The sequence below is a fragment of the Rhodopseudomonas sp. genome (genome assembly GCF_036404135.1).
In the GTDB taxonomy this organism is placed as follows: domain Bacteria; phylum Pseudomonadota; class Alphaproteobacteria; order Rhizobiales; family Xanthobacteraceae; genus Rhodopseudomonas_A.
Genome location: NZ_DASWPE010000128.1, coordinates 1 through 44,020, shown reverse-complemented (window position 1 = coordinate 44,020; position 44,020 = coordinate 1). Strand labels below are relative to the sequence as shown.

General features: G+C 65.6%; 36 protein-coding genes and 1 pseudogene. 18 read left to right on the top strand and 19 right to left on the bottom strand.

Features of this window, described 5'->3' with window-relative positions:
* A pseudogene (locus tag VGC77_RS16070) lies at positions 1-116 on the top strand (IS110 family transposase); the annotation flags it as partial.
* Between the two features lie 304 nt (positions 117-420).
* Here VGC77_RS16070 and VGC77_RS16065 read toward each other — a convergent pair.
* The 10 genes from VGC77_RS16065 to VGC77_RS16020 all read right to left on the bottom strand — a co-directional run bounded on the left by VGC77_RS16065 (position 421) and on the right by VGC77_RS16020 (position 8,363).
* Entirely contained in the window at positions 421-831 is a 411-nt protein-coding gene (locus tag VGC77_RS16065) for an iron-sulfur cluster assembly accessory protein (protein WP_331172569.1), read from the bottom strand.
* A 66-nt stretch (positions 832-897) separates the two neighbouring features.
* Positions 898-1,269 carry an SUF system Fe-S cluster assembly protein gene (locus VGC77_RS16060; protein WP_331172568.1) on the bottom strand — a complete coding sequence of 124 codons (372 nt, stop codon included), beginning with the start codon at positions 1,267-1,269 and terminating at the stop codon, positions 898-900.
* Positions 1,266-2,513, bottom strand: coding sequence for a cysteine desulfurase (locus VGC77_RS16055; protein ID WP_331172567.1), 1,248 nt, complete (start codon positions 2,511-2,513; stop codon positions 1,266-1,268). The genes VGC77_RS16060 and VGC77_RS16055 overlap by 4 nt, the downstream gene beginning before the upstream one ends.
* A complete protein-coding gene (gene sufD, locus VGC77_RS16050) occupies positions 2,510-3,832 on the bottom strand; it encodes a Fe-S cluster assembly protein SufD (RefSeq protein WP_331172566.1) in 1,323 nt (440 codons plus the stop codon). The genes VGC77_RS16055 and sufD overlap by 4 nt, the downstream gene beginning before the upstream one ends.
* A 27-nt stretch (positions 3,833-3,859) precedes the next feature.
* Positions 3,860-4,615, bottom strand: a complete 756-nt coding sequence (gene sufC, locus VGC77_RS16045) for a Fe-S cluster assembly ATPase SufC (RefSeq protein ID WP_331172565.1) — start codon at positions 4,613-4,615, stop codon at positions 3,860-3,862.
* A gap of 139 nt (positions 4,616-4,754) precedes the next feature.
* The gene (locus VGC77_RS16040; RefSeq protein ID WP_331172564.1) at positions 4,755-4,925 is read right to left on the bottom strand and encodes a hypothetical protein; all 171 of its coding nucleotides are present in this window, start codon (positions 4,923-4,925) and stop codon (positions 4,755-4,757) included.
* A gap of 11 nt (positions 4,926-4,936) precedes the next feature.
* A complete protein-coding gene (locus VGC77_RS16035) occupies positions 4,937-5,308 on the bottom strand; it encodes a type II toxin-antitoxin system VapC family toxin (RefSeq protein WP_331172563.1) in 372 nt (123 codons plus the stop codon).
* 10 nt (positions 5,309-5,318) lie between these two features.
* Positions 5,319-5,639 carry a hypothetical protein gene (locus tag VGC77_RS16030; protein WP_331172562.1) on the bottom strand — a complete coding sequence of 107 codons (321 nt, stop codon included), beginning with the start codon at positions 5,637-5,639 and terminating at the stop codon, positions 5,319-5,321.
* On the bottom strand, positions 5,636-7,117 hold the full coding sequence (sufB, locus tag VGC77_RS16025; protein WP_331172561.1) for a Fe-S cluster assembly protein SufB: 1,482 nt from the start codon (positions 7,115-7,117) through the stop codon (positions 5,636-5,638). The genes VGC77_RS16030 and sufB overlap by 4 nt, the downstream gene beginning before the upstream one ends.
* A 73-nt stretch (positions 7,118-7,190) precedes the next feature.
* Positions 7,191-8,363, bottom strand: a complete 1,173-nt coding sequence (locus VGC77_RS16020) for a cysteine desulfurase family protein (protein WP_331172560.1) — start codon at positions 8,361-8,363, stop codon at positions 7,191-7,193.
* Between the two features lie 236 nt (positions 8,364-8,599).
* On the opposite strand from VGC77_RS16020, the gene VGC77_RS16015 reads away from it, so the two are divergent.
* On the top strand, positions 8,600-9,247 hold the full coding sequence (locus VGC77_RS16015; RefSeq protein ID WP_011473287.1) for an alpha/beta hydrolase: 648 nt from the start codon (positions 8,600-8,602) through the stop codon (positions 9,245-9,247).
* 211 nt (positions 9,248-9,458) lie between these two features.
* Here the strand turns inward: VGC77_RS16015 and VGC77_RS16010 are convergent, their stop codons facing one another.
* Positions 9,459-10,562, bottom strand: coding sequence for an anhydro-N-acetylmuramic acid kinase (locus tag VGC77_RS16010; RefSeq protein WP_331172559.1), 1,104 nt, complete (start codon positions 10,560-10,562; stop codon positions 9,459-9,461).
* A 154-nt stretch (positions 10,563-10,716) separates the two neighbouring features.
* Between VGC77_RS16010 and tyrS the strand changes: the two genes are divergently transcribed.
* Positions 10,717-11,973: a tyrosine--tRNA ligase gene (gene tyrS, locus VGC77_RS16005; RefSeq protein WP_331172558.1), complete on the top strand. Its 1,257-nt coding sequence runs from the start codon at positions 10,717-10,719 to the stop codon at positions 11,971-11,973.
* A 244-nt stretch (positions 11,974-12,217) separates the two neighbouring features.
* Here tyrS and VGC77_RS16000 read toward each other — a convergent pair whose 3' ends face one another.
* Complete coding sequence (locus VGC77_RS16000) at positions 12,218-15,934, bottom strand: DUF3971 domain-containing protein (RefSeq protein WP_331172557.1); 3,717 nt, start codon at positions 15,932-15,934, stop codon at positions 12,218-12,220.
* A gap of 194 nt (positions 15,935-16,128) precedes the next feature.
* On the opposite strand from VGC77_RS16000, the gene VGC77_RS15995 reads away from it, so the two are divergent.
* Both VGC77_RS15995 and VGC77_RS15990 read left to right on the top strand, forming a co-directional pair.
* The gene (locus VGC77_RS15995) at positions 16,129-16,929 is read left to right on the top strand and encodes a peroxiredoxin (RefSeq protein WP_331172556.1); all 801 of its coding nucleotides are present in this window, start codon (positions 16,129-16,131) and stop codon (positions 16,927-16,929) included.
* Between the two features lie 91 nt (positions 16,930-17,020).
* Entirely contained in the window at positions 17,021-18,388 is a 1,368-nt protein-coding gene (locus VGC77_RS15990) for a M23 family metallopeptidase (RefSeq protein ID WP_331172555.1), read from the top strand.
* A gap of 731 nt (positions 18,389-19,119) precedes the next feature.
* On the opposite strand, the gene VGC77_RS15985 is transcribed toward VGC77_RS15990, so the two are convergent.
* The 4 genes from VGC77_RS15985 to VGC77_RS15970 form a co-directional block, all read right to left on the bottom strand.
* The gene (locus tag VGC77_RS15985) at positions 19,120-19,995 is read right to left on the bottom strand and encodes an NAD(P)-dependent oxidoreductase (RefSeq protein ID WP_331172570.1); all 876 of its coding nucleotides are present in this window, start codon (positions 19,993-19,995) and stop codon (positions 19,120-19,122) included.
* Between the two features lie 14 nt (positions 19,996-20,009).
* Positions 20,010-21,141, bottom strand: a protein-coding gene (prfB, locus tag VGC77_RS15980) for a peptide chain release factor 2 (RefSeq protein ID WP_331172554.1) whose coding sequence is annotated in 2 segments (ribosomal slippage) — positions 20,010-21,071 and positions 21,073-21,141 — 1,131 coding nt in all. Because the reading frame shifts where the segments join, the coding sequence is not laid out codon by codon here.
* Between the two features lie 100 nt (positions 21,142-21,241).
* Complete coding sequence (locus VGC77_RS15975) at positions 21,242-23,734, bottom strand: penicillin-binding protein 1A (protein WP_331172553.1); 2,493 nt, start codon at positions 23,732-23,734, stop codon at positions 21,242-21,244.
* A 172-nt stretch (positions 23,735-23,906) separates the two neighbouring features.
* Positions 23,907-25,208: an N-acetylmuramoyl-L-alanine amidase gene (locus VGC77_RS15970; RefSeq protein ID WP_331172552.1), complete on the bottom strand. Its 1,302-nt coding sequence runs from the start codon at positions 25,206-25,208 to the stop codon at positions 23,907-23,909.
* 690 nt (positions 25,209-25,898) lie between these two features.
* Between VGC77_RS15970 and VGC77_RS15965 the strand changes: the two genes are divergently transcribed.
* Entirely contained in the window at positions 25,899-28,988 is a 3,090-nt protein-coding gene (locus VGC77_RS15965; RefSeq protein ID WP_331172551.1) for an Rne/Rng family ribonuclease, read from the top strand.
* A 194-nt stretch (positions 28,989-29,182) separates the two neighbouring features.
* Here the strand turns inward: VGC77_RS15965 and dctA are convergent, their stop codons facing one another.
* Both dctA and VGC77_RS15955 read right to left on the bottom strand, forming a co-directional pair.
* Positions 29,183-30,502, bottom strand: a complete 1,320-nt coding sequence (dctA, locus tag VGC77_RS15960; RefSeq protein WP_331172550.1) for a C4-dicarboxylate transporter DctA — start codon at positions 30,500-30,502, stop codon at positions 29,183-29,185.
* Between the two features lie 306 nt (positions 30,503-30,808).
* A complete protein-coding gene (locus VGC77_RS15955) occupies positions 30,809-32,029 on the bottom strand; it encodes a pyridoxal phosphate-dependent aminotransferase (protein ID WP_331172549.1) in 1,221 nt (406 codons plus the stop codon).
* 112 nt (positions 32,030-32,141) lie between these two features.
* On the opposite strand from VGC77_RS15955, the gene VGC77_RS15950 reads away from it, so the two are divergent.
* Both VGC77_RS15950 and VGC77_RS15945 read left to right on the top strand, forming a co-directional pair.
* Entirely contained in the window at positions 32,142-33,560 is a 1,419-nt protein-coding gene (locus tag VGC77_RS15950) for a M48 family metalloprotease (protein WP_331172548.1), read from the top strand.
* A gap of 123 nt (positions 33,561-33,683) precedes the next feature.
* Entirely contained in the window at positions 33,684-34,451 is a 768-nt protein-coding gene (locus tag VGC77_RS15945) for a DsbA family protein (protein ID WP_331172547.1), read from the top strand.
* Between the two features lie 162 nt (positions 34,452-34,613).
* Here the strand turns inward: VGC77_RS15945 and VGC77_RS15940 are convergent, their stop codons facing one another.
* On the bottom strand, positions 34,614-34,844 hold the full coding sequence (locus VGC77_RS15940; protein WP_331172546.1) for a hypothetical protein: 231 nt from the start codon (positions 34,842-34,844) through the stop codon (positions 34,614-34,616).
* A 280-nt stretch (positions 34,845-35,124) separates the two neighbouring features.
* On the opposite strand from VGC77_RS15940, the gene VGC77_RS15935 reads away from it, so the two are divergent.
* From VGC77_RS15935 to aat, 10 genes are all read left to right on the top strand, one after another.
* Positions 35,125-35,409: a hypothetical protein gene (locus VGC77_RS15935; RefSeq protein WP_331172545.1), complete on the top strand. Its 285-nt coding sequence runs from the start codon at positions 35,125-35,127 to the stop codon at positions 35,407-35,409.
* A gap of 273 nt (positions 35,410-35,682) precedes the next feature.
* The gene (locus VGC77_RS15930; protein WP_331172544.1) at positions 35,683-36,354 is read left to right on the top strand and encodes a DUF1236 domain-containing protein; all 672 of its coding nucleotides are present in this window, start codon (positions 35,683-35,685) and stop codon (positions 36,352-36,354) included.
* Between the two features lie 422 nt (positions 36,355-36,776).
* Complete coding sequence (gene aroQ, locus VGC77_RS15925) at positions 36,777-37,232, top strand: type II 3-dehydroquinate dehydratase (RefSeq protein ID WP_331172543.1); 456 nt, start codon at positions 36,777-36,779, stop codon at positions 37,230-37,232.
* 35 nt (positions 37,233-37,267) lie between these two features.
* Complete coding sequence (gene accB, locus VGC77_RS15920; RefSeq protein ID WP_331172542.1) at positions 37,268-37,747, top strand: acetyl-CoA carboxylase biotin carboxyl carrier protein; 480 nt, start codon at positions 37,268-37,270, stop codon at positions 37,745-37,747.
* 121 nt (positions 37,748-37,868) lie between these two features.
* Positions 37,869-39,224: an acetyl-CoA carboxylase biotin carboxylase subunit gene (accC, locus tag VGC77_RS15915; RefSeq protein WP_331172541.1), complete on the top strand. Its 1,356-nt coding sequence runs from the start codon at positions 37,869-37,871 to the stop codon at positions 39,222-39,224.
* A gap of 104 nt (positions 39,225-39,328) precedes the next feature.
* Positions 39,329-40,858, top strand: coding sequence for a sensor histidine kinase (locus tag VGC77_RS15910; protein WP_414709682.1), 1,530 nt, complete (start codon positions 39,329-39,331; stop codon positions 40,856-40,858).
* Positions 40,855-41,295: a response regulator gene (locus tag VGC77_RS15905; protein WP_331172539.1), complete on the top strand. Its 441-nt coding sequence runs from the start codon at positions 40,855-40,857 to the stop codon at positions 41,293-41,295. Before VGC77_RS15910 ends, VGC77_RS15905 begins: the two co-directional genes overlap by 4 nt.
* Positions 41,292-42,380 carry a sensor histidine kinase gene (locus tag VGC77_RS15900; protein WP_331172538.1) on the top strand — a complete coding sequence of 363 codons (1,089 nt, stop codon included), beginning with the start codon at positions 41,292-41,294 and terminating at the stop codon, positions 42,378-42,380. Before VGC77_RS15905 ends, VGC77_RS15900 begins: the two co-directional genes overlap by 4 nt.
* A 15-nt stretch (positions 42,381-42,395) precedes the next feature.
* The gene (locus tag VGC77_RS15895) at positions 42,396-43,088 is read left to right on the top strand and encodes a spermidine synthase (protein WP_331172537.1); all 693 of its coding nucleotides are present in this window, start codon (positions 42,396-42,398) and stop codon (positions 43,086-43,088) included.
* 70 nt (positions 43,089-43,158) lie between these two features.
* Positions 43,159-43,845 (top strand): leucyl/phenylalanyl-tRNA--protein transferase, encoded by a 687-nt coding sequence (gene aat / locus VGC77_RS15890; protein WP_331172536.1) that lies wholly within the window; start codon positions 43,159-43,161, stop codon positions 43,843-43,845.
* Positions 43,846-44,020 lie beyond the last annotated feature (175 nt).

The following is a 44,020-nucleotide window of genomic DNA, read 5'->3' as shown; positions in this document are numbered from 1 at the left end:
AGCGCCTGATCAGCGCTGGTAAGCCCAAAATGGTCGCCCTGATCGCCGTCGCCCGAAAGCTCCTCACCACCCTCAACGCAATCCTGCGGGACAATCAGCCATGGCAAAACGCTTGACAACCAAGACAGTCGCTGAGGCGCTCGCCGCCCCGGATCGCCGCATCACCCCGCTATGGAAACAGGCGAGCCTCGAAGGATGACGAGGGAGAGTCGGCGGTAGCCGGAGCGCATCCTTCGAGACGCCCGGCGCAGCCCTTCGGGCTTCGCCGGGCTCCTCAGGATGACGCCGAGGGGTGTGGCAGGTGAAATAATTATCGGTTACTAGCAGCTATCCCTGCGCGGCGGCGCAGTGTGCCACGATGCGCGACCATTCTGCTGATACGCGACTATTCCGCCTGTGCGGCAGCGCAACGCGCCCGGCTCAGCCGTCGATCTTAGCCGGCGAGAGCTGCACCGATTCGCCGCAGCCGCAGGCGCTGATCTGGTTCGGATTGTTGAACACGAACTGCGCCGACATCTTGTCAACCTTGTAGTCCATCTCGGTGCCGAGCAGGAACAGCACCGCCTTCGGCTCGACCAGGATCTTGACGCCCTTGTCCTCGACCACCTCGTCGGAGGGGCGGATGTCGTGGGCATATTCCACGGTGTAGGACTGCCCGGCGCAGCCGCCGTTCTTGATCCCGACCCTGAGCCCGATGATCGCTGCGTCGGCGCGCTGGGTCAATTGGCGGACCCGCTCGGCGGCGGCGTCGGTCAGCCGCATCACCTGCGGACGCGGCCGCGGCGCGGGCTTTACGGGCGGCGTGGTGGCTTGCAAGTTCATATCGGTCATGTACGTCGTCCTCGCCGCGGTTCAAGGCCGCCGCTGGTTATCCCGTTTGGTGGGCGCGCAGCCGCCTCACCACATGTTCAGCACCAACCGCGCCTCGTCGGTCATCCGCTCCGGGGTCCACGGCGGCTCCCAGACGATGTTGACGTTGACGACGCCGACCCCGGGCACGCTGGCCACGGCGTTCTCCACGGTGATCGGCAGCTCGGCCGCGGCCGGGCAGTTCGGCGTGGTCAGCGTCATCTCGACGTCGACGGTGCGGTCGTCCTTGATGTCGACCTTGTAGATCAGCCCGAGCTCGTAAATGTCGGCCGGAATCTCCGGATCGAACACCGTCTTCAGCGCCGCGACGATGTCGCTGCCGAGCCGCTCGGTTTCCTCCGGCGGCAGCGCCGAGGAGGTTTGCATGTTGCTGGTTCGGGCTTCGGCCGTATCTGTCATGAGAACAAATCCCGCGCCTTGATCAGCGCCTGTACGAATTGGTCGACTTCCTCGCGCGTGTTATACATCGCAAATGAGGCGCGGCATGTCGCGGTGACGTGGAATCGTTCCAAAAGTGGCATCACGCAATGCGTTCCCGCGCGCACCGCGATGCCGGAGCGGTCGATCACCGTGGCGACGTCGTGCGGATGCGCGCCCTTCATCTCGAACGAGATCACCGGCCCCTTGTCGCGGGCGGTGCCGATGATGCGCAGCGAATTGATGTCGCGCAGCTGCGCCTGGGCGTAGTCGAGCAAATCGTGCTCGTGCGCAGCGATCCGCGCCTTGCCGATCGAATTGACGTAGTCGATCGCAGCCCCAAGCCCGACCGCCTCGACGATCGCCGGGGTGCCGGCCTCGAATTTGTGCGGCGGATCGCCGTAGCTGACGGCGTCGCGCGACACTTCGCGGATCATCTCGCCGCCGCCGCAATACGGCCGCATCGCCACCAGGTGATCGTATTTGGCGTACAACACGCCGATCCCGGTCGGGCCGTACAGCTTGTGCCCGGTCATGATGTAGAAGTCGCAGTCGATGTCCTGGACGTCGATCGCCAGATGCACCGCGCCCTGGCTGCCGTCGACCAGAACAGGAATGCCGCGGGCGTGGGCGATCCGCACCACCTCCTTGACCGGCACCACGGTGCCGAGCGCGTTCGACATCTGGGTGATCGCCACCAGCTTGGTCTTCGGCGTCAGCTGCTTTTCGAATTCCTCGAGCAGGAAATTGCCGTCGTCGTCGACCTCCGCCCATTTGATCACCGCGCCTTGGCGCTCGCGCAGAAAATGCCACGGCACGATGTTGGAGTGGTGCTCCATGATCGACAGCAGGATCTCGTCGCCCTCGGCGATATTCGGCGCGCCCCACGACGACGCCACGAGGTTGATCGCCTCGGTGGCGTTGCGGGTGAAGATGATCTCTTCCGGGCGCCTCGCGTTGAGGAAGCTGGTGACCCGGGCGCGGCCGCCCTCATAGGCCTCGGTGGCGGCATTGGCGAGGTAGTGCAGCCCGCGATGCACGTTGGCGTATTCGCTCTCATAGACCTCGGTCATGCGGTCGAGCACCGCGCGCGGCTTCTGCGCCGAGGCGGCGTTGTCGAGATAGATCAGCGGCTTGCCGTAAACCTTGAGGGCCAGCGCGGGGAAATCCTCGCGCACCCGGCTGACGTCGTAGGAGCCGTTGGCGACGGCGGGATGCGTGGTCATGAGCGCGCCTCCAGCCAGCGTTCGCCCGCGGCGATCGCCAGATCGCGCAGGCCGTCGTCGACGATCGATTCGATCGCCTCGCCGATGAAGGCCTGGATCAACAGCGACTGCGCGTCCTTTTCGGTGAGCCCGCGGGCGCGCAGATAGAACAGCAGCGACTCATCCAAAGCGCCGGTGGTCGAGCCGTGGCCGCAGGTGACGTCGTCGGCGAAGATTTCCAGCTCCGGCTTGTTGTCGGCCTCGGCCTCGTCGGACAACAGCAGCGCCCGGGTCATCATCTTGGCGTCGGTCTTCTGCGCCGCCTGATGCACGTTGATGCGACCCTGGAACACGGAGTGGCCGCGATCGTCGAGCACCGCGCGGAACACCTCGCGGCTCGTGCAATGCGGCACGATATGATTGAGCACCAGCGTGGTGTCGGCGTGCTGCGTGCCTTTCAGCAGGTTGACGCCGTTGGTGGCGACCGCGGCGCCCTCGCCCGCGATGCTGACGAAGCCCTGATAGCGGCTGACGCCGCCGCCCGACGTCAGGTTCAGCGTGTTGAGCTTGGCCTTGGCGCCGACCGTGAACACCGCGGTGGAGACGTTGATCGCATCAATGGCGTCTTCCATCAGCCGGACGTGCTCGAGTTCGGCACCCTCGCCGATCCAGATCACCACCGCGTCGTTGGCCTGATAGGCCGCAGCGCCCTCGGCTGCGACAAAGCTCTCGACTAGGGTGGCGCGGGCGGCGTTGCCGAGCTTGAAGAACGAGCGGCTGTAGGTCGCGGCCTTGGATTGCGTCGCGACATGGACGATGTGGATCGGCTTGCCGATCGCGGCGCCGTCGGCAACGGTGATCAGCACGCCGTCGGTGGCCATCGCCGCGTTCAGCGAAATCATCGCGTCGGCGCTGGCATTGATGTTCAACAGATCGGCGCGGCTGGCATTGCCGTCGTCGCGCAGCACCTCGGCCAGCGAGCGCAGCTCGATCGCCGGATCGAGCCCGGCGCGATCGGACAGTGCCGGCGCGAACACGCCGTCGACCAGCACCAATCTGGTGGTGTCGCCGGTCGCAAGCTTGGCGACCGCCGCGCTGGCGCGCTGCAGCGCCGGCTGATCCGGCGCCGCCGCCAGCGGCAGCACCTCGCGCATCAACACGCGCAGGTCGGTGTATTTCCAGTCCTCGATCCGGCGGTTCGGCAGGCCCTGACGGGCATAGGCCTCGAACGAGGCCTGGCGCCGCTCCGCCACTGGCGCGCTGCCCGGCAGCCGGCCGCGCACCGCGTCGAACGCATTGCCCAACGGGGTGGGATTTAGCTGTGTCGCTGCAACATTCATCACAAAATCCGTTTCAGTCGACCAAGGTCAGGCCGCGGCTTCGGCGTATTGCGCATATCCGGTGGCTTCGAGTTCGAGCGCCAGTTCCTTGCCGCCGCTCTTCACCACCCGGCCCTTCGACATCACATGCACGACGTCGGGCACGATGTAGTCCAGCAGCCGCTGGTAATGCGTGATCACCACCATGGCGCGATCCGGCGAGCGCAGCTTGTTGACGCCGTCGGCGGCGACCCGCAGCGCATCGATATCGAGCCCGGAGTCCATTTCGTCGAGGATGCACAGGCTCGGCTGGAACAACGCCATCTGCAGCACCTCGTTGCGCTTCTTCTCGCCGCCGGAGAACCCGACATTGACGCCGCGGCGCAGCATCTCCTGCGGAATGCCGAGCGAGGCGGCGACCTCGCGCACCTTCTTGAGGAAATCCGGGGTGGAGAATTCGCCCTCGCCGCGCGCCTTGCGTTGCGCGTTCAGCGCGGTGCGCAGGAAGGTCATGGTGGCGACGCCGGGAATTTCCACCGGATACTGGAAGGCCAGGAACACGCCCTTGGCGGCGCGCACGTCCGGCGCCATCTCCAACAGGTCCTCGCCTTTGAACAGGATCTCGCCGCCGGTGACTTCGTAGCCCGGCTTACCGGCGATGACGTGGCTCAGCGTGGATTTGCCCGAGCCGTTCGGCCCCATGATGGCGTGCACTTCGCCGGCGTTGACGGTGAGCGTCAGGCCGTGAAGGATCTCGCGTTCCTCGACCCGGACCTGGAGATTTTTGACTTCAAGCAATGCCATGATGTTGTCCGTCCTCTATCCTCGCCGCCATTCCGCGCTGCGCTTCGACGCCCTCACGGGATGATCGTAAATTCCGTCGCTCACTCAAGTTCGTCTTAGTTCGAGTTCGTTTTAGTTCGCGTAAGTTCGAGTTCTTCGTTCATTGTCCGGGATGTCCGCTTTGCGACCATCCCGGGCGATGAGCCATGGCCATCTGTCGCCGTGCAAATCCTGCACCAAACAAGTTTTGACCAACAAGTCCTGCACCAAACAAGTCCTGCACCATTTTGCTGAGCGACTTGCCGTCCAGGACGATCTTGAATTTGCGCACCGTCCATTCCGTTATCGTATGACGCGGACTTCAATGGGCAGGTCGATCTTCGCCCACGCCCGATCCGCCGTGTAGGCCACCGCGCCGGACTGCACCGCCAAAGCGAGGCAGGCCCGATCTCCCAGCGACAACCCCAAAGCCCGGGTCACCGGCCGCAATTCCGCGGATAGTCTCGCCTGCGTCTCATCAAATGCAACGACCGACATCTTGATTCCCGTCAGTAACTCGTCGACAGCCGCCGACGAACCGGCCTTGTCCCATAGGCGCGATCGCACCTCAGCGAGATTGACGGCAGACACCAAGCCGACAGTTTCGAGTCCGCGAAGCGCCTGATGGCCCGGCTCGTGCAACGCCACCGCGAGCACCGCAGAAGCGTCGAGCACGATGGGTTGGCTACTCCGCGGCATGGTGTTGCGCGCCGAACTTCGGTTCCTCCCGCAAAAATTCAAGTCGACGTTCCACGATGAGTCCGTCCACGCCTGGAAGCGCCTGCAACGTCGGGCTGGGATCGGCCCCCTTCTCGATCTGGCGCTGAATTTCCCTCGCCAGGGTCATGTGCGACAGAAGTTGCACCACACCGTCAACCACTCGGACCATCACCCGGTCGCCCGGCACCAGATGCGCGGCGGCAATCGCTGCGCTCGGCAGCGTCACGCTGCCGTCCTGAGCAACGTCAAGCCAAACCTGGCTGACATCGTCATCCGAATGACTCATCCGACGCTCCCCTCCAGCGAGATCGAGATCAGCTTCTGCGCCTCGACGGCGAATTCCATCGGCAATTGCTGCAGCACGTCCTTGACGAAGCCGTTGACGACGAGGCCGACCGCCTCCTCTTGGGAAAGCCCGCGCTGCACGCAATAAAACAGCACGTCCTCGGAGATCTTCGAGGTGGTGGCTTCGTGTTCGAACAGCGCCGAGGAGTTCTTGGCTTCCACGTAAGGCACGGTGTGGGCGCCGCATTGATCGCCGATCAACAGCGAATCGCAGGCGGTGAAGTTGCGCGCGCCGGTGGCCTTGCGGTGCGCGGTGACCAGGCCCCGATAGGTGTTCTGCGATTTGCCGGCGGCGATGCCCTTGGAGATGATCCGGCTGGTGGTGTTCTTGCCGAGATGGATCATCTTGGTGCCGCTATCGACCTGCTGATAGCCGTTAGAAATCGCGATCGAGTAGAACTCGCCGCGGGAATTATCGCCGCGCAGAATGCAGCTCGGATATTTCCAGGTGATCGCCGAGCCGGTCTCGACCTGGGTCCAGGAGATTTTCGAGTTCTTGCCGCGGCAATCGCCGCGCTTGGTGACGAAGTTGTAGATGCCGCCGACGCCTTCGGAATTGCCGGGGTACCAGTTCTGCACCGTCGAATATTTGATCTCGGCGTCGTCATGGGTGACCAGCTCGACGACTGCCGCGTGCAGCTGGTTCTCGTCGCGCTGCGGCGCGGTGCAGCCTTCGAGATAGGAGACGTAGGCGCCCTGGTCGGCGATGATCAGCGTGCGCTCGAACTGCCCGGTGTTGCGCTCGTTGATGCGGAAATAGGTCGACAGTTCCATCGGGCACCGCACGCCCGGCGGCACATAGACGAACGAGCCGTCGGAGAACACCGCGGAATTCAGCGTCGCGAAATAGTTGTCGGTGGTCGGCACCACGCTGCCGAGATATTTCTTCACGAGGTCGGGGTGTTCGCGGATCGCCTCGGAGATCGGCATGAAGATCACGCCGGCCGCCTTCAGCTCCTTCTGGAAGGTGGTGGCGACCGAAACCGAATCGAACACCGCATCGACCGCGACGCGGCGCTCGCCCTCGGGGCGCACCACGCCTTCCAGCACCTCGACCTCGCGCAGCGGAATGCCGAGCTTCTCATAGGTTTTGAGAATCTCCGGGTCGATCTCGTCGATCGAGGACAGCTGCGGCTTCTTCTTCGGCGCCGAGTAGTAATACAGGTCCTGGTAATCGATCTTGGGGTAGTCGACCCGCGCCCAGGTCGGCTCGGTCATCGTCAGCCAGCGGCGATAGGCCTCCAGCCGCCATTGCAGCATCCAGTCGGGTTCGTTCTTCTTTGCTGAGATGAACCGGACGGTGTCTTCCGAGAGACCCTTTGGGGCCTTGTCGGATTCGATGTCGGTCTCGAAACCATACTTGTACTGATCGACGTCGACACGGCGCACCCGTTCGACCGTCTCTTGTTCAGCCGGCATTCTGTCCTCCGCTCGCGGTTTCAAGGACCGCGGTGGAACGGTTGAAGTGTATTACGCAACTGCGAGCATGAAATCAGCTAGTTTGGAACCGTTCAAGCTCTGTTTCATCATCCCTTCTAATTAATGTTGCGGCGAGCTTTCGCCAAGCCTCGGCGCAGCGTTCGATGTCAGCATCCGTGGTCGCGGCGCCAAGGCTGATGCGAATCGCGCTGCGCAACAACCGATCCTCGACCTGCATCGCCTTCAGCACATGCGAAGGTTGCACTTTTCCGGATGAACACGCCGAACCCGAGGACACCGCGATCCCGGCGAGGTCGAAGCCGATCACCGCGGTCTCCGCCTTCAGCCCCGGCAGCCCGACCAGTATGGTGTTGGGCAGCCGCGGCACGTCCTGCGCAAAGATCACGCTGCCTTGGGTTTGCCGCAAGTTTTTTTCGAGCTTTTGCCGCAGCTTTGCCAGCCGCGCGGCGTCGGCCGGCAGTGCTGCGATCGCCGCCGTGACGGCTGCGCCAAATCCGGCGATGCCGGCGACGTTTTCGGTTCCGGCGCGCCGACCCTGTTCCTGGCCGCCGCCGCGCAGCAGCGGTTCCGCAAGTGCCATGCCATCGGCAAGAATCAGCGCGCCCACGCCCTTCGGGCCGCCCAGCTTGTGCGCCGACACCGACACCAGATCGGCGCCCAATTGTTTGATGTCGATCGGGATTTTTCCCAGCGCCTGCACCGCGTCGACGTGCAGCAGGCCGCCCGCCCGATGCACCAACTCGGCGACCGCTGCGATCGGCTGGATCGCGCCGGTCTCGTTATTGGCCAGCATCACCGACACCAGCGCCGGGCCGTCACGCTCGAGCAAGGCTTGCAGATGGCCGAGATCGACGAGGCCGGATCGGTCGACCGCGATCGCGCTGACGCGGTCGGCAGCAAACCGCCCGCCGCTCACAACCGAGGCGTGTTCGATCGATGAAACGATCAGACGATCAAGCGACTTGGTGGAAGTCTTCAACCCAGGTGTCAGCGCCAGCGCATTGGCCTCGGTGCCGCCGGAGGTGAAAATCACCTGCTGCGGCCGCGCACCGACAGCGGCGGCGACCGCGGCGCGGGCTTCTTCGACGACGCCGCGCGCCTTGCGGCCCTCGGCATGCACCGACGACGGATTGCCGAGCTCGAACGCCGCAGCCTGCGCCGCGCGCGCCTCATCGCGCAGCGGCGTGGTCGCGTTCCAGTCGAGATAAACCCGTGACGCCGTCAAACCCCTGCTCCGTTCTGTCCCCGCACATCTAGGAAGCGTCGGCGCAAATGCCAACGGAACCCGGTGCTTGCTGCTCAATATGCTTGCATTTGGCCCCTGGCCCTATGCTAGAACGCGGCCTCCGTTCAATCGCCGTTGGCCCGCTGTCATGGCGCTGATCGCACCTTTCGCACGGCCTGGTCTGCGCGGCGTCCGCGCCCCCGCCCCATGTCGGCTGCTTCTGCCAAGGAAAATCAATGCCTGAAGTCATTTTCACAGGTCCCGCAGGTCGATTGGAAGGCCGCTATCATCCGGCCAAGCAGAAGAATGCGCCGATCGCCATGGTGCTGCATCCGCATCCCCAGTTCCACGGCACCATGAACCACCAGATCATCTATCAGTGCTATTACGCCTTCGTGCATCGCGGTTTTTCGGTGCTGCGCTTCAATTTCCGCGGCGTCGGCCGCAGCCAGGGCTCGTTCGATCACGGCACCGGCGAATTGTCCGATGCCGCCTCGGCGCTGGACTGGGCGCAGACCATCAATCCGGAAGCGCGCGCCTGCTGGGTCGCCGGATTCTCGTTCGGCGCCTGGATCGGCATGCAGCTCTTGATGCGCCGCCCCGAGGTCGAAGGCTTCATCTCGATCGCGCCGCCGGCCAATCTCTACGACTTCTCGTTCCTGGCGCCCTGCCCGTCCTCGGGCCTGATCGTGCATGGCGAGAAGGACGCCGTGGTGCCGCCGAAGGACGTCAACACCCTGGTCGAAAAGCTGAAGACCCAGAAGGGCATCGTCATCGACCAGCACATCATCCCCGGCGCCAACCACTTCTTCGACGGCAAATTGCAGCCGTTGATGGAATCGGTCACCGGCTATCTCGACATGCGGCTCGCCAACGTCCGCTAAGATCAGTTCATCCAAACCGGCTTACCTATGTGGTCTTTCCGGGGCGCGAGCAGCGAAGCTGCGAGTGAACCCGGAAACTCGCCGCACACAAGGGGTCGCTCCACTCGGCTGTTCTGCAAGATTCCGGGTTCGCTCGGCCTTTCGGCCTCGCGCCCCGGAATGACGATGCTGTGGGTTCGTCCGGTTGGAAAAGCTCCGAATCCGCGCCGCATCAAGGCCGCGCGATCAACCCGCCGGTCATCGGGATCGCCACCCCGGTGGTCGAGGGATAGGTCAGCGGCAGGCCCTTCAGCCCGCGCGCGGCGAGAAAGCCGAACGCCTGCGCCTCCATGGCATCGGCCGACCAGCCCAGCGCATCGGCGCTCTCCACGCCAGCCGGCGAAAGCTTGTCGCGCAACATCCGCAGCAAAGTCAGATTGCGCGCGCCGCCGCCGGTGACGATCCAGCTTTGCGGCGGCTTCGGCAATAGCGGCACGATCGCTGCGATCGCCGACGCGGTGAACGCGGTCAGCGTCGCCGCGCCATCGGCCGGTGCGAGGTCAGGCAAGGCGAGCGCGGCAAATTCATTGCGGTCGAGCGATTTCGGCGGCGGCAGCACAAAGAACGGCTGTTGCAGCGCCGCTGCCACCCAGGTCTGATCGACCGTGCCCTGCGCCGCGAGGCGCCCCTCGGTGTCGAACGGCTGGCCGGAGGTCCGGAACACGAAATCGTCGAGCAGCGCATTGCCCGGCCCGGTGTCGCAGGCGATCAGCAGGTCATTGCCGTCGATATAGCTGATGTTCGAAACACCGCCGATATTCACCACCGCGATCGGGCCGGCGCGATCCAGCGCCTGCGCCAGCGCGCGGTGATAGACCGGCACGAACGGCGCGCCCTGGCCGCCGGCGGCGACATCGGCGGCGCGAAAATCATGCACCACCGGAACCCGGATCGCCCTGGCCAGCGCCGCGGCGTCGCCGATCTGCACCGTCAGCCGTTGCGACGGGCGATGCAGCACGGTCTGGCCGTGAAACCCGACGATGTCGACCTGCTCGCGGGTGATGCGGTGCTGCGCGGTGAAATTGGCCACCGCCTCGGCATGGGCCAGCGTCACCATCCGTTCGGCCTCGCCGAGCACGCCCGGGCGCTCCTCGCGCCGGGTCAGCTCCACCGCCTGCGCCAGCGCCTGGCGCAGCAGGCTGCGTTCGGGCTCGCTATAGGGCCGATAGCCCGACGGGCCGAGCGCTGTGACCCGCCGGCCGTCGGTCTTGATCAGGGCGACGTCGACCCCGTCGAGCGAGGTGCCGCTCATCAATCCGATTGCGGTCATCAGCATGGGCACCTCCGGCGCGGCGCGCCAACGTCCAACTTGTGTCACGCAACCACATCTTATAATGCCACAGGACGCCAAAACACGGCAGCGCCTTACGATCGCCTCTCGCATTTGATGAGAGAGAGCGTGAAATAAGAATGATCAGAGTCGCAGAATCATGGTCGCCTTTAAATCAGATTTTCTGAATGTCCTGCAGAGCCGGGGCTTCATCCACCAGATTTCCGATCCGGAATCGCTGGATGATTTGGCCTCGCGCGGCGAAGTGGTGTCCTATGTCGGCTACGACTGCACCGCGGCCTCGCTGCATGTCGGGCATCTGCTGTCGATCATGATGCTGCATTGGCTGCAGGCCACCGGCAACAAGCCGATCGCGCTGATGGGCGGCGGCACCACCAGGGTCGGCGATCCGTCGGGCCGCGACGAGACCCGCAAGATCCTCAGCTACGAGCAGATCGACGCCAACAAGGACTCGATCAAGGGCACCTTCGCCAAATTCATCAGCTTCGGCGACGGCAAGGCCGACGCCATCATGGCCGACAACGCCGAATGGCTGACCAAGCTGAACTACATCGAGATGCTGCGCGACGTCGGCCGGCATTTCTCGATCAACCGCATGCTCACCATGGATTCGGTGAAGATGCGGCTGGAGCGCGAGCAGGAGCTGTCGTTCATCGAATTCAACTACATGATCCTGCAGTCCTACGACTATGTCGAACTGGCGCGGCGCTACGGCTGCAATCTGCAGATGGGCGGCTCCGACCAATGGGGCAATATCGTCAACGGCGTCGATCTCGGCCGCCGCATGGGCACGCATCAACTGCACGCTTTGACCTGCCCGCTGCTCACCACCTCGTCCGGCGCCAAGATGGGCAAGACTGCGGCCGGCGCGGTCTGGCTCAACGGCGACATGCTGTCGCCCTACGACTACTGGCAATATTGGCGCAACACCGAGGACGCCGACGTCGAACGCTTCCTCAAGCTGTTCACGCTGCTGCCGCTCGAGGAAGTGGCGCGGCTTGCGGCGCTGCAGGGCCAGGACATCAACGAGGCCAAGAAGCTGCTGGCGACCGAGGCCACCGCGCTGATCCATGGCCGCGAGGCCGCCGACAAGGCCGAAGCCACCGCGCGCACCACCTTCGAGCAGGGCGGCACCGCGAGCGAACTGCCGACCGTCGAACTGCCGCGCGCCGAGCTCGACGCCGGACTCGGCGTGCTGGTGGCGTTTGCCGAAAAAACCGGGCTGGTCGCCTCCAACGGCGAGGCGCGGCGCCAGATCAAGGCCGGCGGACTCAAGGTCAACGACGTCGCGGTGACCGACGAAAAGATGGCGCTGACCGCGGCGAACCTCACGTCGGACGGCGTGATCAAGCTGTCGATGGGCAAGAAGAAGCACGTCTTGCTGCGCCCGGCGTAACCGCCGGCGCCCGCAATGTCGCTGTTGGCGGGACATGAACCGCCAACGCGAGTGGCGGCGCATCGCGCGGCTCGATTAGCTTGATGTAGCCATCAAGAAGTCAGCCGTCATTCCGGATCGCGAACTCGAAGAACGAGCAAGCCCGGAATCTATAACCCCTGCGGTGGTTATAGATTCCGGGCTCACTCGCAGCCAGAGCTGCTCGTGCCCCGGAATGACGTGGGACTTGTGAAGCGCACCCCGATCAGTTGTTCGGCATCGGGAAATCGGCGTTGTTGTTCTGCTTGCCGGTGCCGAATTCGAAGATCTTGCGCAGCACGCCGGGCGCCATCGCCGAGATCGGGTTGATCCGCCACACCGGCTGCCCCGGCGAGCCGACGATCTCGTAGGTGATGCCGATCAGTCCCTCGTTGCCGCCGCCGAGGAACAGGCCGACGATCGGGATCTGGCCGAACATGTTGTTCAGCCCGTACATCGGCACGAAGGTGCCGCTCATCCGTACCTGGTTGGCCGGATAGTCGATGCTGCCTTCGATGGTGGCGCCGACCATCGGCCCCTTGACCACGCCCTCGCGGATGGTGAGCTGGCCGTTCTGCCGGGTGAACTCCGCGCGCATCCGCGAAAACACCACATTGGACGGCGCGCCGTTGGTGCCGCTGGCGGCGACGCGGTCCAGCGCAGTTTCGCCCTTGATGGTGAAGTCCCGGACGTTGATCAGCCCTTCCCGCTCGCGCGGTTCGGCGGTCGGCGGATCCATCGCCAGCGACAATTGCCCGCCGAACATCTTGGCGTAGGTGTCGGTGAAGCGGAAGAACGCCCCGGCGTCGTTGGTTTCCAGATAGAGCACTTCGCGGCCCTGGCCGCGGCCGCGCAGATCGCCGGTCAATGCGGTGTCGCGGCCGAGCTTGCCGCTCAGCGAAAACGTCCGGATGGTGCCGTTGCGGCGCGACAATTTGGCGTCGACGCTGCGCACCGCTTCGCCGAAATAGCCGGCGACCGCGCCGAGCTTGACGTCGATGTCGTAGTCGATCGCCTTGGTCTTGCTCTTGGCGTCGCTGTCCTTGCCGGACATCGCGGATTTGATGAAGCCGCGGCCGTCGAACACGTCGCCGCGCATCGTCACCTTCATCACCCCGTCGGGGCCGCGCTCGGCCTTCAACGAGGCCTTGTCGCCATCGGACGGCGCATAGCTCGGAAAATTGGCGTTCAACAGATCGCTGTTCTGATCGATCTCGATCGATCCCTTGATGCTGGAGCCGCTGCCTTCGATGACGATGTCTTCCAGCCGCGTCGACTGCGGTTTCTGCACCAGATTGAACACCGCGCGGCCGGCCTTGCCCGGCAGCTTGACCCAGCCCGGCAAAAGGTTGTCGAGCTTCATCGCGGTGAGATCGGCGTCGATGCCGAGACGGTTCTCCTTGTCCGGACCGCCGATCTTGCCGCTCAGCTTGATCGGCATTGCCCCGGTCACCGCGGCGCCGAGGTCGAAGCCGAGCTTGGCGCGGCTGGCGTCGTCCAGCGTCGCCTGCAGCTTGATGTCGGCGTCGCCGTCGACCGGCTTGCGATAGTCGAGCGCCGCCGCCTGGCCGTTGATCTTGACGTCGCCCTTGACCTGATAGCCTTGATTGTTGGCGAGCACCTTCAACGCGGTGGCCTCCAGCTTCTGGTTCATCACCAGCTTGTCGGCGGAGAAATTGCTGACGTCGGCGCTGATGTTGTAGCTGGTGTCGGCCTTGGTCAGTTCGCGCTTGATCGGCATGCCGAGCGCGACCTGGGCCGTCACTTTTCCGCTGCTGGAATTCGGATCGAGCGGCACCGCGCTGAATTCGCTCAGCCGATCCGATGCCAGAATTTCCGCGACCGCGGCCACCGGGCCGTCGATCTTGAATTTCACCCGCGCCGGCGCCGGCTTCGGCGCCAGATCCGGCACCTCGAACACGATGTCGGAGAGGTTGAACCGGCGCGCCTGCGCGGTGTCGGCGACCGCCTGACCGATCGTCACCGTGGCGGTGCGGCCGGTGACGCGGGCCTTGAGATCGCCGTCGCGGATCGAGGGCATGTCGTCGACCGGATGAATCATCGCGCCGGTGGCGACGATGTTGACGGCGAGCCCGTCGTCGGGAATCGGCGGGCCGCGGCGCGACAGGTTTCGCAGCGGCGAGTTGACGCCGATGTCGATGCGCTGGATCGAGCCCTTGTCGATGCGGTCGATCACCCATTCGCGCAGTTCTGGGACGATCAGGATCGGCCACATCCGCTTCAGCGCCGACAGCGACATCGGGGTGCCGGCGAACCCCAGTTTCAGGCGCGGCTCGCTGGAATAGTCGATGCTGCCGGTGCCGGCGAGGCCGATCTCGCCGTTGCTGATGTCAGCCTGGGTGAGAATGATCCGGCGGTTATCAGTATCGAAGCGCAGCCCGATGGCGATGCGGTTGAAGATCAGCGGCGTCTCGTTCTCGCCCCCTGGCAGCACGATGGTGCCGCCGCTGAAGCCGAGCCGCCAATCCGGAATGTTGTCGTTCGGCGGCTCGAGATGCGCCAGCAGCGTGACCCGGTTGGCGCCGGAAATCACCTTGAACGGCGCCACCAGAACCCGCCGTCCGGAATCCCATTCCAGATTGATCTCGCCCTGGTCGATCGCCATCGGATAGTCCGGGGTGTCGCTGTCGGTGATATGGCCGGAGCCGGCGGTGATCTTGCCGCGGAAATAGGTCGGCAGGCCGTCGCGGCCAAGCTCGCCCTTGAGTTCGCCGCTGAGCGGCAGATCGGCGCTGTAGGTCACGTCCTTCAGCCGCAGCGCCAGCAGGATATTCTTGGTCGACACATTGGCGGCGCGGATCTCGACCGAGCGCACCCCGTTCGCGGGCGGCCCGACCGCCACCCGCAGCGACCAGGCGCGCGCATTGTCCTCGCCGGCGACCGCCTCTTCGCCGACGCTCATGGCGACGCCGCCGTTGCTGGGACGGCGCAGGCTGAGCGTGATGTTCTCGAAGTTCCAGCGATTGCCGCGCTGCTGATCGTCGACCACCAGGTTGCCGTTCTTCAGGCCGATCTCGTTGAGATTCTGACCGTCGAGCCCGGTCAGGCTCAGGCTGTCGAGCCAGTCGAGCCCGGCGAGCAGGCCGGAAAACGCCTCCTGGCTGTCGGCGGGCGTGGCGGGCGGCGCGGCCGCTGGCGACCCCGCGGCCGGTGCGGATGGCGCGGCAGCCGGAGCTGGCCCGCCGATCCGCCGCGGCGACGCCACCCCGGTCGCCAGCGGACGGTTGGTCTCGCCGGTCGATACCGTGACCTGGCCGTCCGGGGTGATGCGCACCGCGAGTTCGGCATCGACCAGATTGAGGCTCTCGGCGCGCAGCCGGCCGGCCAGCAGCGCGGAGCCCGACAGCCGCACCTCGGCCTTCGGCGCGGTCGCGACGATGACGTGGTCGCGGTCGCGGACCACGATGTTGCGCAGCCGCACCGCGACGCGAATCCGGCCGGCCCGCTCGATCTGCGTGCCGCCGACCTCGACGGTGTTGCCGTTGCCGATATTGTCCTCGATCGCCGCGGCCAGCCACGGCGTCGCCATGTCGAGATTGATCGGCCCGGCGCCGAGCCGCAGCCACAGCCCGCCGAAGCAGGCGGTGAAAATAACCCCGAGCACCAGCAGCGTGACCAGGAGACGCGTCACCCAGCGTTCGCCGGCGACCCAATGCGCGGCCGACCTCAGGCTGTCGCCGGCATGGTGAAACCGCAGCCGCGATCCCGACAGCAAGGTGCGCGCCCGCTGCCAGCCGGCCTCGTCATGGTCATGATGCCAATAGTCATCATCACAATGCGGCAGCGGGTGAGCAGCGCGCGACTCCGGAGCTTGGGTCGAATGATTGTTGGCCATTGCCTCTCGGTGGGAGCGCGGATTGAAGGCCTGTTCGCCGCCGGGCGGTCGCTCGCCGCTGAGCAGGCTGCGCTCCTGTGGCGGCATTGCTGCCAATCCTTGTTGAAAACCAAATTCCTCATCGGTCCCTGCGGACCATTCAACGCGCGGGGATGGCTGGCGTCTCGAATCCCTTGTAACCATACCCCGAGGTCGGCGGACTTGCCCAGCAGCGGCAGCCTCGCCACGACATCCGCAATCTCCCGATTATTGACCTGCCGAAAGCGACGAAAGGAAGGCGCATGTCCAAGCAAACGCGTAACAATTCCTCCACACCGGCCACCGTGAAGAAGACCGCGATCGGAAAATCCCGAGCGGCAAAGTCGCCGGCCAAAAAGCCGGCGGCGAAGCCAGCCGCGATCACGCCCGCCAAGACCACAACCGCGACGCCGGCCGGCGGCAGCAGCCGAAAGCCCGCGGCCGAATCATCCCGCCGCGCGCCATCAGCGACCATAAAGCCGCCGCGCGCCAAGGCCGCTGCGACCAAAGCGCCCGCCAGGGCGGTTGCCAAGCCGACTACCAAGCCAATGACCAAGCCGGCAGCGGCCGCCGAGTCTCCGGCGCCGCGTGGCAAGAGCATTCTCGCGGAAGGCGACCAAGCGCCGGGCTTCGAGCTGCGGCGCGACGGCGGCGGCACCGTGTCGCTGCAGAGCCTTGCCGGACGCAAGCTGGTGATCTTCTTCTATCCCCGCGCCAGCACTCCGGGCTGCACCAAGGAGGCGATCGACTTCACCCGGCTGGCGCAGGACTTCGCCGCCGCCGGAATCGGCGTGCTCGGCCTCTCCGCCGACAGCCAGAAGGCCCAGGACTCGTTCCGCGACAAGTACCAGCTGACCACGCCGCTACTCTCCGACGAGACCCATCAGGTCCTTGAGGCGTATGGCGTCTGGGGCGAAAAATCGATGTACGGCAAGGTCTTTTACGGCATTGTTCGGACCACGGTGCTGATCGGCGCGGACGGCCGGGTGGCGAAGATCTGGCGCAATGTGAAGGTCGACGGCCATGCCGACGAGGTGCTGGCAGTGGCGATCGCATTGGAATGACGGCATTCTCCAAATATTAACCATGACGGGGTCAAATCCGCCCGCGAGTTGAGCCGACGGAAGCTGTTTTCTGACCGGCGCGGGAGCCCCCATGTCCTACCGTTCCGGTCCCTATTCCGAAGCCCTGCAGCATCACGCACACGATCACGGCCGAGCCCAACCGCGACGCCCCGCCCCCGCCCAGCAGCAACCGCATCCGCAACCGACGAAGAACGGTTACGCGCTGGTGCATGCCGGCCGGCAGGTCCGGTTCGGGCCGGTGGTGTTCTGGATCGTGGTCGGCAGCGTGGTGGCGCTTGGTGCCTGGACCGCCGCGACCGCGACCTACTTCGCGTTCCGCGACGACGTGCTGACCCGGCTGATCGCCCGCCAGGCCGAGATGCAATACGCCTATGAGGACCGCATCGCCGAACTGCGCGCCAAGGTCGATCGCACCACCAGCCGGCAGATGCTCGACCAGGAACAGTTCGACCAGAAGCTCGACCAGGTGATGCGCCGCCAGAGCCTGCTGGAATCCCGCGCCAGCGCGCTGAGTGGACTACCCGACGTCGCGGTGACCGGCTCGATCAAGCCGCAGCGCGGCGCCTCGGCCAGCGACGTCGGCGGCTCCGCGATTCCGAAGCCCTCGCCGATCAGCGACACCGTGACCTTCGTGGCACCGCCGGACCGGGAGGCGCGGCTGGAATCCCGCAGCCCGCAGATCGCGGCCCCGGTGGTTAATCAATTCGCCAAGAACCAGGGCGTCGACAGCGTGATCGGCAAGCTGCAGCGCTCGCTCGACCAGGTCGAGTCCAAGCAGATCGCGGTGCTCGGCTTCGTCGAGGAGAATTACGACTCCCGCGCCCGCCGGATGCGCGGCGTGCTGAGCGATCTCGGGCTCGACGTGGCGCAGATGGAGGCCGCGGCGCCGCGCGGCGGCATGGGCGGCCCCTACGTGCCGGTGAAAGCGCCCGGGGCGGACTCTGGCGCGTTCGAACGCCAACTCTATCGCATCAACATCAGTCGCGCCCAGGTCGAGCGGCTGAACCGCACGCTGTCGCTGGTGCCATATCGCAAGCCGGTGGTCGGCGAAGTGGAATTCACCTCGGGCTTCGGGGTGCGCACCGATCCGTTCCTCGGCCGGCCGGCAATGCACACCGGATTGGACTTTCGTGCCGCGATGGGCGATCCGGTGCGCGCCACCGCCAACGGCAAAGTGACATCGGCGGGTTGGGCCGGCGGCTACGGCCGCATGATCGAGGTCGACCACGGCAATGGCCTGGCCACCCGCTACGGCCATCTGTCGGAGATCAGCGTCAAGGTCGGCGACCCGATCAAGATCGGGCAAGTGATCGGCGAAGTCGGCTCCACCGGCCGTTCCACCGGACCACATCTGCATTACGAGACCAGGATCGACGGCGAAGCGGTCGATCCGCAGAAGTTTTTGCGCGCCGGGGTGCGGCTGGCCGGCGCGGGTTAAGGAATAGGGTTGACTAAGCGCCTGCTTCGCAAAACACTTTGCTCAGGCTCACCGAATTCGAAACGCCCATGTCAGCCCTCGATATATTACCCGATTTTTCTCGCGCTAGTTCATTTGATGAGATGCGCGACAGTTACTATCGCGCCGCCAAGACGCTTATTACTGAATACCAAATTCTATTTAATGAAAGGAGATGGCCCATTGAGGCCATTGAACTCTATGTGTATCATCCAATACATTGGCGTGATTGCACTACCCACGGGGTTCGATACTGGGCAGATGAGCAGTTAGATCGGGGAACTTGGTATGTTCACCGGAAGGGTACTCCTTCCCCAGATCGATGTGGCATCGATATAACAGCAGGATCCAAAGAAGCGGGGATCTTTTGTGGCCTCCTTATCGCCGGTATCGGAGATACAAAAGGATCATCAAGCGCTCTCAAGAGAATGATCCGATCAGATTCCAACAATTTCGACGATTCACGATGGTCTGATGAGGAACGTAAGCTCCTAGACGAAGTAAATGCCAAATCTATTGACAAAGGCAAGCTTCGACTCGAGCGGTACCCCTCTTCGAGAAGCACTCCGCTCTATCTCTGTGAGAGGCGTCTTAGCGCGCCCCACATCCCAGCCCCATTCAAAAATGAACCTCTGAGGATTGCTGCACAGCGGTGGCGGTGCAGTCAGGATGCAATCGTATTCAGCTGAGAACCGGAAGAGCCGGAAGTTTGCTCAGCGCCTAACAGGCCGCGACACTACCTCGATGATCCGGCCCTCGTCGTCGTCGGGCGCGTAGGCTTTGGCCTTGCCGTAAGCTTCCACGGTGGCGCGCGCGACCGGCACATCCGGCAACAGGGTTTCTGCGAGCTGCACGGCATAGGCGGCGTCCTTGTGCCGAAGCGCCGCCGTAAACGTCGCGCCGGAAAAATCCCGCGCCACCATGCGCCGCGAATGTCGGATCACCTGCGGACTGGCCGCGACACCCTGCTGGATCGATTCCAGCACCAGCTTCATGTCGAGCCCGGCCTGGTCGGCGATGGCGAGGCCTTCGGCGAGCCCGGCGATCTGGATCGCGCCCATCAGATTGTTGATCAGCTTGTAGACCGTGCCGGCGCCGATCGGTCCGAAATGCCGGATGGTGTCGCCGAGCGGCGCGAGGAACGGCCGGGAGCGTTCGAGATCGGCGGGCTCGGCGCCGACCAGAAGAGTGAGTTTTCCGCTGGCCGCGGTATCCGGCAGCCCGGTGACCGGGCAATCGATTGCGACCAGGCCACGCTGACGCAGCGCCTGCGCAAGATCGAGCGCGTGCTGATAGGAGACGGTGGAACACTCTATCGCAATCGCGCCCGGCGTGGCCGTGGTTGCGGCGCCATCTGCGCCGAGCCACACCGCGGTGGAGGCGGCGTCATCGGCCACCATGGTCACGATGGCGTCGGCACCTTGGGCGGCATCCGCCGGCGACGCGGCAAAGCGCGCGCCGCGCGCGATCAGATCTTCGGCCTTGGCCTTGCTGCGATTCCACAGCGCGACGCTGAAGCCGGCGTCGAGGTAGCGGCCCGCCATGCCCTGCCCCATCCGTCCGAGACCGATGAAGGCGACGTGCGACACGGCGGCCTGTGCCATTAATCCACATCCTCGATCGAGGGCGGCGGCGTGCCGAAGGCGCGTTGCGCCAGCGTTGCGCCCATGAACTCGTCGAGGTCGCCGTCGAGCACGCCGGCGGTGTCCGAAGTCTGCACCCCGGTGCGCAGGTCCTTAACCATCTGATAGGGCTGCAGCACGTAGGAGCGGATCTGGTGGCCCCAGCCGATGTCGGTCTTGGCGGCCTGATCGGCGGCGGCCTGCTCCTCGCGCTTCTTCAGCTCGATTTCATAGAGCCTGGCGCGCAACATGTCCCAGGCCTGCGCCTTGTTCTTGTGCTGCGAGCGGCCGGCCTGACACACCACCGCGACGCCGGTCGGAACGTGGGTCAGCCGCACCGCGGATTCGGTCTTGTTGACGTGCTGGCCGCCGGCGCCGCCCGAGCGCATGGTGTCGACGCGGACGTCGCTTTCGGCGATGTCGATCTTGATCGAGTTGTCGACCACCGGGAAGATCTGCACGGATGAGAACGAGGTGTGGCGCCGGGCGTTGGAATCGAACGGCGAAATTCGAACGAGGCGATGCACCCCGGCCTCGGTCTTCAGCCAGCCATAGGCGTTGTGGCCGGAGATCTGGATGGTGGCGGATTTGATGCCGGCCTCTTCGCCCTGGGTCTCTTCCAGATATTCGATCTTGAAGCCGTGCTTCTCCGCCCAGCGGGTGTACATCCGCAGCAGCATCGAGGCCCAGTCCTGGCTCTCGGTGCCGCCGGCGCCGGCGTGCACTTCGAGATAGGAATCGAAACGGTCGGCTTCGCCGGACAACAACGCTTCCAGCTCGCGGCGCGCGACCTCTTTTTTCAGCGCCTTCAGCGCGGCTTCGGCCTCGGCGACCACGCCCTCGTCGTTCTCGGCTTCGCCGAGCTCGATCAGATCGACGTTGTCGCTGAGCTCGCGCTCGACCTTGCCGATGCCGGACAGCGAATCCTCCAGCGAGGTCCGCTCCTGCATCAGTTTCTGGGCTTTCTGGGGATCGTTCCAGAGATTGGGATCTTCGGCGAGCTTGTTCAGCTCTGCGAGGCGGGCCGTGGATGCATCGACGTCAAAGATGCCTCCTCAGCAGCCCGACTGACTGCTTGATCTCTTCAACGAGTCGTTCGATTTCAGCGCGCATGGCAGCCCTGATGTGCGGCGTGGCCGCGGTTGGAATGGCGACAGCGGTGTAGCGGCGACTGCGGCAAAGCGCAATCGCCCGAACCATCAATAGTGGCTGGCTAATACAGCCCGCCGGTGCCGGGGCGCAGGATCGAGCGGTCGGCGTCGGGCGACACCGTCAGCGAGCGGCCTTCGGCGTCGGCGACGCCGATCACCGAATAATTGTCCGGCGGCGCGGTGCCGGGCTTGAACGCCTCGAGGATGGTACGGCCGCCGTCGCCGGGGCCGGCGCGCATCCCGCTCTTGGCGTCGACCCGGATCAGCTTGATACCTGCCGGCACGCGGAACGGCACCGCCGGCTTGTCGGCGAGCGCGAGCTTCATGAAGTCGCGCGCGATCGGCGCCGCGGTATGGCCGCCGGAGGCGCCGCGGCCGAGATTGCGCGGCTTGTCGTAGCCGACATAAAGCCCGACCACGAGGTCCGGCGAGAAGCCGATGAACCAGGTGTCCTTTTCGTCGTTGGTGGTGCCGGTTTTGCCGGCGATCGGCTTGCCGACGTCGCGCATCACCGTGGCGGTGCCGGCCTGCACCACGCCCTCCATCATCGAGGTGATCTGATAGGCAGTCATGGCGTCGAGCACCTGCTCGCGGCGGTCGACCAATTGCGGCTCGGCCTGATTCTTCCAGCCCTCCGGCGCCTCGCAGCCGCGGCATTCGCGCGCGTCATGCTTGAAGATGGTGTGGCCGTAGCGGTCCTGGATGCGGTCGATCAGCGTCGACTTCACCCGTCGCCCGCCATTGGCGAACATCGAATAGGCCGTCACCATCCGCATCACCGTGGTCTCACCGGCGCCGAGCGCATAGGACAGATAGTTCGGCAGTTCGTCATAGACTCCGAAGCGCTTGGCATATTCACCGATCAGCGGCATGCCGACATCCTGCGCCAGCCGCACCGTCACCGTATTCAGCGAGCGTTGCAGCGCGTTGCGCAGCGTGGTCGGGCCGTAATATTTGCCGGTGGAATAGTTCTCCGGCCGCCACACCCCGGCGCCCTGCCCCTGGTCGATTTCGATCGGCGCGTCGACCACCACGGTCGACGGCGTATAGCCGTTGTCCATCGCCGCCGAATAAACCAGCGGCTTGAACGACGAGCCGGGCTGCCGATAGGCTTGCGTGGCGCGGTTGAACTGGCTCTGGTCGAACGAGAAGCCACCGACCATCGCCAGCACCCGGCCGGTCCACGGATCCATCGCCACCATGGCGCCGGACACTTCCGGCAATTGCCGCAGCCGGAACTGGCCCTCGACCAGGCTGCCGTCCTTGGCGATCAACGGGTCGGCATAGATGATGTCGCCGGGCGACAGCACCTGCGACACCGAGGTGGGCGTGCGGCCGCGCTGCGGGCCTGCGGCCGGCCGCGCCCATCTCACGCCGTCCAGCGTGATGATGCCGATCTGGCGATCCTTCAGCACCGCGCCGCCGAGTTCGCGGCCGGGCTGGAAGCCGATTCGTGCCGACTGATCCGAGGTCTCCAGCACCACCGCCATCCGCCACGGCGAGATGTCCGACAGCGATTTGACGTCGGCGAGCTTGACGCCCCAGTCGCCGGAGATGTCGAGCTTGGAGGTCGCGCCGCGCCAGCCCTGCGCCTCGTCGAAGGTGACGAGGCCGGCGCTCATGGTCTTGCGCGCGATCACCTGCAGCTTCGGATCGAGCGTGGTGCGCACCGACAGCCCGCCTTCATAGAGCTTCTTCTCGCCGTAGCGCTCGAACACGTCGCGGCGCACTTCCTCGGCGAAATATTCGCCGGCGAAGATGTGCGCGGCGTTGGTGCGGTTGGTCACCGCCATCGGGTCCTTGCGCGCCTTGTCGGCATCGGCCTGCTTGATCCAGCCGTTTTCCAGCAGCCGATCGACCACGTAATTGCGCCGCTCGATGGCGCGGTCGCGGTTGCGGATCGGATGCAGCGCCGCCGGCGCCTTCGGCAGCGCCGCCAGATAGGCGGCTTCGGCGACCGTCAGCTCGTTGACCGACTTATCGAAATACACCAGCGAGGCGGCGGCGACGCCGTAGGCGCCGAGCCCGAGATAGATTTCATTGAGATACAGTTCGAGGATCTTGTCCTTGGAATAGGCGCGCTCGATGCGCATCGCCAGCAAGGCTTCCTTGATCTTGCGGGTGAACGACACCTCGTTGGTCAGAAGGAAGTTCTTGGCGACCTGCTGGGTGATGGTGGAGGCGCCCTGCGGCCGGCGGTTGGAGCCGAAATTCTGCGCGTAGAGAATCGCCGCGCGCGCCATGCCGGAATAATCGATGCCGCCGTGCTCGTAGAAATTCTTGTCCTCGGCGGCGAGGAAGGCATTGATCACCAGCTTCGGCACCGCTTGGATCGGCAGATACAGCCTTCGCTCCTTGGAATATTCGCCGAGCAGCGCGCCGTCCGCGGCGTGCACCCTCGTCATCACCGGCGGCTCATAATCCTGGAGCTGCGAATAGTCCGGCAAGTCCTTGGAGTAATGCCAGATCAGCCCGGCGGCCGCGGCCACGCCGACCAGGAACAGGATCGTTCCGGCCGCAAACAGGAAGCCCATAAACCGAAACAGCAGCCGCATCAGACGATGTCCGTTCAATCCTGAAGGCCGCCTCGCGCGGCCAAATCCCGGGATACAAGTCCCATCGCCCGCTTCCAATCGAAGCGGCGGGGAATTTTAGACGATTTTTCAAATCGCACGCCGACTTTTTATAGGACAGGCTGTGTCTAAACTAGGGCTTGCGGGCGCTTTTTCAGTTCGGCGCGCCGACCGAGACCACCCGCTTGGCAAAGAAGGCGTCGACCGCCTGCGCCACCGAGCCGACGGTGCGGCTCCGCCAGTTCTCCGACACCAGCTGCTGCAGGTCGCTCTTGTTGGAGACATAGCCCAATTCCAGCAACACCGAGGGCACGTCCGGGGCCTTCAACACCTTGAAGCCGGCGGATTTCAGCGGATGCTTGTGCATCCTTGCCGCGCTTTTCAGCTCGCTCATCAGCAGTCGGGCGAACCTGTTCGAGAAGCTCTTGGTCTCGCGCTGCGCCAGATCGATCAGGATGTCGGCGACGTCGGTCGGCTCCTCGGTGAGGTTGAGCCCGCCGATGGCGTCGGCCTTGTTCTCCGATTCGGCCAGCCGTTCGGCCTCGGCGTCGGAGGCGCGGTCGGACAGCGTATAGATCGTGGCGCCCTGGGCGTCGCCCTCGCCGCGCGGCAGCGCGTCGGCGTGGATCGAGACGAACAGCGCCGCGGACTGCGCGCGCGCGATTCGCACCCGTTCCGCCAGCGGAATGAAGGTGTCGTCGGTGCGGGTCATCACCACGCGGTATTTGCCGGCCTTTTCGATCCGCTCGCGCAGCGCCAGCGCGAAATCCAACACCAGCGTCTTTTCCGCCTCGCCGCTGGCCGCCTGGGTGCCATTGTCGATCCCGCCATGGCCAGGGTCGAGCACCACCACCGGCCGGGCATCGAGTGGCGCCACCGCGGCCACCGCGCGGGGCGTGGTCGCTACCGAGGCGACGGCGTCAAGATCGCCGACCGCCGGCCGTAATTCGGGGCGGCTGTCGGCGTCCAGCGATTGCACGAAGGTGGTGCGATCGACCGCCGCCAGTTCGATCACCAGCCGCGGCGGCTGGCCGTTGGCGGCCTCCAGCACATAGGCGTTCTCGATCTTGGCGGGACCGTTCAGCTCCAGCACGATCCGCGAGCCGCCCGGCATCACCAGACCGTAGCGGAACGCCTTGACCAGGCCGCGCCCGGTGGTGCCGGCGCCGGCCGGCAAGCGGAAATTGACCTGGGGAATGTCGACCACCACCCGGTACGGGTCGGCAAGAGTAAAGACCCGGTGCTGCAGCTTGCCGTCGAGATCGAGCACGAAGCGGGTCTGCTTGTCGTCGCCGGCGAGCCGTGCGTCGGAGACCACCGGAAACAGTCCGGCGGCGGTCGTTCCGGGCGACTCGGCGCGGGCCGGTGCGATCAGCGTGGTGCTCGGGCACGCCATTGCTGCAGCGCACGCAACGAGCGCTCCCAACACAAATTTATGATTTGCGCGGCCCGCCAACGAATCCGGTCTCCCTGCATAGCTGTTTACCGCATTAGAACCGCACGGTTAACCGGAGCTTAAGCGGCCGGCGCCGATTCCGGTGCGGTGTTGCCGGCGCGCGACGCGTCGCTTGCCAGCGTGATCCATTCGACGTATGTAAAAAGGGCTGACGGTATAACTTACGGTTGTGTCGCGTCCAGCCTCCCGGTGCAACGCCGGATCCTCTCGGATAGTCTCAAGAGGATTCAGCGTCTTCCGCCCTCCCAAGCCAGCGCAGCGCGCGGCTGAGCAAGAGCGGCGGTTTTCTGCCGGGCGGCTTCCGATCCCAGGTCCATTCGCTCCAGGGGCGGTACCAGACACTTCATGACCGATTTTCGGCCGCAAGGCCGCGATATCCCTAGCCGGCGAGCGCTTCGGCGCCGCGCTGGTCCTTCAGCGAAACCAGGCGGCGCCCTTGCCGCCAATCTGATCAGACGGGCCGACGCTTGATGCGCCAGACTGTGTTGCCGACAAGATCCCACGCAAAGGCCGCGCTGCTGCGAAGCAATAGCTTCGCGCGCTGCAACGCCTCGGGCTCAGCGTCGGCACGGCGCCCCGGGTTGCGTTTCGGCCTTCCCCTCACCCCCGAATCAGGTGGACCATCGCGTCACCCGGCCGCGCTCTGCGCGCGTGTCGTCATGCGCGCAGGCCGCCGTCAAGAGTTCAGAAATGCCCAACAAAATGTTGATCGACGCCACCCACCCGGAAGAAACCCGGGTGGTCGTGGTTCGCGGCAATCGCGTCGAAGAATTTGATTTCGAGACTGCCCAGCGCAAACAACTGCGCGGCAACATCTACCTCGCCAAGGTCACCCGGGTGGAGCCGTCGCTGCAGGCGGCGTTCATCGAATATGGCGGCAACCGCCACGGCTTTTTGGCCTTCAGCGAAATCCACCCGGATTATTATCAGATTCCGGTCGCCGACCGGCTGGCGTTGATCGAAGCCGACGAGCGCGCCCACCGCGAAGCCGAGGAAGAGACCGAAAACCGCTCCAACCGCCGCCGCCCCCGGCATCGCAATTCGCGCCGCCGCGGCAATGGCGAGCGGGTGCAGAGCGACGTGGTCGATGGCAGCGATCAGCCGCAGCCTTATGACCAGGGCGAAGGCGAGCCGCAGCCGCTGGACCAAGTCGCAACCGGCGCCGAGCAGCCGTCGCAGGACGATCACGCCGAGCAGCCGCCGCACGAACATCACGACGCCGCCGACAGCGCGACCGGCGAGCAGCCGATCGCTGCCGAAACCACGGCGCCCGACCTTGCCGCCGAGGCGCCCGCCGCCGCGTTCGATCCCGCCACCGCGATCGCGCCGGTGGTTCCCGAAACCGACGCCGAAGACGACGGCTATGTCGAGGACGCGCCGTTTCCGATCGAGCCGCCGCAGGCGGTGCAGGTCGACGCTGACCATGACCTGATTGCTGACCTCGACGGCGCGCTGCCGGCGCAAGCCGAACAGGGTCACGACGACGCCGATGAGGATGACGAAGACGACGGCGAAGAGGCCGAGGAAGACATCGTCGAGTCGGTCGGCGGTGACGACGTGCTGGAAGAAGTGCCGGAGCGCGCCTTCCGGCCGCGCCGGCAGTACAAGATTCAAGAGGTCATCAAGCGCCGCCAGGTGATGCTGGTGCAGGTGGTCAAGGAAGAGCGCGGCAACAAGGGGGCTGCGCTGACCACCTATCTGTCGCTGGCCGGCCGCTACGCCGTGTTGATGCCGAACACCGCCCGCGGCGGCGGCATCAGCCGCAAGATCACCTCGGCGCAGGACCGCTCGCGGCTCAAGGAAGTGGTGCAGGATCTCGACGTGCCGGAAGGCATGGGGATCATCCTGCGCACCGCCGGCGCCTCGCGTACCAAGCCGGAGATCAAGCGCGACTTCGAATATCTGATCCGGATGTGGGAAACCGTCCGCGACATGACGCTAAAGTCGCAGGCGCCGACGCTGGTTTACGAGGAAGGCTCGCTGATCAAGCGCTCGCTGCGCGACCTCTACAACAAGGAGATCGACGAGATCCAGGTCGCCGGCGAAGCCGGCTATCAGGAAGCCCGCGATTTCATGCAGATGCTGATGCCGTCCAACGTCCGGGCGGTGAAACAGTATCGCGACGGCCAGCCGCTGTTCTCGCGGATGGGGGTCGAGAGCCAGCTCGACGCGATGTTCTCGCCCACCGTGCAACTGCGCTCGGGCGGCTACATCGTCATCAATCAGACCGAAGCCTTGGTGTCGATCGACGTCAACTCCGGCCGCTCGACCCGCGAGCACCACATCGAGGATACCGCGCTCAAGACCAATCTCGAGGCCGCCGAGGAAGTCGCAAGGCAGCTTCGCTTGCGAGATCTCGCCGGCCTGATCGTGATCGACTTCATCGACATGGAGGAGAAGCGCAACAACCGCGCGGTCGAACGCAAGATCAGCGATTGCCTGCGGCAGGACCGGGCCCGGATCCAGATCGGCCGGATCTCGCATTTCGGCCTGTTGGAAATGTCGCGGCAGCGCATCCGCGCCAGCGTGCTGGAGAGTTCGACCGAGCCCTGCCCGCATTGCGGCGGCTCCGGCCACATCCGCTCGGTGGCCTCGGTGGCGCTGCAATTGCTGCGCGGCCTGGAAGAAATTCTGATGAAGGGCGCGACGCATAATCTGATCGTGCGCACCCGCAACGACGTCGCGCTCTACGTGCTGAACCACAAGCGCGGCCATCTGCGCGATCTCGAGGACAGTTTCCGGGTCTCGCTGACGGTGATCGCCGATCCGACCGTGACCGGCCAGCAGTCCTTCGTGATCGATCGCGGCGAACAGGTGCATACGCTGGAAGCCGCCAAGGCGTTGCTGGCGGCGCAGGTCGCGGCGTTCCCGCCTCCGGTCGACGAGCCCTATGACGACGACGAGTCCGAATTCGAGGCCGAGATCGAAACCGATGAGACCGTCGGCCTCGCCGACGATCAGCAGGGCGCCGAGCCCGGCGAAACCGAGGCCGAAGCCGAGGTGCGCAAGCGCAAGCGGCGGCGGCGGCGGCGTGGCCGCTCCGGCGAGGCGCGCGACGGTGCGCCGCTGCGCGACGAGTCGGATCTGGCGACAGTCCCCGCCGATGCGATCGAGAAGATCGAAGGCACCGAGCTGGCCGATGGCGATGACGGCGACGATGGTGCCGAGGCCGATGGCGAGGCCCGGCTCGAGCCGGGTCCCGATGGCGAGCGGCGACCGCGGCGACGCGGTCGGCGCGGCGGTCGGCGCCGGCGCGGCGGTCCCGAGGACGGGCTGCCCGGTGACGGGCTGCCCGGTTCGATCGCCGACGATCTGGGATACCCTTCGGCGTCGGAATCGGCGCTGGCGGTCGGAGATCTCGACGGCTCAGCGCCCGAGTCGGTCGGCGATCAAGAGCCGCGTGAGGATTTCGAACGCCAGTCCGAGCCGGAACAAGCGGTCGCGGTCAGCGAAGCCCTCGCTCCCGCTGCTCCCGCTCCGGTGCAAGAGCCGCGCAGCGAGCCGGTTCAGGAAGCGCCTGCCGAGACCGAACGATCGGTGCGGCGGCGCTCCACGGTCCGCGAAAAGGTCCACTTCGGCGGCGAGACCCCGGCTGTGGTCGACCCCGTGACCACCGCTCCCGCCGAACCGCAAGCTCCAGCCGCGGCGCCCGTTGACGCCGCTCCGAACGAAGCCGCTCCGGCGGAGCAAGCAGCGCCCGCTCCGACCCCGGCGCCCGAGACTTCGGCGCAGCCGCGCCGCGCCGGCTGGTGGTCGCGCCGCTTCGGCGGCGGCGAATAACTCCAGGGCTCACGTAACACCCAAACCGCCCGGGCAACCGGGCGGTTTTTGTTTGCGCTGTCACCGCCGGCCGCGTCGCCGTCACGGCACACGAAAAAACCGCCCAGCCAAGGCCGGGCGGTTTGTTTGGAGTGATCGACGATCGCCGGCCTGCGCTGCCGCGCGCCGGACGTGCCGGATCAGGACATGCCGGATCAGCCGGTGGAGACCGCGGTTTCGATGTCCGACGGGTCGACCGTCTTGTTCAGCGCGGACGCCAACATGTCGTGATCCAGTTCGTTCTCCCACCACGACACGAACACCGTGGCGACGCCGTTGCCGGTGATGTTGGTGAGCGCGCGCACCTCGCTCATGAACTTGTCGACCGAGAACACGATCGCCATGCCGGGCACCAGCGCCGGGTTGACCACCGACAGCGTCGCCGCCAGCGTGATGAAGCCGGCGCCGGAAACGCCGCTGGCGCCCTTCGAGGTCAGCATCGCCACCAGCAGGATGGTGAGCTGTTCGGTCCAGGTCAGATCGACGCCGAGCGCCTGCGCGATGAATAGCGTCGCCAGCGTCATGTAGATGTTGGTGCCGTCGAGATTGAAGGAATAGCCGGTCGGGATCACCAGGCCGACCACCGACTTCGAACAGCCGAGCCGCTCCAGCTTCTCCATCAATTGCGGCAGCGCGCTTTCCGACGAACTGGTGCCGAGCACGATCAGCAGTTCGTCCTTGATGTAGGCCAGGAACTTGAAGATGTTGAAGCCGACGATCTTGGCGATCAGGCCGAGCACCAGCACTACGAACAGCGCCGCGGTGATGTAGAACACCGCGATCAGGCCGATCAGATTGCCGAGCGCCGCCGGGCCGAACTTGCCGATGGTGAACGCCATCGCCCCGAACGCGCCGAACGGCGCCGCCTTCATCACGATGGCGATCACGCCGAACACCGCATGCGAGGCGTCGTCGATGACGTCGCGCAGCCGATGGCCCCGCTCGCCCAGCGTCATCAGCGCGAAGCCGAACAGGATGGCGAACAGCAGCACCTGCAAAATGTCGCCCTTGGCAAAGGCGCCGACCACGCTGTCGGGAATGATGTTGAGCACGAAGTCGACCGAATGCTGCGCCTCGGCCTGCTTGACGTAGCCGGCGACCGCGGCGGCGTCGGCCTTGGCGCCGAGGCCGCGGCCGATCTGCATCACGTTGCCGACGATCAGGCCGATGACCAGCGCGAACGACGACACGATCTCGAAATACACCAGCGCCTTGACGCCGACCCGGCCGACCTTGCGGGCGTCCTGGATATGGGCGATGCCCGAAACCACGGTGCAGAAGATGATCGGCGCGATCACCATCTTGATCAGTTTGACGAAGCCGTCGCCGAGCGCCTTGACCCATTCGTTGGTGGCAATATGCGGCGACAGCCAGCCCAGCAGCACGCCGAGCCCGATCGCGACCAGCACCTGCAGATAGAGCAGCTTGTACCAGGGTTTTCTGGCTGCCGGCGGCTCTGACTTGGCCGATCGCATGGGCCGAAAACTCTCAGTCACCGCCGACATGGGCATTCTCTCCGGATTGCTGCAAGGATGTGCCTGTTATTGTTGTAGGCTTGCACTCCGTCGACCCAGGCAGGTCCGATCGTCGAAGCATCGGAAGCCGGCGATCACGCCCCGGGCATGACATTGCGCCGATGCAACGCCGCCAGCGCCGCCTTCTTTCCTTTCGCGCATCCGGGCGCGGCTGAAACGATCGGCACGGCTTTTCTCCGGGAACGAAATGATCGGTCCCGCTATAGCGGGCAAGCGAGGCGCGGCGCAAGTATTCTATGGCCTAATTCAACCATGCAGTGCAGTTTGCAGGCCGAGCCAGCCTGTGATCCGCGCCACCGCCTCGTGCATGTCGGCGGCCGAGCGGGCGTAAGAGAACCGCACAAAGCTGCGGCCATGGACCGGATCGAAATCGACCCCGGGGGTGGCAGCGACATGCGCCTCCTGCAGCATTCGCTGGGCGAATGCAAAACTGTCCTGGGTGAACCTGGAGACGTCGGCATAGAGATAAAACGCGCCGTCGGCGGGCAGAAACTCGCGCAATCCGGCTTGTGGCAAACCTGTGATCAGGATCTGGCGGTTTTCCTCATAGCCGCGCTTCACCAGTTCCATCTCGGCACGGCCGTCGAACGCCGCGGCGGCGGCGATCTGCGACAGCGTCGGCACCGAGATCGCGAGATTTTGCTGCAGCCGCTCGATCGGCCGCACCAAAGCCTCCGGCACCACCATCCAGCCGACCCGCCAGCCGGTCATGCAGAAATATTTCGAGAACGAATTGATCACCACCGCATTCGGCGACAGTTCCGCGGCGCTCACCGCCGGGAAGGCATAATCGAGGCCGTGATAGATCTCGTCGGAGATGAAACGGATGCCCTCGCGCTCGGCGACTTCCATTAGCTCGGTCAACGCCGCGCGCGTCATCATGGTGCCGGTCGGATTGCCCGGGCTCGCCACCAGCACGCCCTTCAGCGGCGCCTTGCGATGCGCCGCCAGCAGCGCCTCGCCGGTCAGCGCGTGGCGGGCCTCGCCATGGGTTTCGATCAGTACCGGCTCGCAGCCCAGCGCGGTGAGGATGTGGCGATACGGCGGATAGCCCGGTACCGTCACCGCGACGCGGTCGCCGGGCTCGAACATCGCCAGAAACGCCAGGATGAAGGCGCCGGAGGAGCCGGTGGTGACGACGACGCGGCCGGCGTCGACCGCGCAGCCATAGGCCTCGCGATAGTGCTGCGCGATCCGCTCGCGCAAGGCGGCAATGCCGAGCGCCGAGGTGTAGTCGATGCGGCCGTGCTGCAGCGCGGCATGGGCGGCGTCGATGGCGCTGCGCGGCGCCGAGGCGGCGGGCTGGCCGACTTCGAGATGGATCACCTGGCCGCCGGCGGCCTCGATCCGCTCGGCCGCGGCCATCACGTCCATCACCATGAACGGCGGCACGTCGCTGCGCCCGGACGGCGTCAACACCCGTTCGATCAACCGCCTGGCGCGTTCGGCCCCTGTCGCATCGTGCATCGAAATCTGCTATCTCCGGCTGTATTCACCATCGGGGGTGGACCCCGCAGCGCCGCGCTGCTGCCCCATTCCGGGGCTTGCTAGGGCATATCCCGCAATCGAACCATGGCCAATGATTAAACCACAGCATTTGTCGGCCCGCGCGGCCGTTCATCGTCTCGGACTTCGGTTGACCGCGCTGGGCGTCGCCGCGGCGTTGGCGTTTGCGCCGGTTCCGGCGTCGGCGCAGAGCAATAACGGCCCGCGGCTATTGCGCGACACCGAGATCGAGCAATTGCTGCGCGACTACACCAGGCCGATCCTGCGCACCGCCGGGCTGGAAAAGCAGAACATCCAGGTCGCGATCATCAACGACCCCACCTTCAACGCCTTTGTCGCCGACGGCCACCGGATCTTCGTCAATTACGGCGCGCTGATGCAGTCGCAGACCCCGAACCAGCTGATCGGCGTGCTGGCGCACGAGACCGGCCATCTCGCCGGCGGCCATCTGTCCAAGCTGCGCGAGCAATTGGCGCAGGCGCAGACCCAGATGATCGTGGCGATGATGCTCGGGGTTGGCGCCATGGTGGCCGGCGCCAAGAGCGGCGGCGAAGGCGCCGCCGGCAATATCGGCATGGCGGCGCTCAGCGCGCCGCAGGAGATGATCCGCCGCAACCTGTTGTCCTACCAGCGCCAGCAGGAGGAAAACGCCGACCGCGCCGGGGTCAAGTTTCTCACCGCCACCGGGCAATCGCCGAAGGGCATGTACGAGACCTTCAAGCGCTTCACCGACGACAGCCTGTTCGCGTCGCGCGGTGCCGACCCCTACGCGCAATCGCATCCGATGCCGGCCGACCGCGTCCGCGCGCTGGAGGATCTGGCGCGCTCCAGCCCCTATTGGGACAAGAAGGACGACGCCGCGCTGCAACTGCGCCACGACATGATGCGGGCCAAGACCTCCGGCTTCATGGAGAAAGCCGACACCGTCAATCGCCGCTATCCGCTGTCCAACGACACCTTGCCGGCGCGCTACGCCCGCGCCATCGCCACCTATCTGCACGGCGACCTGCGCGCGGCGCTCGCCCAGATCGACGGCTTGATCCAGCAGCAGCCGAACAACCCGTATTTCTACGAGCTGCGCGGCCAGGCGCTGTTGGAAGGCGGCCGGCCAGCGGACGCGGTGGCGCCGTTGCGCAAGGCGGTGGCGATGACCAACGGCGCGCCGCTGATCGAGATGCTGCTCGGCCAGGCGCTGGTGGCCTCCGACAACAACGCCAATACCGAGGAGGCGATCGGCATCCTGCGCGCGGCGCTGGCGCGCGAGACCGAGGCGCCGCTCGGCTATTCGCAGCTGGCGATGGCCTATGGCCGCAAGGGCGATTACGCCCAGGCCGATCTCGCCGCGGCGCAGGCCGCATTCCTGCGCGGCGACAACAAGACCGCGCGCGAACTGGCCTCCCGCGCCAAGACCCGCTTCGCGGTCGGTTCGCCGGGCTGGGTCAAGGCCGACGACATCGTCGCCACCAAGCCGATGCCGGGGCAGAAGGAGTAGAGGCGCCGTCCGGCCCGCGCGCCGCCCGCGGCGCCGCGGGCTCCATTCACAAATTCCGCGTAATCCGGTCGCAGAATCGGCCTTCAGCATTTAACAACAGACATTCCGCAAAAGGATTTGCCCATGCCGCCGCTTCGCCTGCTCGCCTCCGCCCTGTTCGCGCTCGCCCTCGCCGGGGTGCCGAGCCTCGCATCGGCGCAGGCGTTTTCCGACGACCAGCGCGGCCAGATCGAGAGCATCGTGCGCAGCTATCTGTTGGCGCACCCCGAAGTGCTGGAGGAGGTCTCCGCCGAACTGAGCAAGCGTCAGGCCGCGGCCGAAGCCGAGAAGCACCAGGCGGCGATCGCGCAGAACGCCCAGACCATCTTCAACTCGCCGCGCGGCGTCACCCTCGGCAACAAGGACGGCGACGTCTCCTTCGTCGAGTTCTTCGATTACAATTGCGGCTACTGCAAGCGCGCGATGGGCGACATGCTGGAGCTGATGAAGGACGATCCCAAGCTGAAGGTGGTGCTGAAGGAATTCCCGGTGCTCGGGCCGGGCTCGGTGGAAGCCGCGCAGGTCGCGGTGGCGGTCAGGATGCAGGATTCCGGCGGCAAGAAGTATCTCGACTTCCACCAGAAGCTGTTGGGCGGCCGCGGCCAGGCCGACAAGGCCCGGGCGATGGCTGCGGCGAAAGACGCCGGCCTCGACATGGCCAAGCTGGAAAAGGACATCGCCTCGCCGGAAGTGCGCGCCACCATCGAGGAGAATTTCAAGCTCGCCGAGGCGATGGGCATGAACGGCACCCCGAGCTACGTGATCGGCAAGCAGGTGGTGGTCGGTGCGGTGGGTCTCGAGGCGCTGAAGGAAAAGATCGGCATCGCCCGCTGCGGCAAGGCGACCTGCTGAGCAAGGCGACCTGCTGAGCAAAGCCATCTGCTGAGCCCGGCTCGCCGGCGGAATTTGCGACGGGGGCGGCTGATCAGTCCGCCCTCGCCCCGGCGGACATTCAGTGCGCGCATCTCGCGCAGATTCAGTAGCGCGCTTCTTCGGTGAGCGCGTTCAGCGCGCTTAATGCGGCGCTTGGCGCTCCGCCGGCCGCTCGCTCTCCGAAACCCGCAGCCGGTCGGCATGCAGCGACCAGTCGCTCAGCCGTTCGATTTCGCAGAACTTGCGCTTGGCCAATTCGCCGGCGTCGCCGCTATTGGCGGCTTCGACCTCCAGCAAGTGCTGGCAGACCTCGGCGTGATGGCCGTTGTCGCCAAGAATGTCCTTGAAGAATTTCACCATGTAACGAGCCATGAAACCTCCAGCGTCGCCCCCATCGGTGAAGCACGCTGATGATGCATTAGTCCGGGCCAAACACGAAGCACGATTTTGACCTTCGTCAATGAATCTTTAATCGGTGCGGAGAAACGCGGTCGCTGCAGCGACCGAGTCGCATTGCTTCGCACTGCAGCAAGACGGATTCCGCGGCGCTATTGCGCAACTAACAAACACGATGGAACTCAGCTGCATAGGAACAGGATGCCGCGACCGCGGTTGTCGCCGGCACATGCAAAACCAACCAGGAGGAATCCCAATGAGCAATCGTTTCCTGATGTCGATCGCCGCCGTGGCATTGATCGCTGGAACCAGCGTGGCGAGCGCGCAGAGTTCGGGCGGCACGCCCGGTAGCGCCGGCTCGTCGAGCACCGCCGCTTCGCCCAACACCACGTCGAGCAACCAGCCGAGTTCGCAGGGCACCGAGTCCAGCCGCGGCGCGGCCGATAGCCTGAAGTCGAGCCAGGGCATGACGCCGGGCGCAGCGGGACAGACCTCCGGCATGAGCAACGAGCCGTCGTCCGGCAAGGCCAGCAAGAAGTAAGCTCTCGCCACCGCCGCGCAGGATCGCCACGGCGACCCGGCGCGGCGGTCGATCCTTCGACATCGCAATCGTCTTAATCCCCTCACCTCACCGATCAGGTCTCAGCGCGCGGCGCGGCCCGTCGCCTCGCTTCGCGCAGCGACGTGACAGCGTCGGCGCGTTCCTTCTTCATCTCGCATTCACAAAACAAACCCGCCGGAACCCGGCGCGCGCAGGAACGGGATGCGACGGCTCCGGTTGATGCGCGGGCAGATGCAAACGAGGAGCAACCCGATGAGCAAACGTTTTCTGATCTCCGTCGCCACCGCCGCATTGATCCTAGGAACCGGCGCCGTCTGCGCGCAGAGCCCGAGCGGCTCTCCCGGTAGCGCCGGCGCGTCGAGCGGCGCCGCGGCGCCGAGCGCCGGCAGCTCCAGCAACCAGCCGAGTTCGCAAGGCGCCGAGTCCGGCCGCGGTGCGTCGGAAGGCGCCAATTCCGCGCAGTCGAGCGAGCGGCCCGCGGCTGGCGGCGGCGCCAGCCAGCGCGCCCAGGAGTCGAGCCCCGGGCAGAAATCCGGCGTCAGCGCCGACAAGTCGGACAAGGCCGCCGGCAAGGACATGAAGGCGGAAGACCGCGGCCGCGACGGCAATCGCAACGCCGAGAACAACCGCGAACGCTCGTCGACGACCACGGGCCAGGCCGGCGCCGGCGCCAAACTGTCCGGCGAACAGCGCAGCAAGATCACCACCGTGATCAAGCAGCAGCGCGTCGAGCCCGCCACCAACATCAACTTCTCGATCTCGGTCGGCACAAGGGTGCCGCGCGAGGTCCGCTTCCACCCGCTTCCGGCGGAAATCATCTCGCTCTATCCGGATTGGCGCGGCTACGAGTTCTTCCTGGTGCGCGACGAGATCGTGGTGGTCGACCCGCGCACCCTGGAGATCGTTGCGGTGCTCGACGCCTGAGCCTGACCGGGCAAACTGTTGCGAAGGGCGGCGGCACGCCGCCCTTTTTCGTGCTTAGACCAAAGCAGGACCGCGGCGCCGGCGCTCCGCCGGCGCCGGCCTCAACGATGGTTAATCAGTCGTTTCCACGGCTTGCCGGGCTCTGCTGGCAAACCGATTGAGTGTCATTGCCGCGGCTTTCTCGGCTCGGGAGGCTTTCCCTTCGGCGGAAGGTTACTTATAAACCGCCAGGAAAACGGTGCGTCGCTCGGATCGCGTGGCTCTGCGGTCGAGCGGGGCTTTGAAAAGCCGCAAAAGACATCTGATTTCTCGTTGCCCCATCGAAAGAGAGGTCCGCCAGAGAGCCGCGCCGAAGGCGCGCCTGTCGGACTTCGATCGTTCATCGGTGGCTGCGACAGGTCGCAGACGAAACCAGGATTGTGATGCCGCAGACAGTCTATGTGCTCAATGGTCCGAACCTCAATCTGCTCGGGTTGCGCGAGCCTGAGATTTACGGACACGCGACGCTGGCGGATGTCGAACGGCTGTGCGTCGAGACCGCGGCGCGGTTCGGGTTGGTCGCCGATTGCCGGCATTCCAACCACGAGGGCGAATTGATCGACTTCATCCACGACGCTCACGCCACCAAGGCGGTCGGCATCATCCTCAACGCCGGCGGCTATTCGCACACCTCGGTGGCGCTGCACGACGCGCTGGTGGCGGTGCGGATCCCGACCGTCGAGGTCCACGTCAGCAACATCCACGCCCGCGAGAGCTTCCGCCAGCATTCCTTCACCGCTAAAGCCGCCTTTGCCAGCCTGTGCGGCTTCGGCATCGACGGCTATCGCCTTGCCATCAGCGGCCTCGCCGCAAAAATCGGCGCCAGCGCGCAAGCCTGACGCCCCCCATCACCACCAAAATTTGGATCGAGAATATGGCCCGCCCGCCTGAACACAAAGCCGCCGCGACCCCCAAGGCGGCTGACGACAACGCGCTGATCCGCGAACTCGCGCTGCTGCTCGACGAAACCAACCTGACCGAGATCGAGATCGAACGCTCCGGGCTGCGGGTGCGGGTGGCGCGCACGCTCACCGTTTCCGCCGCGGTGCCCTCCGCGCATGCGCCGGCCGCTGCCGCGGCGCCAGCCGCGCCGGCGCCGGACGCCGACGTCGCCAAACACCCCGGCATGGTGGCCTCGCCGATGGTCGGCACGGTGTATTGGGCCTCCGAGCCCGGCGCCAAGCCGTTCGTCGAGGTCGGCAGCAAGGTGCGCGCCGGCGAGACGCTGTTCATCATCGAGGCGATGAAGACGATGAACCAGATCCCGTCGCCGCGCGCCGGGACCGTCACCCAGATCCTGGTCGAGGACGGCCAGCCGGTCGAATTCGGCGAGCCGTTGGTGGTGATAGAGTGAGCGACTACGGAGTGGCGAATAGCGAATAGCAAAACACGAGCTGCTGTTCGCTTCCATTCGCCACTCGATATTCGCCACTCGCCGCTTTCCGCATTTCACCTCCGCGCAGTCTGGTACAGCCATGTTCGACAAAATCCTGATAGCCAATCGCGGCGAGATCGCGCTGCGCGTGTTGCGGGCCTGCAAGGAGCTCGGCATCTCCACCGTGGCGGTGCACTCCACCGCCGACGCCGACGCCATGCATGTCCGGCTCGCCGACGAGAGCGTCTGCATCGGGCCGCCGCCGTCCAAGGACAGCTATCTCAACATCCCGGCGCTGCTCGCCGCCTGCGAGATCACCGGCGCCGACGCGGTGCATCCCGGCTACGGCTTTCTGTCCGAGAACGCCCGCTTCGCCGAGATCCTGGCCGAGCACAATCTGCATTTCATCGGCCCGAAATCCGAGCACATCCGGCTGATGGGCGACAAGATCGAGGCCAAGAAGACCGCCAAGCGGCTCGGCATTCCGGTGGTGCCGGGCTCCGAGGGCGCGGTCGGCCCCGAGGACGACGCCATGGCGATCGCCAAGGCGATCGGCTTTCCGGTGCTGGTCAAGGCCGCCTCCGGCGGCGGCGGCCGCGGCATGAAGGTGGCGCAGACCGAAAACGACCTGATGCTGGCGCTGTCCACCGCCGGCAACGAGGCCAAGTCGGCATTCGGCGACGCCTCGGTCTATCTGGAAAAATACCTGCAGAAGCCACGCCACATCGAGATCCAGGTGCTCGGCGACGGCCGCGGCGGCGCCATCCATCTCGGCGAGCGCGACTGTTCGCTGCAGCGCCGCCACCAGAAGGTCTGGGAGGAAGGCCCCTCGCCGGTGCTCAGCGCCTCGGCCCGCGCCAAGATCGGCGCCACCTGCGCCAAGGCGATGCAGGACATGCAATATCTCGGCGTCGGCACCATCGAATTCCTCTACGAGGACGGCGAGTTCTACTTCATCGAGATGAACACCAGAATCCAGGTCGAGCATCCGGTGACCGAGATGATCACCGGCATCGACCTAGTGCTGGAGCAGATCCGGGTCGCCGCCGGCGGCGACCTGCCCTGCACACAGGACGAGATCGTGCTGAACGGCCATTCGATCGAATGCCGGGTCAATGCCGAGAACCCGGTGACTTTCCGGCCGTCGCCGGGCCGGATCGCGCGCTACCACCCGCCCGGCGGGCTCGGGGTGCGGATCGATTCGGCGGCCTATCAGGGCTATGTGATCCCGCCTTATTACGACTCCATGGTCGGCAAGCTGATCGTGCACGGCAAGACCCGGGCGGAATGCCTGATGCGGCTGCGCCGGGCGCTCGACGAGATGGTGGTCGACGGCATCGACACCACGCTGCCGTTGTTCCGTGCGCTGGTGCGGGAGCCCGGCATCATCGACGGCGACTACCATATCCATTGGCTGGAGCATTATCTGGCGGCGGGCGACACCAAGAAGCCTTGAGGACCGCGGAACCATTCGCGATTCATGGCGTTGAAGCTTGATTTTGTGCGGGTTCCGCCGGGGGATGGATTGATCGTCGGTTTTGATGGTTTGGGTGCCGCGTGGTGACACAGGCCCGCGCGCGGCGACGCTCATTGCTGCAAATCGTCTTGCTCGGGATCGCCTTTGCGGTCTTGGTGGTGATCAGCATCGCCTCGCTGTATTGGCTGCAGCGGGCGCGAGAGGACGCCGGCTGGGTGGCGCATACGCTGGAAGTGCAAAACCAGATCTCGCTGTCGCTGTTGCAGATGCGCCGCGCCGAAAGCGCCGAGCGGGGCTATCTGCTGACTCAGGAACCGGGCTTTCTGACGGATTACGAGGACGCCGCCGGAGGCATCGTCCCGCTGTTGCGCAAGTTGCAACAGCAGACGCTCGACAATCCCCGTCAGCAACAGGCGGTGACCGAGATCATGGCGATGACCGAGTCCCGGCTGGCGCAATTCCGCCGGGTGCTGGAATTGGGGCGCGCGAGCAAGCTCGACGCCGCCACCGAAATTATCCGGGTCAACGCCGGCCGCGACACCATGAACCGGATTCGGGTGCTGTCGGAGGAGATGAGCGCCGAGGAGCAGCAGCTATTCCGGCAGCGCACCGCCACCGCCGACCGCAGCCAGGCTTTGGCGGCGATCGTCACCACCTCGGGCTCCGCCCTGGTGCTGCTGCTGGCGGCGATCTCGATCTTCCTGGTGCGCCGCTCCGCCGCCGCGCGCGACGAGGCCGAGACCAGGCTGCGCGACACCAACCTCAACCTGGAATCCACGGTGCTGGAGCGCACCGCCGACCTGCGCGAGGCCAATGACGAGATCCAGCGCTTCGCCTACATCGTCAGCCACGATCTGCGCTCGCCGCTGGTCAACATCATGGGCTTCACTAGCGAGCTCGAGGAATTGCGCGGCGACATCTTCCGCCGCATCGCCACGCTGGGCCGCGCCGCCTCCCCGGAGCCGATGCCGGAAAGCGCCGACAACGACGCCGAACCCAAACTCGACGTCGCCGACCAGCAGCTGTCGCAGGACTTCACCGAGGCGCTCAGCTTCATCAAGTCCTCGATCGCCAAGATGGACCGGCTGATCAGCGCCATCCTTAATCTGACCCGCGAGGGCCGCCGCGAGTTCAAGCCGGTGTTAATCGACACCCGCGAGCTGATCGAGGGCATCGTCTCCACGGTGGCGCATCAGGCCGCCGAGGCCGAGGCCGAGATCCGCATCGAACCCTTGCCGCAGATCGTCAGCGACCGCCTGGCGCTCGAGCAGATCTTCTCCAATCTGATCGACAACGCCTTGAAATATCTCAGAAACGGGATTCCCGGCGACATCCGCGTGCGGGGCCGCCAGAAGCTCGGCTTTGCGATTTTCGAGGTCGCCGACAATGGCCGAGGCATCGATCCCAAGGACCACCAGAGGATCTTTGACCTTTTCCGCCGCGCGGGTACACAGGACCGTCCCGGACAGGGAATCGGACTGGCCCACGTCCGCGCCCTGGTCCGGCGGCTCGGCGGCACCATGACGGTGTCGTCCGAACTGGGCACCGGCAGCACGTTCACGATCACCCTGCCGGCCAAATGGTCGGCGGCAAACCGGGATTCGCAAGCATGAGTAAGCCTGTCACCATCATCATGATCGAGGACGACGAGGGCCACGCCCGGCTGATCGAGCGCAATATCCGCCGCTCCGGGGTCAACAACGAGATCATTCCGTTCACCAACGGGACAGCCGCGCTGGATTATCTGTTCGGACCGGACGGCAGCGGCATCGAACATCAGGGCCGCGCGCTCTTGATCCTGCTCGACCTCAACCTGCCGGACGCCTCCGGCATCGACATTCTGCGCCGGGTCAAGGAGAACGATCACCTCAAATGCACCCCGGTCGTGGTGCTGACCACCACCGACGACGCCCATGAAATCAAGCGTTGCTACGAGCTTGGGTGTAATGTCTACATCACCAAGCCGGTCAATTACGAGAGCTTTGCCAACGCCATCCGCCAGCTCGGGCTGTTCTTCTCTGTGATTCAGGTGCCTGAAACCGTCGCATGACCACCTCCGCGCCCACGCTGCTCTATATCGACGATGACGACGCGCTCGGCCGGCTGGTGACCCGCGGCCTGCAGCGGCACGGCTACAGCGTGGTGCATGCCTCCAGCGGCGAAGCCGGCCTCGCCCGGCTGCGCCAGGGCGGCATCGACGTGGTGGCGCTCGACCAGTACATGCCCGGGCTCGACGGTCTGGAGACGTTGGAGCAGATCCAGACCGTTCCCAATCCGCCGCCGGTGGTGTTCGTCACCGCCTCGCAGGATTCCTCGATTGCGGTCACTGCGCTGAAAGCCGGCGCCGCCGATTACTTGATGAAGGATACGCTCGGCGATTTCGTGCCGCTGCTGCACGTTGCCACCGAGCAGGCGCTGCAACAGGCGCGGATCCGCAAGGCGCGCGACGACGCGGTGGCCGAAGTACACGCCTCGCGCGACCGCTTCGCAGCGCTCGCCGCCGAGCGCGAGGTGCTGCTGCGCGAGGTCAACCACCGGGTCGGCAATTCGCTGCAGATCATCGCCTCGCTGCTGCATCTGCAGGCCTCCTCCAGCAAGCAGGCCGACGTCAAGGCGGCGTTGACCAATGCGATGGGCCGGGTCGCCGCGGTGGCGCAGGTGCATCGCAGGCTTTACACCTCGCACGACCTGAAAAGCGTGCTGCTGAACCAGTATCTCGAAGCGCTGCTGGAGGATCTGCGGCGCTCCGCCGAGGGCAACCGGATGTCGCGGCTGACGCTGAAGTCGGAAGCCGTCGAGATCGATCCCGACCGCGCGGTGGCGATCGGTATCATCGTCAACGAGCTGGTGATGAACGCGGTGAAATACGCCTATCCCGACGGCGCCGGCCCGATCCATGTCGAACTGCACGCCGACGGCGACGATGTCGAATTGTCGATCAGCGACGACGGCGTCGGGCTCAACGTCAAGGTCAACCCGGACTCCACCGGGATGGGCCAGCGCATCGTCAATGCGATGGCCAGCAAGCTGGAAGCCGCGGTGGAGCGCGACCCCAACCACAGCGGCACCCGCATCGTGCTGCGCTTCCGCCGCACCAGCGCTCCGGCGGCTAGCCTCGCCGCCTCCGCGCATTAGGGTCGACGGCGCCCCGTGATCCCCTGGTCCCTGCTCGACAGCGCGCTGATCCCCGGCGGCGGCGAATTGCGGCTGCTGCGCCGCGGCGCCGAGTTCTCAATCCGGCTCGATGGCAACGAACTGATGAACAGCCGGCTCGGCGGCTCGGAAGAAGCGCTGGCGACGCTGGCGTTTGCCCGCCTCGCCGGCGCGCCGTCAAAAGCTAGCCCGCGGATCCTGATCGGCGGGCTCGGCATGGGGTTCACGCTGCGCGCCGTGCTGGCCGCGCTGCCGCCCGACGCCGCGATCGAGGTCGCCGAACTGGTGCCGGCGGTGATCGACTGGGCGCGCGGCGCGATGGCCGAGGTGTTCGGCGACAGCCTCGCCGACCCGCGGGTTCGCATCATCACGGGCGACGTCGGCGCGGCGATCCGCGCCGGCCGGTTGCGCTACGACGCCATCCTGCTCGACGTCGACAACGGGCCGGACGGGCTATCGCGCACCGCCAATGACGCGTTGTACGACGCGGCCGGGCTGCGCGCCGCGCAGCAGGCATTGCGCGACGGCGGCGTGCTGGCGGTGTGGTCGTCGGGGCCGGACCCGGCCTTCACGCGAAGGCTGCGGCAGGCCGGCTTTGCGGTCGAGGAACTCCCGGTGCGGGCGATGGGCAAGCGCGGCGGCGCGCGGCATCTGATCTGGCTGGCGGTGCGCCGCGGCGCGGCGGCGTGATCGGCCGCCCCGCGGCATCGGCGCTGGGCGAAGCCGTCGCGGCCGGCGCTGCGGCCTGCTATGATGGCGCATGACCGGCCGCGACTCCGCCTCGTCCGACATTACCCCCGAAGTGCTGCTGCGCGCCTATGCCTGCGGCATCTTTCCGATGGCAGAAAGCATCGACGACCCGACGCTGTTCTGGGTCGAGCCGGAACGCCGCGGCATCATCCCGCTCGACGGCTTCCGGGTGGCGTCGCGGTTGGCGCGCACGGTGCGCTCGGATGTGTTTGCCGTCAGCGTCGACCGCGCCTTCAACGACGTCATCGACGGCTGCGCGGCGCCGCAGCCCGGCCGCGAGGACACCTGGATCAACCGGCGGATTCGCGAGCTCTATATCGGGCTCTATCAGCTCGGCCATTGCCACAGCGTCGAGGTCTGGCAGCATGGCGAGCTGGTCGGCGGGCTGTACGGCGTCAATCTCGGCCGGGCGTTTTTCGGCGAGAGCATGTTCCACCGCGCCCGCGATGCTTCCAAGGTGGCGCTGGTGCATCTGGTGGCGCGGCTGATCGAGGGCGGCTTCGTGCTGCTCGACACCCAGTTCGTCACCGAGCATCTGCGCTCGTTCGGCGCCACCGAGGTGCCGCGGCGGCGCTACCGGGCGATGCTCGACGTCGCCGTCACCGGGGCTGCGGATTTCGCCCGGCTGCCGACCGAACAGCCGGTGGCCGGCGCGCGGGCGCTGGCGATCATTGCCGGGCGCGACGCGCGCGGGTAGCGATGGATCTGTACTGCCTGAACAACGCGCTCGGCGTCATCCTGAGAGCCTGGCCGAAAAAGAGTTGAGTGATTTCAGTCTGTTGTGATTCCGTCGGATTTGCGAAGATTCGATGGAGGCACAGATGTGGACTGAAACCACCCGCCGCTATTATCAGCGCAGCAGCCCGCGCTAC

Bases quoted from the DNA above. Each gene is read 5' to 3' on its own strand.
- VGC77_RS16065 (WP_331172569.1), bottom strand. From the start codon at position 831: ATGACCGATATGAACTTGCAAGCCACCACGCCGCCCGTAAAGCCCGCG.
- VGC77_RS16060 (WP_331172568.1), bottom strand. From the start codon at position 1,269: ATGACAGATACGGCCGAAGCCCGAACCAGCAACATGCAAACCTCCTCG.
- VGC77_RS16055 (WP_331172567.1), bottom strand. From the start codon at position 2,513: ATGACCACGCATCCCGCCGTCGCCAACGGCTCCTACGACGTCAGCCGG.
- sufD (WP_331172566.1), bottom strand. From the start codon at position 3,832: ATGAATGTTGCAGCGACACAGCTAAATCCCACCCCGTTGGGCAATGCG.
- sufC (WP_331172565.1), bottom strand. From the start codon at position 4,615: ATGGCATTGCTTGAAGTCAAAAATCTCCAGGTCCGGGTCGAGGAACGC.
- VGC77_RS16030 (WP_331172562.1), bottom strand. From the start codon at position 5,639: ATGAGTCATTCGGATGACGATGTCAGCCAGGTTTGGCTTGACGTTGCT.
- sufB (WP_331172561.1), bottom strand. From the start codon at position 7,117: ATGCCGGCTGAACAAGAGACGGTCGAACGGGTGCGCCGTGTCGACGTC.
- VGC77_RS16015 (WP_011473287.1), top strand. From the start codon at position 8,600: ATGCCTGAAGTCATTTTCACAGGTCCCGCAGGTCGATTGGAAGGCCGC.
- VGC77_RS16010 (WP_331172559.1), bottom strand. From the start codon at position 10,562: ATGCTGATGACCGCAATCGGATTGATGAGCGGCACCTCGCTCGACGGG.
- tyrS (WP_331172558.1), top strand. From the start codon at position 10,717: ATGGTCGCCTTTAAATCAGATTTTCTGAATGTCCTGCAGAGCCGGGGC.
- VGC77_RS16000 (WP_331172557.1), bottom strand. From the start codon at position 15,934: ATGCCGCCACAGGAGCGCAGCCTGCTCAGCGGCGAGCGACCGCCCGGC.
- VGC77_RS15995 (WP_331172556.1), top strand. From the start codon at position 16,129: ATGTCCAAGCAAACGCGTAACAATTCCTCCACACCGGCCACCGTGAAG.
- VGC77_RS15990 (WP_331172555.1), top strand. From the start codon at position 17,021: ATGTCCTACCGTTCCGGTCCCTATTCCGAAGCCCTGCAGCATCACGCA.
- VGC77_RS15975 (WP_331172553.1), bottom strand. From the start codon at position 23,734: ATGCGGCTGCTGTTTCGGTTTATGGGCTTCCTGTTTGCGGCCGGAACG.
- VGC77_RS15965 (WP_331172551.1), top strand. From the start codon at position 25,899: ATGCCCAACAAAATGTTGATCGACGCCACCCACCCGGAAGAAACCCGG.
- dctA (WP_331172550.1), bottom strand. From the start codon at position 30,502: ATGCGATCGGCCAAGTCAGAGCCGCCGGCAGCCAGAAAACCCTGGTAC.
- VGC77_RS15955 (WP_331172549.1), bottom strand. From the start codon at position 32,029: ATGCACGATGCGACAGGGGCCGAACGCGCCAGGCGGTTGATCGAACGG.
- VGC77_RS15950 (WP_331172548.1), top strand. From the start codon at position 32,142: ATGATTAAACCACAGCATTTGTCGGCCCGCGCGGCCGTTCATCGTCTC.
- VGC77_RS15945 (WP_331172547.1), top strand. From the start codon at position 33,684: ATGCCGCCGCTTCGCCTGCTCGCCTCCGCCCTGTTCGCGCTCGCCCTC.
- VGC77_RS15940 (WP_331172546.1), bottom strand. From the start codon at position 34,844: ATGGCTCGTTACATGGTGAAATTCTTCAAGGACATTCTTGGCGACAAC.
- VGC77_RS15935 (WP_331172545.1), top strand. From the start codon at position 35,125: ATGAGCAATCGTTTCCTGATGTCGATCGCCGCCGTGGCATTGATCGCT.
- VGC77_RS15930 (WP_331172544.1), top strand. From the start codon at position 35,683: ATGAGCAAACGTTTTCTGATCTCCGTCGCCACCGCCGCATTGATCCTA.
- aroQ (WP_331172543.1), top strand. From the start codon at position 36,777: ATGCCGCAGACAGTCTATGTGCTCAATGGTCCGAACCTCAATCTGCTC.
- accB (WP_331172542.1), top strand. From the start codon at position 37,268: ATGGCCCGCCCGCCTGAACACAAAGCCGCCGCGACCCCCAAGGCGGCT.
- accC (WP_331172541.1), top strand. From the start codon at position 37,869: ATGTTCGACAAAATCCTGATAGCCAATCGCGGCGAGATCGCGCTGCGC.
- VGC77_RS15905 (WP_331172539.1), top strand. From the start codon at position 40,855: ATGAGTAAGCCTGTCACCATCATCATGATCGAGGACGACGAGGGCCAC.
- VGC77_RS15900 (WP_331172538.1), top strand. From the start codon at position 41,292: ATGACCACCTCCGCGCCCACGCTGCTCTATATCGACGATGACGACGCG.
- aat (WP_331172536.1), top strand. From the start codon at position 43,159: ATGACCGGCCGCGACTCCGCCTCGTCCGACATTACCCCCGAAGTGCTG.